The 57,671-nt window shown below is 40.1% G+C and carries 48 protein-coding genes and 3 tRNA genes (2 of these 51 running past the window's edge); 37 read left to right on the forward strand and 14 right to left on the reverse strand.

Going from position 1 to position 57,671, the window contains the following annotated elements:
• The 10 genes from PR683_RS13055 to PR683_RS13100 all read left to right on the forward strand — a co-directional run.
• Positions 1-449 carry the 3' portion of a thymidylate synthase gene (locus tag PR683_RS13055; RefSeq protein ID WP_004908666.1) on the forward strand. The gene continues 403 nt to the left of window position 1, outside the view, so only the last 449 of its 852 coding nucleotides appear in the window; its start codon lies off the left edge, out of view; the stop codon is at positions 447-449.
• A 317-nt stretch (positions 450-766) separates the two neighbouring features.
• The gene (locus PR683_RS13060) at positions 767-1,252 is read left to right on the forward strand and encodes a prepilin-type N-terminal cleavage/methylation domain-containing protein (protein ID WP_232799102.1); all 486 of its coding nucleotides are present in this window, start codon (positions 767-769) and stop codon (positions 1,250-1,252) included.
• A complete protein-coding gene (locus PR683_RS13065) occupies positions 1,246-1,851 on the forward strand; it encodes a prepilin peptidase-dependent protein (protein WP_109911785.1) in 606 nt (201 codons plus the stop codon). The genes PR683_RS13060 and PR683_RS13065 overlap by 7 nt, the downstream gene beginning before the upstream one ends.
• Positions 1,848-2,291 carry a DUF2509 family protein gene (locus tag PR683_RS13070; RefSeq protein WP_004908674.1) on the forward strand — a complete coding sequence of 148 codons (444 nt, stop codon included), beginning with the start codon at positions 1,848-1,850 and terminating at the stop codon, positions 2,289-2,291. Before PR683_RS13065 ends, PR683_RS13070 begins: the two co-directional genes overlap by 4 nt.
• Entirely contained in the window at positions 2,288-2,674 is a 387-nt protein-coding gene (locus PR683_RS13075) for a prepilin-type N-terminal cleavage/methylation domain-containing protein (protein ID WP_004908676.1), read from the forward strand. Before PR683_RS13070 ends, PR683_RS13075 begins: the two co-directional genes overlap by 4 nt.
• Complete coding sequence (gene recC / locus PR683_RS13080) at positions 2,652-6,026, forward strand: exodeoxyribonuclease V subunit gamma (protein WP_272581812.1); 3,375 nt, start codon at positions 2,652-2,654, stop codon at positions 6,024-6,026. The genes PR683_RS13075 and recC overlap by 23 nt, the downstream gene beginning before the upstream one ends.
• Before the next feature lie 17 nt (positions 6,027-6,043).
• Positions 6,044-8,941 (forward strand): pitrilysin, encoded by a 2,898-nt coding sequence (gene ptrA / locus PR683_RS13085; protein WP_272581813.1) that lies wholly within the window; start codon positions 6,044-6,046, stop codon positions 8,939-8,941.
• The gene (gene recB, locus PR683_RS13090; RefSeq protein WP_240105333.1) at positions 8,938-12,546 is read left to right on the forward strand and encodes an exodeoxyribonuclease V subunit beta; all 3,609 of its coding nucleotides are present in this window, start codon (positions 8,938-8,940) and stop codon (positions 12,544-12,546) included. The genes ptrA and recB overlap by 4 nt, the downstream gene beginning before the upstream one ends.
• On the forward strand, positions 12,546-14,393 hold the full coding sequence (gene recD / locus PR683_RS13095) for an exodeoxyribonuclease V subunit alpha (RefSeq protein ID WP_109911790.1): 1,848 nt from the start codon (positions 12,546-12,548) through the stop codon (positions 14,391-14,393). Before recB ends, recD begins: the two co-directional genes overlap by 1 nt.
• Positions 14,394-14,446: 53 nt before the next feature.
• The gene (locus tag PR683_RS13100; RefSeq protein WP_004908691.1) at positions 14,447-15,016 is read left to right on the forward strand and encodes a hypothetical protein; all 570 of its coding nucleotides are present in this window, start codon (positions 14,447-14,449) and stop codon (positions 15,014-15,016) included.
• A 103-nt stretch (positions 15,017-15,119) separates the two neighbouring features.
• Here the strand turns inward: PR683_RS13100 and argA are convergent, their stop codons facing one another.
• Entirely contained in the window at positions 15,120-16,463 is a 1,344-nt protein-coding gene (gene argA, locus PR683_RS13105; protein WP_109911792.1) for an amino-acid N-acetyltransferase, read from the reverse strand.
• 362 nt (positions 16,464-16,825) lie between these two features.
• Between argA and amiC the strand changes: the two genes are divergently transcribed.
• Positions 16,826-18,076 (forward strand): N-acetylmuramoyl-L-alanine amidase AmiC, encoded by a 1,251-nt coding sequence (gene amiC, locus PR683_RS13110; protein ID WP_004257585.1) that lies wholly within the window; start codon positions 16,826-16,828, stop codon positions 18,074-18,076.
• Between the two features lie 136 nt (positions 18,077-18,212).
• On the opposite strand, the gene PR683_RS13115 is transcribed toward amiC, so the two are convergent.
• The 3 genes from PR683_RS13115 to PR683_RS13125 all read right to left on the reverse strand — a co-directional run bounded on the left by PR683_RS13115 (position 18,213) and on the right by PR683_RS13125 (position 18,522).
• Positions 18,213-18,289: transfer RNA gene (locus PR683_RS13115), tRNA-Met, on the reverse strand.
• Positions 18,290-18,307: 18 nt separating this feature from the next.
• Positions 18,308-18,384, reverse strand: a tRNA-Met gene (locus PR683_RS13120).
• Positions 18,385-18,445: 61 nt separating this feature from the next.
• Positions 18,446-18,522 (reverse strand) — tRNA-Met (locus PR683_RS13125).
• A gap of 232 nt (positions 18,523-18,754) precedes the next feature.
• Here PR683_RS13125 and mltA point away from each other — a divergent pair.
• Complete coding sequence (mltA, locus tag PR683_RS13130; RefSeq protein ID WP_272581814.1) at positions 18,755-19,876, forward strand: murein transglycosylase A; 1,122 nt, start codon at positions 18,755-18,757, stop codon at positions 19,874-19,876.
• Between the two features lie 30 nt (positions 19,877-19,906).
• The gene (tcdA, locus tag PR683_RS13135; protein ID WP_004908703.1) at positions 19,907-20,722 is read left to right on the forward strand and encodes a tRNA cyclic N6-threonylcarbamoyladenosine(37) synthase TcdA; all 816 of its coding nucleotides are present in this window, start codon (positions 19,907-19,909) and stop codon (positions 20,720-20,722) included.
• A gap of 41 nt (positions 20,723-20,763) precedes the next feature.
• Here tcdA and csdE read toward each other — a convergent pair whose 3' ends face one another.
• Positions 20,764-21,222: a cysteine desulfurase sulfur acceptor subunit CsdE gene (gene csdE / locus PR683_RS13140; RefSeq protein WP_004908705.1), complete on the reverse strand. Its 459-nt coding sequence runs from the start codon at positions 21,220-21,222 to the stop codon at positions 20,764-20,766.
• 18 nt (positions 21,223-21,240) lie between these two features.
• Complete coding sequence (gene csdA / locus PR683_RS13145; protein WP_196723987.1) at positions 21,241-22,446, reverse strand: cysteine desulfurase CsdA; 1,206 nt, start codon at positions 22,444-22,446, stop codon at positions 21,241-21,243.
• Between the two features lie 714 nt (positions 22,447-23,160).
• On the opposite strand from csdA, the gene PR683_RS13150 reads away from it, so the two are divergent.
• The 3 genes from PR683_RS13150 to rlmM are packed head-to-tail and all read left to right on the forward strand — an operon-like array spanning position 23,161 to position 25,621.
• Positions 23,161-24,102, forward strand: coding sequence for a transcriptional regulator GcvA (locus tag PR683_RS13150; RefSeq protein WP_004908711.1), 942 nt, complete (start codon positions 23,161-23,163; stop codon positions 24,100-24,102).
• A gap of 27 nt (positions 24,103-24,129) precedes the next feature.
• The gene (locus PR683_RS13155) at positions 24,130-24,525 is read left to right on the forward strand and encodes a DUF423 domain-containing protein (protein WP_004908716.1); all 396 of its coding nucleotides are present in this window, start codon (positions 24,130-24,132) and stop codon (positions 24,523-24,525) included.
• Positions 24,518-25,621, forward strand: coding sequence for a 23S rRNA (cytidine(2498)-2'-O)-methyltransferase RlmM (gene rlmM / locus PR683_RS13160; protein ID WP_004908722.1), 1,104 nt, complete (start codon positions 24,518-24,520; stop codon positions 25,619-25,621). The genes PR683_RS13155 and rlmM overlap by 8 nt, the downstream gene beginning before the upstream one ends.
• 54 nt (positions 25,622-25,675) lie before the next feature.
• Here rlmM and xni read toward each other — a convergent pair whose 3' ends face one another.
• The 3 genes from xni to queF all read right to left on the reverse strand — a co-directional run bounded on the left by xni (position 25,676) and on the right by queF (position 28,748).
• Positions 25,676-26,431: a flap endonuclease Xni gene (gene xni, locus PR683_RS13165; protein ID WP_109911795.1), complete on the reverse strand. Its 756-nt coding sequence runs from the start codon at positions 26,429-26,431 to the stop codon at positions 25,676-25,678.
• 18 nt (positions 26,432-26,449) lie between these two features.
• A complete protein-coding gene (ppnN, locus tag PR683_RS13170) occupies positions 26,450-27,817 on the reverse strand; it encodes a nucleotide 5'-monophosphate nucleosidase PpnN (RefSeq protein ID WP_123382299.1) in 1,368 nt (455 codons plus the stop codon).
• Positions 27,818-27,902: 85 nt separating this feature from the next.
• Positions 27,903-28,748, reverse strand: coding sequence for an NADPH-dependent 7-cyano-7-deazaguanine reductase QueF (gene queF, locus PR683_RS13175; RefSeq protein ID WP_123382300.1), 846 nt, complete (start codon positions 28,746-28,748; stop codon positions 27,903-27,905).
• A gap of 146 nt (positions 28,749-28,894) precedes the next feature.
• Between queF and syd the strand changes: the two genes are divergently transcribed.
• On the forward strand, positions 28,895-29,455 hold the full coding sequence (gene syd, locus PR683_RS13180) for a SecY-interacting protein (protein WP_004908733.1): 561 nt from the start codon (positions 28,895-28,897) through the stop codon (positions 29,453-29,455).
• A gap of 463 nt (positions 29,456-29,918) precedes the next feature.
• Here syd and PR683_RS13185 read toward each other — a convergent pair whose 3' ends face one another.
• The gene (locus tag PR683_RS13185; protein ID WP_117162519.1) at positions 29,919-30,815 is read right to left on the reverse strand and encodes a DUF535 family protein; all 897 of its coding nucleotides are present in this window, start codon (positions 30,813-30,815) and stop codon (positions 29,919-29,921) included.
• Between the two features lie 255 nt (positions 30,816-31,070).
• Between PR683_RS13185 and PR683_RS13190 the strand changes: the two genes are divergently transcribed.
• The 3 genes from PR683_RS13190 to PR683_RS13200 are packed head-to-tail and all read left to right on the forward strand — an operon-like array spanning position 31,071 to position 32,646.
• Positions 31,071-31,406 (forward strand): YqcC family protein, encoded by a 336-nt coding sequence (locus tag PR683_RS13190; protein WP_109911797.1) that lies wholly within the window; start codon positions 31,071-31,073, stop codon positions 31,404-31,406.
• Positions 31,407-31,413: 7 nt separating this feature from the next.
• On the forward strand, positions 31,414-32,172 hold the full coding sequence (truC, locus tag PR683_RS13195; protein WP_004908740.1) for a tRNA pseudouridine(65) synthase TruC: 759 nt from the start codon (positions 31,414-31,416) through the stop codon (positions 32,170-32,172).
• A gap of 21 nt (positions 32,173-32,193) precedes the next feature.
• Positions 32,194-32,646 carry a flavodoxin gene (locus PR683_RS13200; RefSeq protein WP_004908745.1) on the forward strand — a complete coding sequence of 151 codons (453 nt, stop codon included), beginning with the start codon at positions 32,194-32,196 and terminating at the stop codon, positions 32,644-32,646.
• An 83-nt stretch (positions 32,647-32,729) separates the two neighbouring features.
• Here the strand turns inward: PR683_RS13200 and PR683_RS13205 are convergent, their stop codons facing one another.
• The 4 genes from PR683_RS13205 to map all read right to left on the reverse strand — a co-directional run bounded on the left by PR683_RS13205 (position 32,730) and on the right by map (position 37,961).
• A complete protein-coding gene (locus tag PR683_RS13205) occupies positions 32,730-33,110 on the reverse strand; it encodes a DUF3461 family protein (protein WP_004908747.1) in 381 nt (126 codons plus the stop codon).
• Positions 33,111-33,528: 418 nt separating this feature from the next.
• Positions 33,529-34,356 carry a 2,3,4,5-tetrahydropyridine-2,6-dicarboxylate N-succinyltransferase gene (gene dapD, locus PR683_RS13210; RefSeq protein ID WP_004908750.1) on the reverse strand — a complete coding sequence of 276 codons (828 nt, stop codon included), beginning with the start codon at positions 34,354-34,356 and terminating at the stop codon, positions 33,529-33,531.
• Between the two features lie 62 nt (positions 34,357-34,418).
• Positions 34,419-37,055, reverse strand: coding sequence for a bifunctional uridylyltransferase/uridylyl-removing protein GlnD (glnD, locus tag PR683_RS13215; RefSeq protein ID WP_272581815.1), 2,637 nt, complete (start codon positions 37,053-37,055; stop codon positions 34,419-34,421).
• A gap of 108 nt (positions 37,056-37,163) precedes the next feature.
• A complete protein-coding gene (gene map, locus PR683_RS13220) occupies positions 37,164-37,961 on the reverse strand; it encodes a type I methionyl aminopeptidase (RefSeq protein WP_036957992.1) in 798 nt (265 codons plus the stop codon).
• Positions 37,962-38,612: 651 nt separating this feature from the next.
• Here map and rpsB point away from each other — a divergent pair.
• The 17 genes from rpsB to accA all read left to right on the forward strand — a co-directional run.
• Positions 38,613-39,338: a 30S ribosomal protein S2 gene (gene rpsB, locus PR683_RS13225; RefSeq protein WP_004908759.1), complete on the forward strand. Its 726-nt coding sequence runs from the start codon at positions 38,613-38,615 to the stop codon at positions 39,336-39,338.
• 142 nt (positions 39,339-39,480) lie between these two features.
• Positions 39,481-40,332, forward strand: a complete 852-nt coding sequence (gene tsf, locus PR683_RS13230) for a translation elongation factor Ts (protein WP_004908761.1) — start codon at positions 39,481-39,483, stop codon at positions 40,330-40,332.
• 190 nt (positions 40,333-40,522) lie between these two features.
• Positions 40,523-41,251, forward strand: coding sequence for a UMP kinase (gene pyrH, locus PR683_RS13235; protein WP_004257499.1), 729 nt, complete (start codon positions 40,523-40,525; stop codon positions 41,249-41,251).
• A gap of 107 nt (positions 41,252-41,358) precedes the next feature.
• Positions 41,359-41,916 carry a ribosome recycling factor gene (frr, locus tag PR683_RS13240; protein ID WP_109911800.1) on the forward strand — a complete coding sequence of 186 codons (558 nt, stop codon included), beginning with the start codon at positions 41,359-41,361 and terminating at the stop codon, positions 41,914-41,916.
• A 147-nt stretch (positions 41,917-42,063) separates the two neighbouring features.
• Entirely contained in the window at positions 42,064-43,257 is a 1,194-nt protein-coding gene (ispC, locus tag PR683_RS13245) for a 1-deoxy-D-xylulose-5-phosphate reductoisomerase (RefSeq protein ID WP_004908768.1), read from the forward strand.
• A 186-nt stretch (positions 43,258-43,443) separates the two neighbouring features.
• Entirely contained in the window at positions 43,444-44,199 is a 756-nt protein-coding gene (gene uppS / locus PR683_RS13250; RefSeq protein ID WP_109911801.1) for a polyprenyl diphosphate synthase, read from the forward strand.
• A gap of 9 nt (positions 44,200-44,208) precedes the next feature.
• Positions 44,209-45,069, forward strand: coding sequence for a phosphatidate cytidylyltransferase (gene cdsA, locus PR683_RS13255; protein WP_004908774.1), 861 nt, complete (start codon positions 44,209-44,211; stop codon positions 45,067-45,069).
• A gap of 8 nt (positions 45,070-45,077) precedes the next feature.
• Positions 45,078-46,430: a sigma E protease regulator RseP gene (gene rseP / locus PR683_RS13260; protein ID WP_228367198.1), complete on the forward strand. Its 1,353-nt coding sequence runs from the start codon at positions 45,078-45,080 to the stop codon at positions 46,428-46,430.
• A gap of 42 nt (positions 46,431-46,472) precedes the next feature.
• On the forward strand, positions 46,473-48,887 hold the full coding sequence (gene bamA / locus PR683_RS13265) for an outer membrane protein assembly factor BamA (RefSeq protein WP_109911803.1): 2,415 nt from the start codon (positions 46,473-46,475) through the stop codon (positions 48,885-48,887).
• 89 nt (positions 48,888-48,976) lie between these two features.
• Positions 48,977-49,471 (forward strand): molecular chaperone Skp, encoded by a 495-nt coding sequence (gene skp, locus PR683_RS13270; protein ID WP_004908780.1) that lies wholly within the window; start codon positions 48,977-48,979, stop codon positions 49,469-49,471.
• Positions 49,472-49,474: 3 nt separating this feature from the next.
• The gene (lpxD, locus tag PR683_RS13275; RefSeq protein ID WP_109911804.1) at positions 49,475-50,512 is read left to right on the forward strand and encodes a UDP-3-O-(3-hydroxymyristoyl)glucosamine N-acyltransferase; all 1,038 of its coding nucleotides are present in this window, start codon (positions 49,475-49,477) and stop codon (positions 50,510-50,512) included.
• A gap of 129 nt (positions 50,513-50,641) precedes the next feature.
• On the forward strand, positions 50,642-51,094 hold the full coding sequence (fabZ, locus tag PR683_RS13280; protein ID WP_004257450.1) for a 3-hydroxyacyl-ACP dehydratase FabZ: 453 nt from the start codon (positions 50,642-50,644) through the stop codon (positions 51,092-51,094).
• Position 51,095: 1 nt separating this feature from the next.
• Entirely contained in the window at positions 51,096-51,893 is a 798-nt protein-coding gene (lpxA, locus tag PR683_RS13285) for an acyl-ACP--UDP-N-acetylglucosamine O-acyltransferase (protein ID WP_004908785.1), read from the forward strand.
• A gap of 44 nt (positions 51,894-51,937) precedes the next feature.
• On the forward strand, positions 51,938-53,089 hold the full coding sequence (lpxB, locus tag PR683_RS13290) for a lipid-A-disaccharide synthase (RefSeq protein WP_115167780.1): 1,152 nt from the start codon (positions 51,938-51,940) through the stop codon (positions 53,087-53,089).
• Entirely contained in the window at positions 53,089-53,682 is a 594-nt protein-coding gene (rnhB, locus tag PR683_RS13295; protein WP_109911807.1) for a ribonuclease HII, read from the forward strand. Before lpxB ends, rnhB begins: the two co-directional genes overlap by 1 nt.
• An 11-nt stretch (positions 53,683-53,693) precedes the next feature.
• On the forward strand, positions 53,694-57,176 hold the full coding sequence (gene dnaE / locus PR683_RS13300) for a DNA polymerase III subunit alpha (RefSeq protein WP_004908794.1): 3,483 nt from the start codon (positions 53,694-53,696) through the stop codon (positions 57,174-57,176).
• Positions 57,177-57,188: 12 nt separating this feature from the next.
• Positions 57,189-57,671, forward strand: the 5' portion of a protein-coding gene (accA, locus tag PR683_RS13305) for an acetyl-CoA carboxylase carboxyl transferase subunit alpha (RefSeq protein ID WP_004908798.1). 477 nt of this gene lie beyond the right edge of the window; the window shows 483 of its 960 coding nt (coding positions 1-483); its start codon is at positions 57,189-57,191; the stop codon falls past the right edge of the window.

The following is a 57,671-nucleotide window of genomic DNA, read 5'->3' on the forward strand; positions in this document are numbered from 1 at the left end:
ATGGTATTGATGACCGTGCGGAAATTATCACTTTCTATAACCCTGGTGAATTTGAAATGGGCTGCTTGCGTCCTTGCATGCATACTCATACTTTTTCACTATTAGGTGATACGCTACATTTAACATCTTACCAGCGTAGCTGTGATGTACCTCTTGGTTTAAATTTCAACCAAGTACAATGTTTTGTTTTACTCGCTCTAATGGCTCGTATTACAGGACATAAAGCAGGTAAGGCTTATCATAAAATTGTGAATGCACATATCTATGAAAACCAATTACCTTTAATGCGTGATGTCCAACTAAAACGTGAGCCTTTTGCTTCTCCGTCATTGATTATTAACCCCAAAATTCAGTCATTAGAAGATCTCGAAACATGGGTAACTTCAGATGATTTTATCCTTGAAGGGTACCAGTGCCATGAGGCTATCAAATATCCATTTACTGTTTGATTAGTGAATAAATTTTTAACTAAGATGGTTTTATCAAAAACCATCTTAGTATTGTTTTTTAATATCTTATTAATTTTCCTCCTTTATCAATCTCATCATCCTTGACGAAATTTATCTTGGCTCATAAGCCATTTACTTTCGTGTATTTATTTTGACTGAACTATTTCTTTGCGAGGCTCTTCGCAAATTGAGTTGTATTGCTCTGAATCTATCTATTTTTTTGCGAAACGTTATGCAGTTTGTAATCACAAAACTCGCTATACCGTTTTTTTTGGGCAATCTCAGGCTTGTGTATGAAAAAGTGGAGTCACAACAAGATGAGAGTTGATTCAAATACAATACAGCGTGGTTTCACCTTAATTGAAATTCTTATTGTTTTATTTATTTGCTCTTTCATTATGTTGTCCGGTTTATATCAATGGCAACAGCAGGTAGAAAGACAACGGTTAATCGATGCTGCTAGGCAAGTATCTGAGTTTATTTATAGCCAAATGATAGAAGGGGTCTATTTAAATAGGTACCAAATATTATCGGTTAAGGTTGGGAAAGGTGATTGGCAGCTTATTGTTAAGGATGCAAATAACAAGCAGCAAGTTGGCAAGCTAACAGCAGAAAGGCACCAAGGAATAACTCTTAGCAAAGTAAGCCGTACTTCAATCCAGCTTTATGGAAAACAGGGAACTATTCGTGCTTTTAGCATAGAGCTAAAAAATCAACATGAGCAAATCACAATTTATATTTCTTCATTAGGTCGTATAAGAAGTTGTAGCCATAAAAAAATGGCCGGAGTACCGAAATGTTGACCCTCTTAACTAACGATAAATTAAAAAAGCAGCAAGGATTTACGCTAATTGAAATGTTGATGGCAATGGCTATCAGTAGCATTGTGTGTGTATCAGCGATGAGCGCCATTCCCACATTATTTAAACAAACTTATCGGTCTTACATTCAATATCAAATAGACAGGGATATAAGACAAACATTGATAAACATGGAAAAAGATTTTAGAAGGATTGGTTATTGCAGTAGCCTGAATTGTGGAAAGGAGCCTTTAAAAATTGCATCTAAGGCTTTAAGCCAAGGGAACAATTCATGCATTATTTTTGCTTATGACCAAGATTTATCAGGTAACTGGGAAAATATTAAATCTAAATCGATAGATTCTGATTATTTCGGTTATCGCTTAAATAATGAAAAATTAGAAACCAATAGGAATGTCAGGGATTGCAATGGAATACGTTGGCAATCGCTATTTGATGAGAAGCTAATCAAGGTTAAAAAATTAGTATTTAATTGGCGGGAAAATGTGCAATTACTTGAAATGGAAATTAGCCTTAGAACAGAGTTATTACCTAATCAAACATTTAATTACCGAATAGCGGCCTTGGTTAGAAATTTATGAAGCGTATAGAGCAACAACAGGGAAATGTTTCTCTATTGATGGTTATTATTTTTATCACAATAGGCACATTATTGATTAAATCTGTGCATTTCTTCCAAGAACGAGCTAGAGATGAGCAGCGTAATGAAATTAAGTATTTCGATGCTTTTAATAAAGCAGAATCAGCCCTTGCATGGGGAGGAACATTGCATTGGGATAGTAAACATAGAGAACTAAGGCATTGGGTTTGCCAGAAAGAGGAAACTCAACAATGGAAAAGTTGCTTAAAACATTACAAAGGGGCGACTTTCGTACTTTCGGGACAAAGTCATTACCGCTCTGAAAATGAAATTAAAGTTTACCGGTGGATGGTATTGGATGTAAATAAACGACAGTTTTTTCCTCGTGAAAAAGGGTGGTTAGATTATTGTCCAGTGATTAAAAAAGGGTTTTGCGAGTGAGAATAAAGCAGCAAGGGTTTGCATTAGTTGAAGCGATGATTGGCGTGGTTATTTTTGCTATTTCACTGGTAGCTTTGGTAAACTATTCTCAATATATCATATTGAATTTTAATCAATTGTATATGAATTCTTCGGCAATTAGAGTGCTGCATAGCACATTAGAAAAAAGCGTAATGTCAGGGAAACCAATATCAGGGGAGAAAAATTCTTCCATAGGGCCAAATTTGCGTTACCCTGAATGGAAAATGCAAACAGTTCGCATACCACGGGTCGATAACTGTACTGAGTTAATGGTATCGTTAACGGTAAAAAAACAGCCATTTTCATTGAGTCGTTGGTATTGCTCAACAGGAGAGCATCATGTTTCAAGTGTATCATTCTAATCAATTAGATTTATTAAAAGATCTAATGACTCATTTAATGAAAAATGAACCACTTTCTCATCCTTTTGAGCAAGAAATAATTTTAGTACAAAGTCCTGGAATGTCACAGTGGCTACAAATCGAACTTGCTAAGCAGTTTGGTATCGCTGCAAATATTAATTATCCCTTACCTGCAACATTTATTTGGGATATGTTTAGGCGGGTCTTACCGAAGATTCCAAAAGAAAGCGCTTATACCAAACAAGCAATGACATGGAAATTAATGACAATATTGCCAACCGTCATTAACGAAGAAGAATTTGAACCTTTAAGGCATTATCTTCAAGAGGATACCGATAAACGTAAGCTGCATCAACTTGCAGGTAGGATTGCTGATTTATTTGACCAATATTTGGTATATCGCCCACAATGGGTTGAAATATGGCAAAAAAATGAATTAATAGAGGGGCTAAGTGAAAATCAATTGTGGCAAAAACGTTTGTGGCAATGCCTTGTTGATTATTCAAATGAATTAAAACAGCCGCCTTGGCACAGAGCTAATTTATATCAACATTTTATTGATACATTATCATCGAATCCTGATTTAGGAAAAATGCTGCCAAAGCGTATTTTTATTTGCGGTATCTCATCTCTTCCACCTGTTTATTTACAAGCTATCAATGCAATAGCAGAACATACAGATGTTCATTTAATGTTCACTAACCCATGTCGTTATTATTGGGGAGACATTCAAAGTGCATCATTTTTAGCTAGGTTGCAGCAAAGGAAACTTCGGCATTATCTTGACAAACATGAAATTTCTCGTTTTAAACTTGAGGATCATACTCCTAATTTATTTAATGAAAATGGCGAGCAGGATATCGTAAATCCACTGCTTGCATCGTGGGGAAGGCTAGGCCGAGACAACCTATACTTTATTTCTCAAATCGATAGTGCTAATGAAATTTCAGCTTATGTTGATACTGAACGAGCCAATTTATTAGAGAATATCCAGCAGGATATTTTAGATCTCGAAAACCATGCTCAATTAGGAACAACATTAGAAAATTATGAAACGAGTGTGGGTAAGCGGCCAATCAATGAGCTAGATGATTCGATAACATTCCATTTATGCCATAGTGCACAGCGGGAAGTCGAAGTATTACAAGATCATCTACTTTCTCTCTTTGAGCAAGACCCATCGTTAACCCCGCGTGATGTGATAGTCATGGTTGCCGATATCGACAGCTATGCTCCCTATATTCAGGCTGTTTTTGGTAATACAGCATCAGTTCGTTATATCCCTTTTTCAATATCCGATAGGAAAGCGCTACAGGCTCACCCTATTTTACAAGCATTTATTATACTACTCGATTTACCTCAGAGCCGCTTTTCAACGGAGCAAGTTCTCAGTCTACTTGAGGTTTCTGCTTTTTCTCAACGTTTTGGTATTGATGAAAGTGAATTAAGTTTATTACGCCGCTGGGTTAATGAATCAGGGATTCGCTGGGGGCTTGATGATGATAATGTACGCTCCTTCGCTTTGCCGGTGATAGGGCAAAATACATGGGAATTTGGCTTAAGTAGAATGTTGCTTGGCTATGCAATGGACAGTAGAAATGGCCCGTGGAATGGTATTTTACCTTACGATGAGTGTAGTGGCTTAGCGGCTCAGCTTGCCGGGAAATTAGCATTATTAATCAATACACTAAGAGAGTGGCGCGCTGTACTAGCACAGGAACGTCCACTTGCAGAATGGAAAGAACTTTGCCAGCAATTACTTGATAGCTGTTTTATGGTTGATGGTGAAACTGAACTGGTTCTCGCACTATTGACGGAACAGTGGCATCAAATAATTGATAACGCGATAACTTCAGGATATGAAGAGCAAATTCCATTACGATTAATTCGTGATGAACTTTCAGTTCGTTTTGATGATGAAAAGATTAGTCAACGTTTCTTGGCTGGAGCCGTTAATTTTTGTACTTTGATGCCAATGCGCTCGGTGCCATTTAAGGTTGTGTGTTTACTGGGGATGAATGATGGTGCTTACCCTCGGAATATACCGCCTTTAGGGTTTGATTTGATGGCTGAAAAGCCTGTGCGTGGAGACCGAAAACGCAGGGACGATGATAGATATCTGTTTTTAGAAGCATTGAATTCAGCATCTAAACAACTTTATGTTAGCTATATCGGGCTTTCTATTCGCGATAATCAACCTTGTAATCCATCAGTATTAGTAACTGAATTAATTGATTATATATGCCAAAGCTTTTGTTTAGTTGGCGATGAAACGTTGACCATTGATGAAAGTGCTAAGCGGTTAAGCGAGCATCTGGTCATTCAACATAATAGAGTCCCATTTGCAAAAGAAAATTTTTTACCAGAAACACCTTTTCAGAGCTTCGCGAGCGAGTGGTTACCTGCCGCAAAAACAACAAATAAAGTTGATGAACCATTTTGTTCAGTACTTGAAACTCGTGAACCCATTACGGAAATTTCTTTAGAACAATTATTACGTTTTTATCGTCACCCGATTAGGGCATTTTTTCAACAACGTTTGAAAGTACATTTTTCTATTGAAGAAACTGAACTACCAGAAGAAGAGCCATTTAACTTAGGTAGATTACAACGATATAAAATTAATGATCAAATTTTAGATTTACTTGTCAAAGATAAGAATATTGAGCCTTTTTATTCTGCTTTAAAAGCATCGGGCCAGCTGCCTGCTAGGCAATTTGGTCAACTTTTTTGGGAACAGCAGTTGAACGAAATATCGCCATTAGCCGAAAAAGTTAAAGAATATGATATGCAGCTATTTGATTATCCGTTTGATTTTCAGTTAAATGGGATAAAAATCACAGGGTTACTGAAAAATATTCATGAAACAGGAATGGTACGCTATCGTCCTGCTTACTTAACCGCTAATGATGGGGTGCAGCTATGGGTGGAGCATTTGCTATTTAACTCACAAATTGGTGAAGGGGAAAGCCTTGCACTAGGAAGAGATAATAGTATTTGGCAGTTTTCCGCTATTAACAAAGAAGATGCATTGGTTTATCTACAAGATTTAGTCGTAGGCTACTGTGAGGGGTTTAATTCTCCGTTAATTCTTCTTTCTCAAAGTGGTTGGAGTTGGGTTAAGGCTTGTTTTGATAAAAAGACGAAACAGTACGATTTTTTGAGTGAAGAAACTCAGCAAAAAGCATTATCTGCTTTGCTCCAAAACTTACAAGGAAGTCAGATACAAAGAGGCGAGATGGAAGATGATTATGTGTCAAGAATTTGCAGAAGCATTGATGATGTGATGATTAAAACTTTATTATCAAATACTCAGCGGTTTTTATTACCGATGACAAAATACTTGAAATGACAGGAGAGCACCAAAGGATGCAATATTTATCCAAAAATATCGCTCATCTATTTTTATTACTGGTAATTTTTTTCGGTGGCCAAGCGATTGCAGCACAACCACTTTGGCAAATTTTGCCTGAAACAGTAAATAAAAGCGAAAGTGACCCTAGGGAATATAAAGCCATCAAACTCAGTAATGATATGACGGTTTTATTAGTATCAGATGCCAAAGCGACAAAATCATTGGCTGCTGTATCGATACCTGTTGGTAGTATTGAAAACCCAAATAGCCAATTAGGGCTGGCCCATTATTTAGAGCATATGGTTTTAATGGGTTCTAAAAAGTACCCCGAGCCAAGCAGTTTCTCTGAGTTTTTACAAAAACATGGTGGTAGCCATAATGCAAGCACGGCATCTCACCGCACTGCTTATTATTTTGAAGTTGAAAATGGCGCATTAAAAGAAGCAACGGACAGGCTTGCAGATGCATTGGCTGAGCCACTTTTAGACCCGATTAATGCAGATAGAGAACGTAATGCAGTTAATGCAGAACTTACAATGGCACGTTCTCGTGATGGGATGCGTATATGGCAAGTACGTTCTGAAACATTGAACCCATTACACCCGAATTCGCGTTTTTCGGGAGGGAATTTAGAGACTCTAAAAGATAAACCTAATAGCAAACTACAAGATGAGCTAGTGGGTTTTTATAAGCAGTATTATTCTGCAAACCTAATGAATGCAGTACTTTACGGCGACCAGTCTATTGAGTCATTAGCGAATATCGCACAGGAAACATTTGGGCGTATACCTAATTTTAATGCAAGTGTTCCTGCTGTTAATATCCCCGCAGTAACGGAGAATGAAAAAGGTATTATCATCCATTATGTGCCGGCTCAACCGCAAAAAGCCATACAAATTGAATTTAGTATTAAAAATAATATGGCAGATTTTCGCAGTAAAAGTGATAACTATATTAGTTACTTAATTGGCAATAGAAGTCCAGGGACACTAGCTGATTGGTTAATATCACAAGGACTTGCTGAAGGTATCAGCGCTTCTGCATCCCCAAATTTAGATAGAAACTATGGCTCTTTCTCTATTTATGTCACGTTGACAGATAAAGGCTTACAAGAAAGGGACGAAATTATTGCAGCTATTTTTTCTTATCTTGAGTTAATTAAGAACGATGGAATCAATAAAAGTTACTTTGATGAAATAGCAAAAGTTCTTAATTTATCATTCCGTTATGGTTCAATTGTTAGGGATATGAACTACATTGAATGGTTATCAGACCAAATGATTGATGTTCCTGTTAATCATGTTCTGGATTCAGATTATATTGCTGATAAGTATGATCCTGAGGCGATTAAACAGCGTTTATCAGAGCTCAGCGCGCAAGAGGCAAGGATTTGGTTTATTAGCCCAAATGAACCGAATAACAAAAAGGCGTATTTTGTTGATGCGCCGTATCAAGTTAACAAAATTACAGCAAAACAGTTTAAATCGTGGGCAAGTTTAGAATCTAAAATGAATTTTAAATTACCCGCTTTAAACCCGTATATTGCTGATAATTTATCATTAATTAAAACTAGTAAGGCTTATAAACACCCTGAATTCATCTATCAAGATGGCAATACGCGTGTGTTATATATGCCAAGTCAATATTTTGCTGATGAGCCGAAGGCAAGTATCACTTTATCATTACGTTCTAATCAAGGGGATAAAGATGCCAAGGAACAAGTAACAGGTTCTTTATTACAATATATCGCTTCATTGAAAATGGATGAGCTGCAATATCAAGCATCGGTAGCGGGTATGTCAGTCTCTGTTTCTCAAGGAGTTGGTCTGCAATTAAATGCCAGTGGTTACACCCAACATTTACCTGAACTCTTTTTATCCATGACTAAGCTATACCTAAATTTTGAGCCAACGGAACAAGAGTTAGCTCAAGCAAAATCTTGGTATAAAGAGCAAATTGAAGTTGCTAATAATGCGAAAGCTTATGAGTTGGCTATGCAACCGATTCAACGTATTAATAGTGTGCCTTATTTTGAGCAAGAACAGCGTTTAGCGGAGCTAGATAAAATATCACTACAAGACATCACTAGCTACCGTGAAATGATAGTTAAAAGTGCAGCATTACAGGCGCTGGTCTTTGGCAATATGACTGAGCCACAAAGCATTAAAACTATTAAGGATGCACAGCGATTATTAAAGAGTGAAGGTACCAATTGGTGGCGTGGTGATATTGTCGTTATTGACAAAAATTATCTAGCCGATTTCCAAAAGCAGGGAAATAGCTCAGATAATGCGCTTGCTGAAATCTTTATTCCAGACGGTTATAGCCGCATTGATGGTGCAGTATTATCAGGTATTCTTTCTAAAGTGATTCAGCCTTGGTTTTATGATCAACTAAGAACTAATGAGCAACTGGGTTATGCAGTATTTGCTTTTAAAACTGGGCTGGGTGATCAGTGGGGTATGGGCTTTTTGATTCAAAGTAATGCCAAAACACCGAGTTATTTGAATACACGTTACCAACAATTTTATCTTCAAGCATTAGAGAAACTGAAAAAACTACCGATAGATGAATTTAATCAATATAAACAATCTATTATCACGGAAATGAACCAACCACCTCAAACATTCTATGAGGAAGTCGGTCGTTATTCATCTGATTTTTCTAGAAATATTTTCAGTTTTGATACTCGTGAAAAAGTTATTGCAACTTTAGGTAGGGCAACGAAAGAACAAGTCATTGAGTATTATGAAAATGCAGTTATAAAGCACAAAGGGTTAGCCGTTAGCTCCCAAGTTATAGGCCGAGGAGTTGACACTAAAGTAGGATATGCGCATCTGAAAGATTGGGTGCTTTACCCAACAGCTTCTCAGTTGCAAAAGATTTTACCAATAAAGGAAGATGCTGAGTGAATAAAGTGCAGGTAGAGTCCCAATTACTGAATGTTTTTTCCTTGCCACTGCGTGGACAGCGGTTAATTGAAGCATCAGCAGGAACGGGTAAAACGTACACAATTGGTATACTTTATCTGCGGCTTTTATTAGGTCTGGGAGGCGTTAATGCGTTTCCTCGGCCGTTAAGTGTTGAAGAAATCTTAGTTGTAACATTTACAGAAGCTGCAACGAATGAGTTACGTGGGCGTATTCGTCAACGTATTCATGATATGCGCTTAGCTTGCTTAAGAAATGGTGTTGGTTTCGAGTCGCAGCCTGAGTATCTTGAATTATTAGCCGAGCTTTCGGGGGAGTCTCAAAGAGAATTCGCTGCGCGATGGTTGCAGGCTGCGGAAAGGCAAATGGATGAAGCAGCAATATACACTATCCATGGTTTTTGCCAAAGAATGCTAGTTCATAATGCATTTGAGTCAGGAGTGCTATTTGAACAGACCATGATTCAAGATGAATTTCCGATTCAGAAACAAGCCTGTGCAGATTTTTGGCGCCGCCATTTTTACCCTTTAAATTACTCCATGACGAAAGTCATTCAGTCACTGTGGAGTGGTCCTGAAGCATTGCTCTCGGAGATTAAACCTTTCTTACAAGGTGATATTCCTTTAATTATTAACCAACCAAAGCAAATTGAATCTCTAGAAGAACGGCATCAGCGACTAATCTTGTTAATTGAGTCTGTAAAAGCGGCATGGTTAGAAAATTCAGCAGATTTTGAGAAGCTTATCGCTGATTCCGATGTTGATAAACGAAGTTATAGTACTCGTTTTCTACCTACATGGTTGATAAAAATCGGTGAATGGGCTCAAGAAGAAACAGAAGATTATCAGCTACCTAAAGATCTTGAACGCTTTTCACAAACGGTACTACATAAAAAATCAAAAAGTGGTTCGGGGCCAGAGCATGTTGTTTTCCAAAGAATAGATGAGCTACTTTCTCAATCATTAACCCTAAAAGATCTGATTATTCCACTGGCTATTGCAGAGGTGAGGGAGGCTATCACTTTTGAAAAACATAACCGAGGTGAGATGGGGTTTGATGATTTATTGACCCGTTTAGACAGTGCTCTTGCTCAAGAAAGCGGAAAATTTTTAGCTCAAGCTATTAGCCAACGTTTTCCCGTTGCAATGATAGATGAGTTTCAAGATACAGATGCACAGCAATACCGTATTTTTCAACGCATTTATCGGGAAGTTAATGACAGTGCATTACTTTTTATCGGCGACCCTAAACAAGCTATATATGCTTTTCGAGGCGCTGATATTTTCACCTATATCGAAGCAAAAAATGAAGTTAGTGCTCACTATACATTAGAGACTAACTATCGTTCATCGCAAAATATGGTTGAAGCTATTAATCATCTATTTTCTCGTTGTCAGTCCCCATTTATTTTTGAGCAAATTCCTTTTCAACCCGTTAATTTTGCTAAACAAAATAGTGATAAAAAACTTATTCATGATGGTGAAAAAGTCAAATCACTTACATTTTGGCAACTTGAAGCGGAAGGTATCTCCGTTGCTGAATATGAACAAGCAACAGCTTCACAATGTGCGGTGCAAATAGCACAATACTTACAAGGCGGGTTGCAAGGTAGTAGCTATTTTGACAATCAAGGGGCGCATACACCTGTTGAAGCTTCTGACATTACAGTGTTGGTGCGCAGCCGACGAGAAGCCGTATTAATTCGTGATGCTTTAAATCGGTTAAATATCCCTTCTGTATTTCAATCTAATCGGGAAAGTGTATTTTCAACACCAGAAGCGAGAGATTTACTGTGGTTGCTACAGGCAGTTTTAACACCCGAAAAAGAACGTGTTTTGCGTAGTGCATTGGCGACAGGGATATTGGGTTTAACCGCTAAACAAATTGATGACTTAAACCATGATGAAAAATCGTGGGAAAAAATTGTAGATGAATTTGCTCGTTATGCCATGGTTTGGCAAAAGCGTGGCGTGCTTCCCATGCTTAGAATGGTCATGGCGCAGAGGCAGATTGCAGAAACGTTATTATCAGGCACTGATGGAGAACGCCGCTTGATGGATGTGATGCATATTGGTGAGCTATTACAAGAAATGTCATTACAGCTTGAAGGTGAGCACACACTAACACGTTGGCTAGCACAACAAATTGCCCATCCTGACCATCAATCTGACGTACAGCAAATGCGTCTTGAAAGTGATAAACACTTGGTGCAAATCAGTACCATTCATAAATCTAAAGGCCTTGAATACAAGATTGTTTGGTTACCTTTTGCGAGCAATTTTTTACCTCAATCTAAAGGCTTGTATCACGACAGAACAGATTATGGGGTACGTCTAGATTTAAATGATAGTGAAGAAAATGTCGCTTTAGCTGATGAAGAACGTCTAGCAGAAGACCTGCGTTTATTGTACGTGGCACTTACAAGAGCCATCTATCACTGTAGTGTTGGTATTGCACCATTAATTAAAGGTAATAGGAAAAAAGGTGGTGAAACAGACTTACACTTATCTGCGCTGGGCTATGTTATCCAAAAAGGACAAGCTGGAGATAGCTTGCTATTAAACGACATGTTGGCTGAGATTAGCAATGACGTTATTGATGTTATCGTGATTAATCAACCTAAGTCGGAACGTTTATTATTAGAACAAAATGACAGCGTAAACTTGTCTGCAAGAACGGTGACTCGTCATTTTAATGATCATTGGCGTGTTACTAGTTATTCGGGGCTAAGTTACGGCTCAAGCCATACAGAGGCAGAACAATCAGTTTCAGCATTGCAATTTGCGAATTCATTAGCCCCTAATATGGATATTGAGGCCAGTATTGATGTGGAGCAGCAGGAAGGTGAGTCTTTTACTCTAACCCCTCATCAATTTCCTAAAGGCGCATCTCCGGGAACATTTTTACATAGCTTGATGGAGGAAATTGACTTTAGTGAGCCGGTTTCTCAAGAGTGGTTGTCTGAGAAACTTGAATCCTCAGGGTTTGACTTACATTGGGCATCAATGCTGCAAGAATGGCTACACGCAATTGTACAGGCACCATTATCAGAAGACGGGCTATGTTTGTCTGCATTACAGGTTCAAGACCAATTAGATGAGATGCAGTTTTATCTTCCTATTGAGTCAATATTGAGTGCAAGCCACTTAGATAAGATAACGCATCAATATGACCCATTATCACAACGTTGCCCCCCGCTCAATTTTGAGAAAGTTCAGGGGATTTTAAAGGGCTTTATTGACCTCACCTTTTACTGGAAAGGTAAATTTTATCTTCTTGATTATAAGTCAAATTATCTAGGGAAGGATGCTAGCTTTTATACCCAAGAGGCCATGGCTGAAGCGATGATAGACCACCGCTATGATTTACAATATCAACTATATTCGTTGGCGTTACATCGTTACCTAAAGCAAAGAATGCCTAATTATGACTATGAAGCCCATTTTGGAGGCGTTTATTATTTATTTTTAAGAGGAATAGATAATGTCAATTCAAGTAATGGAATTTTCTTTTGTCGCCCAATAGGCGCTTTTATTGAAGCGTTAGATAGCATATTTAAAAATGCTCAACAAGGGGAGTCAGCTTAATGAAATCCCTATTTAATCAGGCTATTGAGGAATATATCTTTACACCTCTAGATGTGCAATTTGCTTACAGTATTTCTGATAATAAGCACCCTATAGTGCTTACTATTGCCGCACTTCTTAGTGCAGAAACCATGGCTGGACATGTTTGTTTAGCGCTGGCAGATGTTATACCTGAAAAATTATTTGCAGGAAGGCACCCAGAGTTAGCCGCTGAATTTTGGCAAAAAATGGGAGAGCCGAGCGAACAAGAACTTTATCAAACGCTAAAACAAGCAAATGCAGTGTCACTATCAACAGAAAACAAAATCTCTCCTTTGGTGCTTTCGGGGGGATACTTATATTTTCAACGAATGTGGCAATATGAGCAGTATGTCGCAAACTTTTTCGCTAGTACATCAGTAGACAAACAAAATAATGCTCAAATTAAGAGTGTATTGGATAGCCTATTTCCCATTACTGATGAAATAGATTGGCAAAAAATTGCCGCAGCAGTTGCTGTAACCAGTAAGGTATCAATTATATCAGGGGGGCCGGGGACAGGAAAAACGACAACAGTTGCGCGTATCCTTGCGGCATTAATTAAACTTGAAGCCAGGCATCACCATAAAATTAGAATTGAGCTGGCTGCTCCAACAGGTAAGGCTGCAGCTAGGTTGACAGAGTCCCTCGGTGAGGCGATGAAAAAAATTCCTTTAACTGATGAAGAACGCGCTGTTTTACCTAATCATGCAAAAACATTGCACCGTTTATTAGGGGCTCAACCTGAGAGCCAGCAGTTTCGCTATAACCGTGATAATCGTTTATCTCTTGATGTACTCATTGTTGATGAAGCCTCAATGGTAGATTTACCTATGATGAGTAAATTACTTGAGTCATTACCTGAAAATGCAAAGTTAATATTTTTAGGTGATAAAGACCAATTAGCCTCGGTCGAGGCAGGGGCAGTATTAGGGGATATTTGTCAGTTTGCTGATAATGGTTATAGTGTAGAAAGAGCGTCTCAGCTTTCGGAACTAACAGGGCATTCTATCGAATCTTATGCATCACCAAGCGGCCCTGCTATTCGTGATAGCCTATGTCTACTACGTAAAAGCTACCGTTTTTCTGCAGACTCAGGGATTGGCCAACTCGCTTTTGCTGTAAACGAAGGTAATGTTTCTCAAGTTCAACAATTACTAAACCAACAGCGGCCGGATGTACATAGTTATATCCAAGAAACTGCGGATGATTACGCGAAAATTTTATTAGATGCCGCTGAAAATTATAAGGAATATCTGCTTGCGGTAAAAGATAAAGAAGACCCTGAGCAGGTTTTGAAAAAATTTAACCAATATCGGTTACTAACGGCTCTGCGAGAAGGACCTTTTGGCGTTATTGGCCTAAACGATAAATTGGAAAAATTGTTTCATAGACAAGGGATAATAAACCGCCCATATAATTTATCGAATAAACACTATGCAGGCCGGCCAATTATGATTAGTCGTAATGATAGCCCTCTAGGACTCTTTAATGGGGATATCGGTATCATTTTACCTGATGAAGAAAATGCACTTAGAGCTTATTTTCAATTTCCTGATGGGACTATACGTGGAGTGCAACCTAACCGACTCCCACAACATGAAACAGCTTATGCGATGACAGTTCATAAATCACAAGGTTCGGAGTTTGCTCATACCGCATTGGTTTTACCAAATGTATATTCTCCCGTAATGACCCGTGAGCTAGTGTATACGGCGATAACTCGAGCTAAAAAAGAGCTATCTCTTTATGGCAGTCCAAAGGTATTACGTCGAGCAGTTGAAACGCCAACCAAGCGGCGAAGCGGTTTAGCGACCCAATTAATGTGACTAGTTTATATGTAAGTTACGTGAATATTTAACCCTAAAGTAAAGGTAATGAGATGGATAACCAGCAAGCAATGACGGCAATTACAGTAACATTAAATGCAAGGCTTGAACCGATTAGACGTGGCGATTTAGAAGACGCATTTAATGAAGTCATGAAAAGCATGGGTAAAAATATCCATGTCACAGGTGGTGGAACACTATTAGCTGATAATGGTGAAGCGCAGGAATGCGATATAGAAATAGCACTTGAAGAGGCCAGTGACGAAAATATCAGTTTAATTATTCAACTTTTTTCTTCAATGTTAGCTCCAAAAGGTTCTCGTTTATTTATTCATGGCGAAGATGTGCGAATTGATTTTGGCTCAGATGAAGGTATGGCTATTTATTTCAACGGGACAGAGCTCGCAGATGAGGTTTATGAAAATGGGGATATCAATGAGGTGTTCGATATCCTAGATGAAGCAGTGGAAGACATCGGGAGTATTCACGGAGTTTGGGATGGCCCGACAGAAACCGCATTTTATTTTTATGGTACTTCTTTCGCTGAGATGAAAGCTGCAATACAGCCACATATAGACTCCATTCTTTTGTGCGAGAAAGCCAGAGTTATTCAGATAGCTTAGTGGCTATTCCGTGGTTTTAAAGTCACAACCCAAACTATACATCCTTGTATAGTTTGGAGTTAAAGCAGGCGACTAAACAGTCATTATTTGACGATTCTAATGTTTATTTATCCGGTTGGTTTTTTAAATCTAAAATCAATATCTTAGAACGGCGCTGGTAGTTATATAAAGCCTGTTTTTTCATTGGTAACATCTCAATTTCCGCGGGGGTAAAACCACGCTCTTGAAACCAATGGATGCTACGAGTTGTCAGAACAAATAGTTTATCTAGGCCAAATTGTTTCGCCTGTACGGCAATACGGTGCAGAAGTTCTTCTCCTCTAGACGAACTGCGGTAATCAGGATGAACAGCGACACATGCCATTTCACCTAATTTTTCTTCTGGATAAGGGTAAAGCGCTGCACAAGCGATGACTAAGTTATCACGTTCAATAATGGTAAATTTATCAATTTCCATTTCTAACTGTTCACGTGAACGTCTAACTAAAATCCCTTGCTGCTCTAATGGGCGAATAAGCTCTAATATTCCACCAATATCATTAATGTTAGCACGGCGAATTTGTTCCGCACTTTCCATGACGATTTGTGTACCAATACCATCACGTGAGAACAATTCTTGAATTAAAGACCCATTTTCTTGATAGCTCAATAGATGGCTACGGCGGACGCCTCGGCGGCAAGCTTTTGCTGCTCCACGCAGGAAACGCACGGTTCCTGAATAGAAATCACCTTCAGATTCCAGCTCTTGAATGCGGTTTTCTGCTTCATTCGGAAATAATTCAGATAAAATATTGCCGTTTTTATCTGCAACACCTTGAGAGGAGCAAAAGCCAATCAGCTTTTCTGCTTTCATTTTAACTGCCAATTGGGTGGCAATTTCTTCAGAGGTCAAATTAAAACTTTCCCCTGTGACTGAGACAGCAACCGGCCCAATTAGAACGATAGAACCATTATCTAACTGATTATTAATAGCTTCTTCATTAATACGACGGATCCTTCCGCTGTGGCAATAATCAATGCCATCATCGACCCCGAGAGGCTGGGCAATAACGAAATTGCCACTAACCACATTAATATGCGCCCCTTGAAGTGGGGTATTTCCTAAGCTCATAGATAACCGAGCTGTAATATCTAATTGTAAAGCTCCAGAAGCTTGTTTTACATATTCAAGTGTATTCGCATCGGTTACGCGAGTATGTTTATGATAAACCGCCTCATATTGGTGCTCAGCTAAGATATCCTCGATTTGAGGTCTTGCGCCATAAACGACAATAATTCGGATGCCTAAACTATGCAATAACCCTATATCATTGACAATACTGGGAAAATTTTCATGCGCAATCGCTTCACCACCAAGCATAATAATAAATGTTTTGCCGCGGTGGGCGTTTATATAAGGGACCGAATGGCGAAACTCATCAACCAACTCGGTGCTGCGCTCTTTCATAACAACCCTCTTAATTGAATTTTTATTCGTTAATAATGTATTTTTATTCTTTTTGTTGGGAAATATCAAGTAAAAGATAGGATAAAAAAAGTAACATTTTTATTTTTTACATTTACATATCTCTAAACTTAACTGGATATACTCTACGAAATCTAAATTGCATAAAATTGACACAGAAAGTCACTCACAAATATTTTCTCTTAGTATGATTAAGTTATACTCATTACTGTAACTCTATAGATGCTTTGATATATTCTTAATGACAGAGTGCAAATGATTAGTTAGAGTGCGTGTTTCAAGTCTAATTATTAGCAATTATCCTAAAATCACTTTATTTCTCAGTTCTAGGTTCGGAATTATTGATGAGTCACCAAGATCACAACCCATCTAAGCGTCGTTTTATTCAAGGCGCAGCTGCAGTTATGTTACTGAGCATTAGCCCATTCGGTTTTTCTGCGAGTAGCAGTGTGGTGGCTGTGCGTATTTGGCCAGCATCGAGCTATACTCGAGTTACATTGGAATCTAGCACTCCATTGAAGTACCGTCAGTTTGTGCTTAATAACCCTGAACGTATTGTGGTCGACCTTGAAGGGGTGCAGTTAAATAATGTGTTGAAAGATATGGGAACTCAAATTCAAACACGTGATCCCTATCTAAAACTAGTTAGAGTTGGGCAATTTGATCCAAAAACGGTTCGCTTGGTGTTTGAGGTTAAAAATAAAGTCAGTCCTCAATTCTTTTCGATGGCACCTGTCGCGGAATTTAAACACCGCTTGGTTCTGGATTTTTATCCAGGCAAAGGTGTTGATACCAATGATGACCCACTATTGGCATTGCTTGAGGATTACAATAAAGGTGATCTTGAAGAAAGTATGCCTGCTCAAGCGAAGAAGCCTGGAAAGGCGGGAACGGATCGTCCAATTATTATTATGATCGACCCAGGACATGGTGGCGAAGACCCTGGTGCGATAGGTAAATATAAAACGCGTGAAAAAGATGTGGTTTTACAGATTGCCCGTCGCTTAAAAGCGTTGATAGATAAAGACCCTAAAATGCGCTCCTATATGACACGCAATGAAGATGTCTTTATTCCGTTAAAAGTCCGAGTAGCGAAAGCACGTAAAATGCAGGCAGATTTATTCGTTTCAATTCATGCAGATGCATTTACTAATCGTTCAGCCCGTGGTTCTTCTGTTTTTGCACTATCAACGAAAGGGGCTACTAGTAACACGGCTCGCTACCTTGCACAAACACAAAACGAAGCAGACTTAGTGGGGGGAGTGAGTAAAAGCGGTGATGTGTATCTTGACCATACGATGTTTGATCTCGTGCAAACCGCGACGATTAATGACAGTTTGAAATTTGGTGATGAAGTGTTAAAGCGGATGGGGAAGGTTAATAAATTGCATAAGAATAGAGTTGACCAAGCTGGATTCGCGGTACTGAAAGCACCAGAGATCCCATCTATTCTAGTCGAAACGGCTTTTATTAGTAATTTAGAAGAAGAACGGAAATTAAAAACAGCTAAATTCCAACAGCAAATGGCGGAATCCATTTTTGAAGGAGTAAAAGCTTACTTCCGTAATGGCGGTGCATTAGCAATTCGCAACTAATTGATTAAAATCAGATTAAGATAAAGAAAGGTGATAAGCGAGTGTGTGAATCGCCTTTTTTATTGATGATTAAAAATAGAAGATCTTATTGTGAAGTTATAAAAGGAATTGAATCAGAAATGATATTCGAAAGAATTGGTTGCGGGGGCTGGATTTGAACCAACGACCTTCGGGTTATGAGCCCGACGAGCTACCATGCTGCTCCACCCCGCGACTGAAGAGGTAAAAAATTGGTTGCGGGAGCTGGATTTGAACCAACGACCTTCGGGTTATGAGCCCGACGAGCTACCAAGCTGCTCCATCCCGCGACTGAATTTTTACGACTTTATACTGCAGATTTTTTGTTACTTTACTGATTTAATCAGTAATTGGTTGCGGGGGCTGGATTTGAACCAACGACCTTCGGGTTATGAGCCCGACGAGCTACCATGCTGCTCCACCCCGCGTCCGATGCGGGCACTATACTCGGGATGAGATCTGATGCAAGTTTTTTCGTGTTTTTTTTACAAAATTTAGCATTTACAGAACAAAATATGTTCTGTCTGGCTGTTTTTTACACTTTGATGAGTAGGGAAAGGAAAATAACCTCTCTAAATATATTTACACGTTTCATTCCCTAATTGGGTTTGCTATTGTGCGCTTCATATTGGATTGTTGGATTTATCTGGGTGGTAGAGCATGAATATAGGGCTAACAAAAATCGTCAATAAACATACAGTAAAAAAATGGTTAGTAACCAGCGTATTTCTTTCTTTATTGGCTGGATGCCAAACCTATCCAACGGATAAAGGCCAACAATATAAAGATGGTCGCTTAGTTCAGGATTTACAGAAAGTAAATCAGGTGAATGTAAATGGGCGACCTATAAATGCGCCAGATTTTAATCAACAGGTTAATGAAATTAAAAATGCATCACCGCGGTTGTTTAAAAATAATAACGACACCTACCATGCTATAGAGAATTGGTTGATGGCGGGAGGAAATCCGGCTCAATTGGCTAATTTCAATTTAACCGCTTTCCAAATGGAAGGCGCCGATAATTATGGAAACGTACAATTCACAGGGTATTACACGCCTGTGATTGAGGCCCGCCGTATGGCTCAAGGGGAGTTTCGTTATCCGTTGTACGGCATGCCACCAAAAGGAAAAACTCGTTTACCTAGTCGAGCAGCTATTTATAACGGTGCCCTGAGTGATAATTTAATTTTAGCTTATAGCAATTCACCGGTTGAAAATTTTATGATGGAAGTTCAAGGAAGTGGCTATGTTGATTTTGGGGATGGTAGCCCACTGAATTTCTTTGGTTATGCAGGTAAAAATGGTCACGCATACAAAAGTATTGGAAAAGTACTGGTGGATCGTGGCGAGGTTCCTCTGAGCCAAATGTCATTACAAGCTATTCATGATTGGACTAATCAGCATAGCGAGCAAGAAGTTCGCCAGCTTTTAGAAGAAAACCCGTCATTTGTATTTTTTAAACCACAATCATTTGTTCCTGTTAGAGGGGCAAGTGCTGTTCCTTTAATCGCTAAAGCATCCGTTGCATCAGATAAAACCCTTATTCCACCGGGTACAGCCTTGCTCGCAGAAATCCCTGTATTAGATAATAACGGGAAATTTACGGGGCAGTATGAAATGCGTATGATGATAGCCTTGGATGTCGGTGGGGCGATTAAAGGGCATCATTTTGATATTTACCACGGTATAGGCCATGAAGCTGGAAAAATGGCCGGTTTTTATAACCATTACGGGCGAGTTTGGGTGCTGAAAAAAAGCCAGCCGCTATTTGGTTCACTGTAGTTACAGGTTTAACTGAGGTTGTTCGTTATTATGCAAGCTAAGCTTTCTGATGCTTGGATGCAGCGTTTTGCTGGGATCGGGCGTTTATATGGGCAACATGCTCTTCATCTTTTTGCACGTTCCCACATTTGTGTCATTGGTATTGGTGGGGTAGGTGTGTGGGCCGCTGAGGCACTTGCTCGTTCAGGTATTGGGCATATCACATTGATTGATATGGATGATATCTGTGTGACTAATACTAATCGGCAATTACATGCCATCAAATCGACCGTTGGGCAGCCAAAAGTTGATGTGATGAAAAATCGTATTTTAGAAATTAACCCCGAATGTGTAGTGAATGTTATTGATGATTTTATTACGGTTGATAATGTCGCTCATTACCTTGATGCGGGGTTTGATTATGTTATTGATGCGATTGATAGTGTAAGGCCTAAAGCTGCGCTGTTAGCGTATTGTAGGCGCTTTAAAATACCCGTTATCACCACAGGCGGTGCTGGTGGGCAAATCGACCCAACAAAAATTCAAGTAGTGGACTTGGCTAAAACAGTTCAAGACCCGTTAGCGGCTAAGTTGCGAGAACGCTTAAAATCCGATTTTAACGTCGTTAAAAATGGAAAAGGAAAGCTTGGGATTGATTGTGTTTTTTCTACCGAACAGCTTGTTTATCCACAAAGCGACGGTACTGTGTGTGCGGCAAAAAGCACTGCGGATGGTTCAAAGCGAATGGACTGCGCTTCAGGCTTTGGTGCGGTTACTATGGTTACGGCTAGTTTTGGGTTTATTGCTGTTTCACATGCACTTAAAAAGATGATAGCAAAATCACAACGGGAAATGGAAAAACAGTAAAGTGAATGAGGCTATTGCTATAGATAGCCTCATCCAATGAATTATGCAGGCGTCATTTCATTAGCAATATTTTGAATTGCAGTAATGAGTGACTGAATACCATTTTGGCGCGATTCACTGAGCTGCCCAGGTAAGCCGGTTTGAGTTAGTAAGTGATTAAAATCAATTTCCATAATCTCTTTCGCTGTTTTTTGTTCAACTGCAGCTAACAAAATGGCAAATAATCCTTTCACTACTCGGCCTTCACTATCCCCATAAAAATGAAATGTTTCATCATCATTCAGTAGTGCGCCAATCCAAACACGGTTTTCACAGCCTTTAACTTCTTGAGTTTGCAGCTTTTCATCATCAGACAATGCTGGCAACTTTCTCGCCAATTGAATTAATAAACGATATTTATCTTCCCATGCTTTATGTGTGGAAAACTGTTCAACTATTTCTTGAATTTTTATCTCTGTACCGAATGGGTGCGGAGCAAGTTCATGGTTAGTCGAAGTCATTAGGCTTCCTTTATTGATTTATTCATTGAGTATAGAAAGTGAAACAGTAACTGCATCGATAAATTTATCGACATCTTGCTGGTTATTGTAAGGCATCATTGAGATGCGCAAGCAGCCACTTATATTTAATGCATCCATTAATGGTTGGGTGCAATGTTGACCATAGCGTAATGCAATATTTTGCTCGGTCAAGAGGGCTCCCAGATCACTATGGTGAACATCTTTGAAGTTAAATGATAGCAAAGGAGAATGAGGTACACTATAGCTAATAAAGCCGGGTAGCGCCGACAGTTTTTTAGCTGCATATTCGATTAATGAGCAAGTATATGTTTCTGCTAGTGTTAAATTTATTTCTTCCAGCCACTCTAAAGTAGCCGAAAAGGCAATTACCCCTGCAATATTCGGTGTTCCTGCTTCGAATCGTTGGGGAATAGGGGCAAGAGTGAAATTATCAAATGTGACGTGAGTCAACATTTTTCCTCCACCATGCCAAGGAGTCATTTGCTCTAAAAGTTCTGTTTTGGCGTAGCAAACCCCAAGCCCAGTCGGCCCATATAACTTATGTGCTGAAAATACATAGAAATCGATATTTAGCTCACTGACATTTATAGGGCTATGAACGACACCTTGTGCTCCATCAACAACGACTAGCGCCCCTACTTGGTGAGCAAGTTGAGTCACCATCTGTATATCTGGCTGATAGCCAGTTACATTAGACATTTGTGTGATAGCGATGACTTTCGTTTTTTCCGATAATTTAGATTTGAGAACATCAAGGTTCAACGTCAGATTTTTTTCAACCGGCCATTTTATAATTTTGGCGCCAGTTTGCTGTGAAAGCATAATCCAAGGTAATAAATTTGAATGATGTTCTATTTCGCTGACAATAATTTCATCGTTAGGCTGTAATCTTGAGCGAAAATAACCTTGTGTAATTAAATTAATTGATTCTGTTGTCCCGCGAGTCCAAATAATATTTTTTTCACTTGAAGCATGAATATATTTCGCCGCACGAATTCGACCTAGTTCATAGTTACGGGTTAATTTTAATGATTCAGGTGATTGCCCGCGATATACCGAACTGCCTGACAAGCGATAATAGTCATTTGATGCATTGATCATGGCAATGGGCTTTAATGCTGTAGCTGCACTATCAAAAAATAGTGTTGGTGAGTCTATCGCTGGAAAAGCGAGACGAAATGTGGCGGCGCTGAAATGATCCATGAGTATTTTCTTTTTAGTCAAAATTTCAATGTGATTTGATATTACTGAGTGCTGTATTAATGGATTGTACATTTATTAGTACATTTATGGTTATAGTACATTTATGGTTATTTCTGATTAATTTAAACGCATCATTTTTTAATCTAATCATTGAAATATTTTGTTACGTTTGGTATTAATTGTTAGCATTATTCTCGATGTGGTTTCAAGATGATTCAGTGTTTTGCATTACAATACAATGCCTTTAACTTATAAAGTTATTTTTTTCAGCACTTAGTAAATAATTTTCAAGATTTATCTTAAATATCTTACTGATAGTTTTTTCGGTACACTAGTAATTATCTATAGATATCTGTATTTGTTAAGTTAAATTGTTTAAGTAAATACCATTAAAATATTAAAAAAAGAGTAAAAAAAAGCACCGCGCGTTGGCGGTGCACTATATAAAATCACTATGGACAGACAGGGTAAATGTACAGGAAGTGAAAAAACAGTAGCTAAAGCTACAAAGGTCTGGTTCAACCAGACAACTTGCAAACACAACATCACAACCACAAAGCCAAAAGTTTCAAAGTAACTAAACTCTGTAACTTTTCGTTCCGGCTTAGGAAGTGTGCATACTATAGGTATTTACTAGCGTATCCTCAAGGGACAAATTATAATGCTTCGGATGAAAAAAACTAATGCATAACAAGATGCCAAGTAGAAGTGATTATGTCTAAAAGATTACCGCCCCTAAATGCTCTGAGAGTCTTTGATGCTGCAGCTCGTCATTTAAGTTTTACTAAGGCAGCAGAAGAATTATTTGTAACTCAAGCGGCCGTTAGCCACCAAATGAAAAGTTTGGAGGATTTCCTTGGGTTGAAATTGTTTCGCCGACGCAATCGTTCATTGCTATTGACAGAAGAAGGTCAAAGCTATTATCTTGATATTAAAGAGATTTTCTCTTCTTTGAACGAGGCGACACGTAAATTACAAGCTAGAAGTGCAAAAGGGGCATTAACGGTGAGTTTATCCCCAAGTTTTGCGATTCAGTGGCTGGTACCAAGGCTTTCTGGTTTTAATCAAGCCTATCCCGGAATTGATGTGCGGATCCAAGCTGTAGATAGAGAAGAAGATAAATTGGCAGATGACGTTGATGTCGCTATTTTCTACGGTAAAGGTAATTGGCCTGGGCTAAGAACAGACAGGCTTTATGCTGAATATTTAATGCCAGTATGTTCACCATCTTTATTAACAGGGGATCGCCAACTAAAAAATCCTGAGGATTTAGCAAAACATACGTTACTTCACGATTCTTCACGAAGGGACTGGCAAGCATATGTTAAGCAACTAGAGTTACAAAATGTAGTTAATGTACAGCAAGGTCCTATTTTTAGTCATAGCGCTATGGTTATTCAAGCCGCGGTTCATGGCCAAGGAATTGCACTAACGAATAATGTGATGGCTAAAAATGAAATTGATGCAGGGCGCTTAGTTTGTCCCTTTAGTGAGGTATTAGTTAGTAAAAATGCATTCTACTTAGTTTGCCAAGAAAATCAGGCTGATTTAGGCAAAATAGCTGCATTTCGCCAATGGATTCTTGGGCAGGCTGCAAGTGAACAAGAGAAATTAGGCTTTATTACGGGTGACCAAGATGTGGCGCTTATTCAGTAATCAAGTATTTAAATAAAAGGTGTTACTGTGAATAGTCGTTTGATGTTAATTTTCGCTGGAATTAGTGGTTTCTTTACTGTTGCTTTTGGGGCTATTGGTTCACACGCGTTATCGTCAATTATGAGTGTCCACCAAATGGACTGGATTGAAATCGGGCTACGTTATCAAATGTTGCATACTGTTGCATTGATGGTGCTCGGGGCAATTCTATTACGTAAAATTATTCTGTGGTTCTACTGGTCAGGTGTGTTTTTCTCTGTTGGGATACTTCTTTTTAGCGGTAGCCTTTATTGTATGGCACTATTGCAGGTAAAATACTTTTCTTATTTTACGCCAATAGGTGGTGTATGTTTCCTAATTGGTTGGCTGTTAGTGGTTATTGGCGCTATGCGTCTAAGGAAATCGGCGTCACGCAATGAGTAATAAAATTGCACTATATTGCCGTCCAGGCTTTGAAAAAGAATGTGCAGCAGAGATTACAGATAAAGCTGGGCAAAAAGAAATTTATGGTTTTGCCCGCGTAAAAGAAAATAGTGGTTATGTTATTTTTGAGTGCTACCAAGCAGAAGATGCGGATACACTCGCACGAACGTTACCTTTTCGAGAATTAATTTTTGCTCGTCAAATGATTGTAATAGGGGACTTACTTAAGGATTTACCGCCTGAAGACCGTATTACCCCGATTGTAAATGCATTGAGTCAGCAAGTTGTGCGGGCAGGAGATCTCCGTGTTGAAGTTGCTGATACCAACGAATCGAAAGAATTGCTAAAGTTTTGCCGCAAGTTTACGGTACCTTTGCGTAATGCATTACGTAAAGAAAAAATCTTATTACCACTTGAAAATTTTAAGCGACCAGTTATTCATGTATTCTTTATTGCTCCAGGTTGCTGCTATACCGGGTATTCATATACTAATAATAGTTCGAATTTCTATATGGGGATCCCAAGGTTAAAATTCCCATCAGATGCCCCGAGCCGTTCAACCTTAAAACTTGAGGAAGCTTTCCATGTCTTTATTCCTTATGAAGAATGGGAGGAGCGTCTAGCAAGTGGAATGAAAGCTGTAGATCTTGGAGCATGTCCAGGGGGATGGACTTATCAATTGGTGAAACGCAGTATGATGGTCGATGCTGTAGATAATGGTCCTATGGCGGAAAGCCTTATGGATACAGGGCAAGTTAAGCATCACCGTGAAGATGGTTTTAAATTTAAGCCTACTTCCCATAACATCACTTGGTTAGTCTGTGATATGGTCGAAAAACCAGCTAAAGTTGCTGCATTAATGACGGATTGGCTTGCTCAAGGTTGGTGCCGAGAGGCCATTTTTAACTTAAAATTGCCGATGAAAAAGCGCTATGAAGAAGTCTCACATATCTTAGAAAAGATGAAAATACAGCTTAAAGAACAAGGCGTTAATGTGTTGATTCAAGCGAAGCAGCTTTATCATGACCGAGAAGAAGTGACTGTACATGTGATGAGGGTATGGTCGGCGAATCCGATGGCACGTGAGTATTATTAATTCATAAATTCAGTCAATAAAAAGGCCACTAATGAAGTGGCCTTTTTATTTCTACTAGTTGGTTGTATAACGCAGCTGATTTAAATTTCCTTGGAGCACAATATCGGTTCTTAACGTCGCAATATCTCGGCAAATCAATGCAATCTCCTGCTGATTGATTAGCTTTTTCTGCCATTTCTCTTCAATTTTATCTAAATTGGCAAATATATTTTCAATTGAGTGGTATTGCTGCAAGAGTATTGTCGCACTTTTGGGGCCAATGCCCGCGACACCAGGAACTTTACTACTACTGATCCCAGCAAGTCCCCAATAATCAGGGAGCTGCTCAGGAGAAACGCCAAATTCCTTTTCAATAAAAGGGATATCAAGCCAGCGCTTTTGAAAATAATCGCGAATTCTTAAGTTAGGGGCAAGTAGCTGGCAGTAACCTTTATCTGTGGATACGATGGTGACAGTGTGCCCCGAACCTGCAATACGTGTTGCTAAGGTAGCGGCTAAATCATCGGCTTCATCTCCTTCAGACTGCCAACAGTGAATCCCTTTTTCTTTAAATAAGGCTATTAATACGGGGAGCTCAGTATGCAAATCTTCAGGCATAGGTTGCCGACCTGCTTTGTAATCGGGCAGTTTTTCATGACGCCAGCTTTGATGACGCCCTTCTTCATCGAACACCGCAACAACGTGTGTGGCATTAGTGTGGGCTATCAACTGCGATATTGCAGATAAACAAGTTTCTCCACACGGGCTTCCTTGCACCGCGTGGATACGGCGTATTAAGTTTAATGCATCAATAATTAATAAGTGGATCATAAATACGCCATCATTTACTTATTTCACGATTTCATAGCAAGGTTCATATGCCGTACCACCCGGTAATTTCATACGATGTTGCTCAACGAAGCCTTGTAATAGCACATCCATACGCTTCATTAGCTCACTATCGCCGTGAATTTTGAATGGTCCATGCTTTTCTATGGCTTTCATACCAAATTCTTTCACGTTACCAGCCACAATACCGGAGAAAGCACGGCGTAAATCTGAAGCCAATTTTTCAGGGGCTTGCCCTGGATGGAGGTTCAGTGATGCCATATTTTCATGCGTTGGTTCGAATGGATGCTGTAAATCGTGAGCAATTTTAATGGACCAGTTAAAGCTATAGGCATCGCCGGTGCTACGGCGATTTTCTTTAACTTGTGGCATGCTACGTTTCATTACACGAGCGACTTCTGGTGCATCGTCAATAATAATTTGGTAATGCTTACTGGCTTCATCACCTAAAGTGTGACGAATAAAATCGTCTAACACTTCAAAGTATTCTGCACTTTCTTTTGGACCCGTTAAAATCAATGGTAGAACTTGTTCACTGTTGGCTGGGTCCATCAAGATACCAAGTAAATAAAGCAACTCTTCAGCGGTACCAACACCACCAGGGAAGATAATAATCCCATGACCTAATCGAACGAATGCCTCTAAACGTTTTTCGATATCAGGCATAATGATGAGCTCGTTCACTAATGGGTTTGGTGGCTCAGCAGCGATAATTGAAGGTTCAGTTAAACCGATAAAACGGCTATTTTTGTATTGTTGTTGGGCATGGCCAACAGCGGCACCTTTCATTGGTGCTTCCATCGCTCCCGGGCCACAACCAGTACAGATATTGAGTTCACGCAAGCCAAGCTCGTTACCGACCTTACGGCCATATTGGTATTCAATTTCATTAATTGAGTGGCCCCCCCAGCAAACAATCATACTTGGGTCTTCATCAATATGTAGTGCGCGAGCATTACGTAATATAGAGAAAATCATATTGGTGATATGCGTGCCGTTTTCGAGGTCTAGATTAAATTGTTCTTTGGCATGCGTAATCTGCGCATGAACAAATAAAATGTCACGTAAGACGGCAAACAGGTTTGCTTGTAAGGTGCGGATGATTTTACCATCAACAAAGGCTTTTTCTGGGGGCTCGATAAGTTCAAGCTTAACGCCACGTTCACGACGTAATACATTGATATCAAAATTTTTACTTTTTTCTAATAGCTCTTTGCTGCTATCAGTTAAGCTGCCTGAATGCAAAACGGCTAAAGAGCAATTCCTAAATAATTGGTACAAATCGCTACTGGCCGTGCGTTTTAGCATATCAACTTCAAGTTGAGAGAGTAGATCCATAGATCCTAATGGACTGATATGAGTAATCAAGTAGTACTCCTTTACCCCATGGGTTCTTGATATGTGAATTGTACTGCAAATGTATTAATTACATTTACTTTTCAAGCATATATATTTATTGCCGTGATAAGCGACCTAATTCAGGCGTAAATTCTTCATTACTACGCCATGGGTTTATGTCAAGCCCTCCACGGCGAGTATAGCGTGCGTAAACACTTAATTTTTCAGGTTTACATAATTGCATAATATCAGTGAAAATGCGTTCAACGCATTGTTCGTGAAACTCATTATGATGGCGAAATGAGACCAAGTAACGTAATAAGGCTTCGCGATTAATTTTTGGTCCACGATAGTGGATCTGCACAGAGCCCCAGTCAGGTTGATTGGTAATTAAACAATTTGATTTTAATAAATGGCTCACTAACGTTTCGTCAACAACTTGTTGTTGGGTACAATTCGCCAAATAGTCACGATTAAACTCATAATTATCAATGTCAATTTCTTGCTCATCAATACATGTGCCAAGTAATGGCTGGATAGGTTGATGAGAAAAGTGCTCTAATTTATGGAGTGTAACGCTTACTTGCCCATTAGCACAGCGGCTTAAATCATTTTGCAAAGCGCTTCGCACATTTTCCCAAGTTTCAAAACGCGTTTGGTTAAAACTGTTTAGATAAAGCTTAAAACTTTTAGACTCAATTAAATTTTCGCTATTTGCATCAACACTAATCGAGCCTATCGCTACTTGGGGAACACCACGCTGATTTAGCCATGAAAGCTCGTACATTGTCCAAATGTCAGCACCGTGAAATGGAAGCGACTTAGCGTGAATGGCTAAAGGATCACGATTTAAGCTACGAGGGACAGCTTGTAATAATGTGGCATCATACTGGTCATGATAAGCCGTTTTTTTCCCAAGAGTTAAATTATTAAGTGCGGGATTATTCTGATAGTGTGACATAGGAGTCCTTATACTTCATAAACTAAAAATGAGGCTAACAGGTAAAAATTGGGATATTTTCTTCGTCTGTGAACTTCTGTCATAATACCATTTATCGGCAACATTGACGCCTTTCTCTTTAAATTGACTACAAAAAATAGATAATTATGAATACATCACATTCTGCCGCACTACATAATTTTACTCAAAAATATGTTTCACAATGGCATCAACAAACGGGGTTACCTCCTGCCTCAACAGATTTATATGGCATTCCATCTCCCTGTATTGTCCGTACAGGTGAAAATTGGGTTTACTGGGAGCCTCAAGCATTTCCAATAAAGGATGCGAACTTGGATAAAGTCGCGACAGCATTGGAGATTAATTTACAAAGTGATATCCATACTTTTTATACGACACAGCTTGCTGGCGATATGAAAGCCACATTTCGTGATATTACGCTGAGTTTAGTGCAGGTTTGGAATGAAGATGACTTCATCCGTTTGCAAGAGAATTTAATTGGTCATTTAGTCACTCAAAAGCGTTTAAAACTATCCCCCACGCTGTTCATTGCGACTTTAGAGTCTGAGATTGAAATGATATCAATGTGTAATCTCACGGGGGAAATTATATTAGAAAAATTTGGTAGTCAGGACCGGCGTGTACTTTCTTCGAATTTAACAAGTTTTCTGGATGAACTAGGGGTTGTCGTTGAACCTCAGGGGTAAGTATTTTTAAGTGGGTTTGTGTAAGTAAATGCCTACAATTGAACTAAGTAATTTCTTAAAAAATGATCTTTATATTGTAATGATAATTATTTAACTTTTAATTTCATGGCGTTACTATCTGGTATGCGATTTTTGCGTGTTTTACTGTGTTATTGTTTATTTTGCTAGGTTGTTTCATTAATAGATTTAATGCATTCTTATCTCGCTGGACAGGGTAAACTCGTTTAGCTTTTTATACCTTCTTGTGAGGTATAAAAATTGTTTAAAACAAAGCGATGGAACGCGACTAGATGACGAATCTATGAATTTGTTTTAATCAACAGGATGTTGAATGACGGGAAGTCATTTTGCAGGATGCGTAAATTTTAAAGTATGGGCCAGTCAGCTTAGGTTGACTGGCTTTTTTAGTTATGAATCACTCGTAGCTAAGTGGTGTTAAAGTGCTAAAGATAATTTATTAAAATTAATACTCTAAGCTAATTGAATTCTTGGTTAACGAGGTAATAATCTCTTGAGTCATGGCATCGCGTAGTGCTTCCCGGCGGCGAAATTCAGCACGACGCTGGCTTTTCACTGACTCAATATCTCGTACAGGCTCTTGAGTGGGTAATTGGAACCAACCATCAGGTGTTTTCGTTGCACTACATTCTTGCCAAAACGTATCGTAGCTTGATTTCAAATGTTGGCTCTTAATATGGCACTGGTTTGAAATTCCTAATATTGATTTTACCTGAAAGAAGCTTGCTACGGCATAAATGGCTGACATTAATAAGTTTTTTGGTCTCATACCGTGCATCTGTTTAGTAATCAATCTAACTTGGTCGACACTTTGTTCAGTGGAAGGGCCTTGCAAAGAGCATACGTATAGTTGACCTTCAGGGCCAAAGGAAAAGCTCATTAAATAAATATCGTCGCCCGTTTCATTTTTCAAGTGTAAAGTGAGATCGCCTTCCCGAGGGTATTGAGAATAAATCAAAGTTAATTGAGCGAACTCGCCTGATTTTAATTCAATATTTGCGACGATAAGCCCTTTTCGCTTAGCAGAAAACATCGCTTCAATAGCTTCAGGTTTAAATGTCTTTTCAATTAAGTTGAGAGTGTAGCTGGCGGTTAATAGCTTTTGCTTTCCGCTCCAGCTTTTATGTAGATACTTATTTATAGGGCGTTCGATAAAATGAGGAACGCTTTCAATAACTGAAGAAAATTGCGCACTACGGTAGTTTTGGCACATAACTTGATAATGCTGATATTGTGACGAAGGTAGCTTTGAAATACGTATTTTTCTTTTTAATTCAATATAGTTAGAATTTAAAGCTTTCCAGACTTTATTTTCTTTACGCCACTGTTTTAGTCGTCCCATAGATAAACCATTTTGTTGTTAATTATTCTGTAAGTACTAAATTGATAAAACATTTAATCTTACATGTGCTATCTGCAACAAAATATAAACGAATCTTATTAAATGAGTTGTTCGATTAATAGCTACGATAATAATTATTATCGATATGCAAAATAAATAAACTTGTATTTGTTAAGGCTTAACCCCATGTATCCGACAGAATTATGATAGAAAATACCGTATATTTGCTGCAGCCATCACTAAATGAGTTTAAGTATGAATATTGAACAACGTATTATTGAGAAACTTCGTCACTTAGAAGAGGAAATGAAATTAAAATCCCTTTGGAATGAACAGCCACCTTCACCTGAAGCTTTTAACAGCATAGAGCCTTTTTGTATTGATACGATGGAGGCTATAGAGTGGCTGCAGTGGATTTTGATACCTCGTCTTCAAATGTTAATTGAACAAGGGGCAGTACTGCCAACTAATTTTGCCGTCGCGCCTTATTTTGAAGAAGCTTATAAGCATGATGAAGAAGAACAATACACGCTAATTATTAATTATTTGCGTGAATTAGATGGTTTTTTCTCAACGAAGACCAACGGGTAATTTATTGATGTTGGAAATTATTTATCACGACGAATATCTGGTGGCGGTGAATAAGCCTGCGGGTATGTTAGTGCACCGCAGCTGGTTGGACAGTAAAGAAACCGTATTTGTTATGCAAACATTACGTGACCAAATTGGCCAGTATGTTTATCCCATTCATCGCCTCGATAGGCCTACCTCAGGTATATTACTTTTTGCATTATCGAGCGAGGTTGCAAGGCTGTTATCGGCTCAATTTGAAAACCATCAGTTAGAAAAAGTGTATCACGCTGTTGTTCGTGGTTATTTAACCGAAGAGCAAACCATCGATTATCCGCTATTAGAAGAATTAGATAAAATTGCAGATAAACATGCGTCACGTGAACCTGTTCTACAGGAATGCGTTACCCACTGTAAACCGATAGCAACAGTTGAGTGCGCGATTGCGATTGGGCGATATGAAACATCAAGATTTAGTTTAGTTGAGTTAAAACCTGAAACTGGTCGTAAACATCAATTGAGAAGGCATATGTCTCACCTTCGTCACCCTATTATTGGTGATAGCAAGCATGGAGACTTACGGCAGAATAGAGGAGTGAATACACATTTTTCAGTGTCTCGCTTGATGTTACATGCCAGCTTATTAAATTTAAATCACCCAATAACAAAAGAAAATATATCGTTAGTTGCCACGTGGGATACACAATGGTTGTCATTAATTGAGCAATTTGGATGGTCAGATAAAGTTGCAAAATTAGGGATAAACGTCATTAACTCATCAAGTTAACTATGAAATAGAGGGAATGTTATGTCAAAAATAGGCATTTTTGTTGGAACTGTCTATGGGAACTCTTTAGCTGTTGCGGAAACGGCACAAGAAATTTTAGAGCAGCAAGGGCATGAAGTGGTTGTTTTTGATGAGCCCACCTTGAATGATTGGCAACTTTATAATTCAGGCAATGAAATTGCACTTATTGTTACCTCGTCGACAGGGCAAGGGGATTTGCCTGATACAATCGCCCCGTTATATAGCGAAATCAAAGATGTTGTCGGTTATCAACCGGATTTGCGTTATGGCCTAATTGCTTTAGGCGATAGCAGTTATGAAAGTTTTTGTGGCGCTGGTATTCGTTTTGATGAGTTGTTAGCTGAGCAATCAGCAACCCGTATTGGTGATATTTTATTTATTGATGCGATTGAAGTCGATGTTCCCGAGGAGTTTGCTAAGCCTTGGGTTGAAGCATGGGCTGAGTTACTTTAAATGTCTGCGCCGTAGTATTACCAGTATTAATGATAAATATCGGCAGTACTACGGCGCAGTAAATCAATCGTTTCGCCTGTAAATTATTTACGGGTCAATTTTTCTAGATCCGCTTCAATTTCCGCGATCTTGTTTGAAACCACATGTTCAAGATGACGTAAATCATCAAGAATTTTGTGTTTTAAATCAATATCAGTTTGATCTGTTTGGCAAATTTGGTCTAGTTCTTCGATGGCATAACGCAGGTTAGTGTTAATTTCATTAATTTCTTTGAAATTATTATTACCATCCGCAATGGTTTTACGCTGGCGTGGATATTTGAATTTTACGCTTTTAGCGAAAAACTCCCCTTTATCTTTGCGAAAATAAATTTTTAAAATGTCATTATTCGCTTCTTGGCGTAAGGTGTAGCGGTCGATGTCTTGAGGGTTACTGATGCCTAAACTTTTCAAATTATCGTACATGTTAGCTCGCTTTACTGTAGAGACAGAGTCGGTGAACAAAGTGATAGTGTGAGCAGGCCGTAACAATATCGGTCTATTTCTCGTTAAGAAGTTATCTATTCTACCCATCTGGGTGATAGATTGAATGATGTTATTACGCAAACAGCATCATTATAATGAAAAATAAAATAATACAGTTTTATTAGAGGTAAACGGCAAAAGCTACGGACATATTATGCGCGATTTCTAGAAATTGACAAACTTCTCTTTGCAATTAATGCGCTAATATTAAAAGGTAACGCTGATATGGCCACCCGAGTTGCATACGAGTGTATGCGATTCGGGATAGCTTCGATTTTTAACCTAATTACAATGGCTCATGACAAAAACTTATTATAAAAACCAGTAACAGGTTTGGTATGAGATTCTAGGTGATTAATTACTCATCAATCGTTCTTAATAATTCATTAATACCGACTTTGCCGCGAGTTTTCTCATCGACTTTTTTAACAATGACTGCGCAATATAGGCTATAGCGACCATCTTTTGATGGTAAATTTCCCGATACAACCACGGAACCAGCAGGGACTCGGCCGTAATGAATTTCACCTGTTTCACGGTCATAGATTTTGGTGCTTTGTCCCAGATAAACCCCCATTGAAATAACGGAGCCTTCTTCAACAATCACCCCTTCGACCACTTCGGAACGAGCACCAATAAAGCAGTTGTCTTCAATAATCGTTGGGTTGGCTTGTAGTGGCTCTAAGACACCGCCAATACCCACGCCACCAGATAAATGCACGTTTTTACCAATCTGCGCACATGAGCCCACGGTTGCCCATGTATCCACCATGGTGCCTTCATCAACGTAGGCACCAATATTGACATAAGATGGCATTAATACGCTATTTTTAGCGATATAAGCGCCTTTACGTACAGCCGCTGGAGGAACAACTCGGAAGCCTTCTTTCTCGAAGCGAGCTTGGTCATAATCTGCAAATTTCATCGGCACTTTATCGAAATAACGGCTTTCTGCACCGTCAATCACTTGGTTATCTTGAATGCGAAAGGATAACAAAACCGCTTTTTTCAGCCATTGATGGGTAACCCAAACACCGGCAATTTTTTCAGCTACACGCAATTTGCCGCTATCGAGTAATGCAATGGTATCTAGCACGGCTTGTTTTACCGAACTTGATACAGTATTTGGTGTGATACTGGCTCGCTCTTCGAACGCTTGTTCAATGATCGCTTGTAAATGCTGCATTGATTGTATTTTCCTCTTGAATGACATAAAAGTGAACGTTCACCATGAAAATGTGATGGACGCTATATTTTATCCTTCGATTTTAGGGTTTCTGTCAACCTTTCTGATAACTCTTGTTGCATATTTTTAGTCAACGCTTTGTGATCTTTATCTGCTAACACAAAGAAATCTTCCACTTTTTCGCCAATTGTGGTGATGCGCGCGCCATACAGAGAAATTTCCATTTGAGCAAAAATATGACCGATGCGAGCTAATAAACCAGGTTGGTCCAAAGCGAACAACTCCATATAAGTGCGACGTTCGTTAGTGGAATGTAGAAAATTAACTTTTGTTGGCACGGTAAAGTGACGTAACTTTGACGGTAAAGTACGTGGCTTAGGGAGTGAAATTTCGGGTTGCTGAACGGCTAATAACAACATTTTTCGAATATGATCGTATCTGTCTTTGGATAGGGGGCTACCGTTAGGCTCAAGTACGACGAAGGTATCCATGGCCATATTGTCTTTGTTAGTAAAAATTTGAGCACTGTGAATGCTTAAATTTCGTCGATCTAATTCGCTGGCGACAGCGGCAAATAAATGGGGTTTATCATGGCACCAAATGAAAATTTCTGTTCCGCCATGTTTAGGTTGCGTGCTGATTAACACTAAAGGCTGGCTCAAATCATGGGCTAGTAGGTGCTTAGCATGCCATGCTAATTGGGATGGAGTGTGACGTAAAAAATAATCTGCATGGCAACGAGACCATAACCCTTGTAGTTTTTCTTCATCAATGGATGATTGGCGCAGTAATGATAAAGCCTGATAACGATGGTGACGAATGCGTTCACGTAAGTCAGGGGTGCTTTGCATGCCTTGATTTAACTGGTGTTCTGTTGATAAAAATAGTTCACGAATTAAACTTTGTTTCCAACTATTCCACAGCGTGCTATTTGTCGCACAAATGTCAGCGACAGTTAGACACATCAGGTAGTTAAGCCGTGAAACGGTTTTTACTTCCCCTGCAAATTGTTTAATGACATCAGGATCTTGGATGTCGCGTCGTTGAGCGGTTACTGACATCAATAAGTGATTTTTCACCAACCATGACGCCAATTCAGCTTCTTTGGTAGAAAAATCATGTAGTAAGGCAAAATCATAAACAAACTCAGAGCCGAGATCGGAGTGATCTCCTGAGCGGCCTTTAGCAATATCGTGGAAAATCGCTGCTAATCGTAAAAGCTCAGGTTGCAATAATTTGGGATAAACACTAACGCAAAGAGGGTGATCTCGTCGGTTTTCTTCTAAGGTAAAGCTATCAATTTTTTGCAGCGCACGAATAGTATGTTCATCAACGGTATATGCATGGAATAGGTCGAATTGCATTTGCCCGACAATATTGCTCCATAGCGGTGTGTAAGCGCTTAATACACTATGAAGGTGCATGGGAACAAAGGCACCTTTGATTGCTCTGGGGTGGCGTAGAATTTTGATAAACAGTTTTCGGGCTTCAGGAATTTCACATAATGGCACTGAAAGGTTACGGCGTGCATAACGAAGCTGACGTAATGTGGTGGAATAGATCCCTGTAATATTTGGATAGCGAGCCATTTGATAAAACATTTTTAAAATAGCAGCTGGTTGCTTAATAAATAATTCTTCATCAATAACATCAATCAATGACCCGCGTAATTGGAATAGCGAATCAATAGGGCGTGGTTTTTCGTTAGGGTTAAGCGTTAAAATGGCCTCATCAAATAATTGTAATAGCATTTGATTGAGTTCTCTCACCCGGCGAGTGACACGATAGAAATCTTTCATCATTCGTTCAACGGGTTGGTTTTTTTCGCCCTCATAACCCAGTAACCGAGCTACACTAAACTGGCGGTCAAATAGTAGACGATTATCATGACGTTTCACCACTAAATGGAGCGCAAAGCGAATTTTCCATAAAAACATTAAGCACTCTTTGAGTTCTTGGCGCTCTTCTTCGGTGAGAAAGCCAAAGCCCACCATTTCATCGACGGTGGTTGCGCCAAAATGGCGCCTGCCGACCCACAGTAATGTATGGATATCTCGCAATCCCCCTGGGCTACTTTTAATATCAGGTTCTAAATTATAGCTGGTGCTATGGTAGCGTTGATGACGTTCTTGTTGTTCTTCAATTTTTGCAGCAAAAAAGACCGCGGAAGGCCAAAAATCATCGCTAAAAATGGTTTTTTGTAATTGTAAAAACAGGGTGACATCACCACAAATTAGCCGTGATTCAATGAGATTAGTTGCAGTGGTTAGGTCTGCATTTCCGGCTTCAATGCATTCAGCCAGCGAACGAACACTGTGGCCGATATCAAACCGTAGATCCCACAATAGAGTAATAAATTGCCCAATTTCGCTAGCAATGTGCTCTGGAAGAGGGGTTTTGCTTAACACTAAAATATCAATGTCAGAAAGTGGGTGCAATTCATGGCGTCCATAACCCCCAACAGCGATTAGTGACATATCTGGTTGCTTATCAAATTGAAAGGATTGCCATAATCGCGTTAGTAAGGCATCAAGATAGTCACTACGTAAGTGAATGAGATCGACAACATCTTTACCTTGCTTGAAAGCCTCTTCGAGCCACTGATCAAAATTATCGACATGTTGCCTTAATGAATTCAGCTCAAGGTCATGAGTACTAAATTGATTAGGGGGTAGGTAGGAAGCTGAATTTACAGTCATCTTTATCTTTCCGTATTGATAGCAATAGGGGTTAGCTACCAGCTTACGGTTTTTTGATAAAAATGAACAGAGGAAGAGCCTTCGGTTAGGAAGGCTCTACAGAGAAGATTATTCGTTAACTAATACCGCAGAGATAAATGGTTCTTCTTCTTTACGCAGTGTGAGGATTTCACAGCCGTTATCCGTCACAACTAACGTATGTTCATATTGGGCAGACCAGCCGCGGTCTTTGGTTTTTACTGTCCAACCATCTTTCATGGTACGAATACGGTGATCGCCTGTATTGACCATAGGCTCAATGGTAAAAGTCATCCCTTTTTGCAGGACTACGCCACTGTCGTCAGCGTCGTAGTGTAGAACTTGTGGTTCTTCATGAAAACCTTGGCCAATGCCGTGGCCGCAATATTCACGCACAACAGAGAAATCTTGTTTTTCGACAAATTCTTGAATGGCTTTACCCAAAGTTCGTAAGCGAATACCCGGTTTAACCATACGAATTGCCAAATACAAGCTGTCTAGTGTGACTTGGCAAAGGCGCTCACCTTGAATCGTCGGTTTACCAACGATAAACATTTTGGAGGTATCGCCATGGAAGCCATCTTTGATGACGGTAACATCAATATTGACAATATCGCCATCTTTCAAAATTTTATCATCACTAGGAATGCCGTGGCAGATGACATCATTGACGGATATACAAACTGATTTAGGAAAACCGTGATAATTCAGGCACGCAGGGATAGCTTGCTGTACGTCAACAATATGTTGATGACATAGGCGATCTAATTCACCTGTACTAACTCCCGGCACAACGTGCGGAGCAATCATTTCTAATACTTCTGCGGCTAAGCGGCCAGCAACGCGCATTTTCTGAATATCTTCTTCAGTTTTGATAATAATAGCCATGAGTGTAGTCCATTCATGCCAACATTGATTAAAGGCATGTTAAAAAAGAGGGGTAAAAATAGGGAGCCCATTTTACATCGATGAGACATATGGTAACAGCCACCGCATTTTCTGCCAACTAGCTATCGAACGGATTCGAAAGTCGAAGTTACTTTATAGTAGATAAGGAAAGGAGCAGAGCTTGTTCATTTTGAGCTTTTAACAGCACAAAATGCAAAGTAATAATGAAGGTCATCTAGAAGGCATTGCAAAAATAAGGCTTTTTTATCTTGCCAAATAGTGTCTATAATTGAGCTGAGCAATGGTTAAATATTGCTCAGCTCAATAGCTTTAAATCAAATCTACTTTTAGGCACTTTTGTGAGCGAAAAAAACAACAAAAGTTGGCTTCTAAGTTGGTTTTATGGTATAAAGCGCGCCGGCAATCCATATTATTTCTTATCACCATCATCGAAATGTCATTTTATGGCGTCAAGATGAGGCCACTGATAAAATATTGGATGTGCGAAACTTAAAACTCAATTGTGTAATAACACACACAAATCGACACGTGCACCGGGGTGCTCTTATGCGTTTTTTAACGCAGCTTTGGAGTCGGTAGCATGGGATTTGTGGAGGCATAACCCCAATTACTTAAATACAGAGGTATTAAATGGCAACTGTTTCCATGCGCGATATGTTACAAGCAGGCGTACACTTTGGTCACCAGACTCGTTACTGGAACCCAAAAATGAAACCTTTCATTTTCGGTGCGCGTAATAAAGTTCATATCATCAACCTGGAAAAAACTGTTCCAATGTTCAACGAAGCTCTGGCTGAGTTGACTAAAATTGCTTCTCGTAAAGGCAAAATTCTGTTTGTCGGTACTAAACGTGCTGCAAGCGAAGCCGTTCAAGAAGCTGCTAACAGCTGTGATCAGTATTTCGTTAACCACCGTTGGTTAGGCGGAATGTTGACTAACTGGAAAACCGTTCGTCAGTCAATCAAACGTCTGAAAGATTTAGAAATTCAATCACAAGACGGTACTTTTGACAAACTGACTAAGAAAGAAGCGCTGATGCGTACTCGTGAACTTGGTAAGTTAGAAAACAGCTTAGGCGGTATCAAAGATATGGGCGGTTTACCTGACGCTCTGTTCGTTATCGATGCAGACCACGAACACATTGCTATCAAAGAAGCAAACAACCTGGGTATCCCAGTATTTGCTATCGTTGATACTAACTCTGATCCAGACGGTATCGACTTCGTTATCCCTGGTAACGATGATGCAATCCGTGCAATCAAACTGTATCTGGGCGCTGTAGCAAGCACCGTTCGTGAAGGTCGTTCACAAGATCTGGCTGTTCAAGCAGAAGAAAGCTTAGTAGAAGCTGAATAATAAGGCTCAAACCCTTATTTAGGTATTGCTATACAGGTACTGCTATATGTTAGAAGGGGCCTGATTTAGGCCCCTTTTATATATGAATCAGAACTATCCACGTGGGGAAGACTCTCACGGGGAATATCGAGGAATAAATCACATGTCTGGAATTACCGCTGCATTGGTAAAAGAACTGCGCGAACGTACTGGCGCAGGTATGATGGAATGTAAAAAAGCACTTGTTGAAGCTAATGGCGACATCGAATTAGCGATTGATAACATGCGTAAATCAGGTCAAGCAAAAGCGGCTAAAAAAGCAGGTCGCGTTGCAGCTGAAGGTGTTATCCTGACGGAAGTTTTCAACGGTGGTAAAACAGGTGCTCTGGTTGAGCTGAACTGTGAAACTGACTTCGTTGCTAAAGATGCAGGTTTCTTAGCATTCGGTAAAGAAGTTTTAGCTTCTGTTGTCGCTGACAAAAATGCTGACATCGATGCACTGAAAGCAAAATTCGAAGAAGCTCGTACAACATTAGTTGCGAAAATTGGTGAGAACATCAATATTCGTCGCGTTGCTATTCTGGAAGGCGCACAAGTAGGTAGCTACCTGCACGGTGCTCGTATTGGTGTTTTAGTTGCGGCTGAAGGCGCTGACGAAGAGTTACTGAAACACATCGCTATGCATATCGCTGCAAGCAAACCTGAATATGTAACTCCAGATGATGTTCCTGCTGATGTTGTTGCTCACGAGCATCAAATTCAGTTAGACATCGCAATGCAATCTGGTAAACCACGCGAAATCGCTGAAAAAATGGTTATCGGTCGCATGAACAAATTCACTGGCGAAATCTCTCTGACTGGCCAGCCTTTCGTAATGGACCCAAGCAAATCTGTTGGTGACTTACTGAAAGAGAAAGGTGCTACTGTTTCTGGTTTCCTTCGTTTCGAAGTAGGTGAAGGTATCGAGAAAGTTGAAACTGACTTTGCAGCAGAAGTTGCTGCGATGAGCAAGTAATCAACTAAGGGCCGCCAATTGGCGGCTCTGTTTTATATACGTATATTCCCCGGATGTTAGCGTCATCGGCATACGCTAGAATTTGTGTGTATAAAAAAATTATATTTAAATTAATTAAAAATTTTAGGTACGTAGAACCGTGTGATTCTACGTGTGTTACCCCAATAAATATCTGTTAGGACAGAACACCATGGCAACCAATGCAAAACCCGTTTATCAGCGTATTCTGCTTAAATTAAGTGGCGAAGCCTTACAAGGCGCAGAAGGTTTTGGTATCGATGCTAGCGTTTTAGATCGTATGGCTCAGGAAATTAAAGAACTCATAGAACTGGGTATACAGGTCGGTGTGGTTATTGGCGGTGGTAACCTGTTTCGTGGTGCTGGTTTGGCACAAGCTGGCATGAACCGTGTTGTCGGAGACCACATGGGAATGCTAGCAACGGTGATGAACGGACTCGCGATGCGTGATGCATTACATCGCGCCTATGTGAATGCAAGACTGATGTCTGCGATCCCACTTAACGGTGTCTGTGATAACTATAGCTGGGCAGAGGCCATTAGCTTGTTACGTCACGGCCGCGTTGTTATTTTTTCGGCAGGAACAGGAAACCCATTCTTTACAACAGACTCCGCTGCGTGCCTACGTGGTATTGAAATTGAAGCGGATGTTGTGTTAAAAGCAACAAAAGTTGATGGTGTTTATTCAGCAGACCCTGCTAAAGACCCTGACGCAGTTCTTTATGAAAATCTGAGCTACCAAGAAGTGTTGGAACGTGAACTTAAAGTGATGGACTTAGCAGCATTCACATTAGCACGTGACCATAACTTACCGATTCGTGTATTCAATATGAATAAACCGGGCGCTTTACGACGCGTTGTTATGGGCGAAAATGAAGGAACTCTGATTTCTCACAATTAATACTCAGAGACATGACCTGAGTTTAAATGTATTATCTAATATAAATTCAGACAATTTAAGCGAGGTCGCATGCGGCCTTTAATAACCAGTTCTTAAGGGTTGAAAACGTGATTAACGAAATCCAAAAAGATGCTCAAGACCGTATGGAAAAGAGCCTTGAAGCATTCAAAAACCAAATTAGTAAAGTTCGCACAGGCCGTGCATCTCCAAGCCTATTAGATGGCATTACTGTTGAGTACTACGGTTCAGCGACACCTTTGCGCCAATTAGCTAACGTCACTGTTGAAGATTCACGGACATTAGCTATTTCGGTTTTTGACCGTAGCATGTCACCAGCGATTGAAAAAGCAATCATGGCATCAGATTTGGGCCTGAACCCGTCATCAGCGGGTACTGTTATCCGTGTTCCACTTCCTCCATTAACGGAAGAACGTCGTAAAGACTTAATTAAAGTGGTCCGTGGTGAGGCAGAGCAAGGTCGTATCGCAGTTCGTAACGTTCGCCGTGACGCTAACGACAAAGTTAAAGCGTTACTGAAAGATAAAGAAATCAGTGAAGATGACGAACGTCGTTCACAAGATGATATCCAAAAACTGACTGATAGCTACATCAAGAAAGTTGATGAAGCATTAGCGCAAAAAGAAGCAGAGTTGATGGAATTTTAATCCATCATAATAATAAAGCCACCAATGCAGACGGTAAAAGTGTGCGTTAGCGTGGCTTTATTATTTTTCAAGTTTATTAAAAAATCCTTTCTAACCTCTAAGCTGATATAATCTCAGTATTGAATTAATACAGAGTACTCAATCACTATGAAACGTCTGACAATCCTAGGTTCTACAGGCTCAATTGGTACAAATACACTTTCTGTTGTTCGCCAAAATCCCGAAAAATTTCAAATTGTTGCTTTAGTGGCAGGAAAAAATGTCACTGAAATGGCGAAACAGTGCCTTGAGTTTAATCCGAAATATGTCTCAATGGCGGATGAATTATCAGCAAAAGCCTTAAAAACTATTTTGATTGAGAATAACTGCAAGACTGAGGTTTTGTCAGGAAAACAAGCGGCTATTGACCTTGCGGGCCTTGATGATGCCGACCAAGTTATGTCAGCAATTACCGGAGTTGCCGGTTTACTTCCTACCTTGGCTGCAATACGTAAAGGTAAAAGAATATTATTAGCGAATAAAGAGTCTTTAATTACCAGTGGCCGTTTATTCTTTAATGAGATTCGTAAGCACAATGCAACCGTATTTCCTATTGATAGCGAGCATAATGCTATTTTCCAAAGTTTACCGGAAATTATTCAACGCAATTTAGGCTTTGCTGATTTATCAGCCTCGGGTATTTCAAGTATTGTTTTGACCGGTTCTGGCGGGCCTTTTAGGGATACACCATTATCGCATTTTGATAACGTGACACCTGATGAAGCATGTAACCATCCAAATTGGTCAATGGGACGAAAAATATCAGTTGATTCAGCGACAATGATGAATAAAGGTCTAGAATATATTGAGGCTTGCTACTTTTTTAATGCGAATGCTGAGCAGATGGAAGTAATTATCCATCCTCAATCGGTTATTCATTCTATGGTTCGGTATAAAGATGGCAGCGTGATAGCACAACTGGGTACGCCTGATATGCGCACTCCGATTTCATATAGCATGGCTTATCCTCAACGTATCATATCTGGTGCAAAACCTCTTGATTTTGCAACGCTTTCATCATTAACGTTTGTTCAGCCTGACTACCAACGCTATCCTTGCTTGAAGCTCGCAATCGATGCCTGCCACCAAGGGCAAGCCGCTACAACCGCGCTTAATGGTGCAAATGAAGTGACTGTTGCGGCCTTTCTTGAAGGCAAAATACGCTTTACGGATATAGCAAAAATTAACCACAGTGTATTAGATAGCCAAGTTTTTTCTGAACCTGTTTCAATTGAGGAGGTCTTAGAAATCGACGAGCGAGCACGTAAAAATGCAGAAAAAATAATCGCTCAGACAATTTAACGCTGGTATGTGTTTTATTTAGTTGCTGATAGCCATAATAACTCTTTAATATGTGACGTGTTTAAAAAAAGAAAAATAACATAGCACTACTTTGAGAATTAAGGATGTGTCTTATCAGCAAATTCAATAATAGTAGTTATTATTGGTCTGTATACTCAAAGTGGTACTCACAAGGATTAATATTTAATGAACTCTAGTGGTGAAAATCTCTCTGATTCAATGATGCCTAAGCATGTTGCTATCATTATGGATGGTAATGGTCGATGGGCTAAGCAAAGAGGGAAACTCAGAATTACAGGTCATAAGGCAGGTGTTGAATCTGTCCGTAATTCGGTGCGTTTTGCGGTGAAAAATAAAATTAGTTCGCTCACATTGTATGCATTTAGCAGTGAAAACTGGAGACGACCAGAGAAAGAAGTGAGTTCTCTAATGGAACTATTTGTTTTTGCTCTTGATAATGAAGTTAAAAACCTGCATAAAAACAATGTCAAACTAAAAGTCATTGGTGATATTAGTCGTTTTAGTGAACGCCTCAGAAAAAGAATTGATAAGGCAGAAGCATTAACGCAAAACAACACTGGGCTAAAACTGAATATAGCCGCGAACTATGGTGGTCGCTGGGACATCAGTAACAGTGTAAAACAAGTATTTGCAAAGGTACAAAGTGGTGAACTTTCTATTGATGACATCAATGAAGAAAATATTAATGACCATATTTGTATGCATGATCAAGAAAATGTCGATTTAGTCATTAGAACCGGTGGGGAGCATCGCATTAGCAACTTCCTATTATGGCAAGTCGCTTATGCGGAATTTTATTTCACCAACGTTTTGTGGCCAGATTTTGATGAAATGGTGTTTCAGAGTGCAGTTGATGCTTTTAGTAAGCGTGAGCGCCGTTATGGTGGAGCTGAATCAGATGATGAACTGGGCAAGGAATAGGGGATAGATGTGCTGAAATATCGTTTACTTACTGCGATAGTCTTAATACCGATTGTTATAGCAGCTCTGTTTTTACTTTCCCCAGCAAATTTTGGGCTTGTCGTAATTGCGGTTTGTGCTTTAGGAGCTTGGGAATGGGCACAATTTGTCGGCTGGCATTCACAAGCTAAACGTGTCGGGTTGGCGGTTGTTTTTGCAGCAATATTACTTGCAATGCAATTTTCTATCTCCAATATAAACCAGTTCTCCTCTGAGCCTATGGTTTTGTATGGCCTGTGGGCAGGTCTTATTTGGTGGGTAATAGCGATTATTTTAGTTGTTACCTACCCAGCATCGGCTTCTTGGGGTAAATCAGCAATTATCCGGTTGTTATTTGGCGTGTTAACGATTATTCCATTTTATTGTGGAATGATGGTTTTAAGAACTGTGGGTTATCAAAGTGATACATTCTTCGGTGCTTGGTGGTTACTGTATGTCATGTTGCTAGTTTGGGGGGCAGATTCAGGTGCCTATGCATTTGGTCGTACTATCGGACGCAACAAAATGGCACCTAAGGTATCTCCTGGTAAAACGTGGGAAGGCTTAGTCGGTGGGCTGATAACAGCAGGGATTATCTCATGGTTATTTAGCGCCTTTGCGCCAATCCCTGTGATGCCTGATTATTTACTAGTGACTTCAATTATTGTTGTTGTAGTATCAGTATTTGGTGATTTGACCGAAAGTATGTTTAAGCGTCAATCAGGTATTAAAGATAGTAGCCACTTAATTCCAGGGCATGGCGGTATTTTGGATCGTATTGATAGCCTGACGGCAGCAATCCCTGTTTTTGCTGGGCTAAATTTGTTAATTTTTAACGGTTTTGGTCTTTAGGAAGATACATGGGATTTATTTGGAGTTTAGCTGCATTTATTATCGCGATAGGCGTGTTAATTACAGTACACGAGTTCGGTCACTACTGGGTTGCTCGTCGCTGTGGTGTTTATGTTGAGCGCTTCTCTATTGGCTTTGGCAAAACGTTATGGCGTAAAGTCGATAAACATGGCACTGAGTTCGTTTTAGCCATTATCCCGTTAGGGGGTTATGTCAAAATGCTTGATGAACGTGTTGGAGAGGTTGCTCCTGAGCGTCGTCATCAAGCGTTTAATAATAAAACAGTAGGTCAACGAGCTGCCATTATTAGTGCGGGGCCTATTGCGAACTTTTTATTGGCAATTGTTGTCTATTGGATTGTCTTTATGATTGGCGTTCCTTCTGTGAAGCCTGTCATTGAAGATGTAAAACCAGGTTCTATTGCGGCAATTGCAAATTTTGAATCAAAAATGGAACTAAAATCCATTGATGGCATCGAAACTCCTGATTGGAATTCAGTTCGCTTAGCATTGGTCGGCAAAATAGGTGACCACGAACTGACTGCACAAGTATTACCGAGTGGTTATAATGAACCGATGACAAAAACGGTTGATTTAACGACTTGGCAGTTTGATCCTGAGAAACAAGATCCAATTTTGTCGTTAGGGATAATGCCTGTTTCTGCAAAAATTGACCCTGTTATTCAAAAAGTCACAGAGGGGTTAGCTGGCGAACGAGCAGGTTTACAGAAAGGTGACAGAATAGTCAGTGTTAACGGGGAGGTATTAGGCCTTTGGAACCCAGTAACACTAATTATTCGTAATAACCCAGGTGTACCGTTAAAACTAGAAGTACAACGGTCGCAACAATTGGTTTCACTCACGTTGACTCCTGATAGCCAAGATGGACAACGTGGAGAGAAAATTGGATTTGCAGGCGTAGAACTTTCAGTGTTACCGTTAGCAGATGAATATAAAATGGTGCAGCAATATGGGCCATTCTCTGCGTTTTACCAAGCCAGTGATAAGACGTGGCAGTTAATGAAGTTGACGGTCAATATGATGGGTAAACTGGTTGTTGGGGATGTCAAACTCAATAACTTGAGCGGTCCGATATCTATCGCTAAAGGTGCGGGGGTATCCGCCGAGTCAGGCTTGGTATATTATTTGATGTTTATTGCGCTTATTAGCGTCAATTTAGGTATCATCAATCTGTTTCCATTGCCTGTTTTAGATGGGGGGCACTTGCTCTTCTTATTAATTGAAAAAATTAAAGGAAGTCCAGTGTCTGAGCGAGTACAAGACTTTAGTTTTCGGATAGGTGCAATGGCATTGATTCTGTTAATGGGACTTGCACTTTTTAATGATTTCTCTCGCTTCTAATTTTTATAAGCTGGGGACCAGTAAGGAATACGCATAACAACGATGGCGATGAAAAAGTTGCTCATAGCGTCGCTGCTTTTCGGCAGCGCCACTGCATACGGTTCAGACGGATTCGTAGTTAAAGACATTCGTTTCGAAGGTCTACAACGCGTCGCCGTTGGTGCAGCATTATTGAACATGCCAGTTAGGGTTGGCGATTCAGTTGATAACGATGATATCAGCCGTTCGATCCGTTCCCTATTTTCAACCGGTAACTTCGAAGATGTTAGGGTCCTGCGTGATGGAAACACGCTGATCGTTCAAGTTAAAGAGCGGCCAACGATTGCCAGTATCACCTTTACAGGTAATAAGTCTGTTAAAGATGATATGCTCAAGCAGAACTTGGAAGCTTCAAATATCCGCGTTGGTGAGGCACTTGACCGCACGACAATTGCGAATATCGAAAAAGGTTTAGAAGACTTTTACTATAGCGTTGGTAAATATAATGCAACAGTAAAAGCTGTTGTGACACCTTTACCACGTAACCGTGTGGATTTAAAATTTGTTTTCTCTGAAGGTGTTTCAGCTCAAATTCAGCAAATTAATATTGTAGGTAATAAAAATTACACTACAGCAGAATTAGTTAATAAGCTGCAATTGCGTGATGATGTACCTTGGTGGAACCTTGCTGCTGACCAAAAATACCAGAAGCAAAAACTGGCGGGTGACTTAGAAACTCTGCGCAGTTTTTATCTTGACCGCGGTTATGCACGTTTTAACATTGACTCCACGCAAGTCAGTCTGACTCCAGACAAAAAAGGCATTTATATTACGATTAACATTACTGAAGGCGACCAATACAAAATATCGGGTGTCGAAGTTAATGGTAATACTGCAGATCACTTAACTGAAATCCAAGAACTTATCACTATCACACCGGGAGAGTTATATAACGGTGCTCAAGTGACAAGCATGGAAAACAAAATCAAAGATATGTTTGGCCGCTATGGTTATGCATATCCTCGAGTAATGACACAGCCTGAAATCAACGATGCAGATAAAACCGTGAAATTGCATTTAAATATTGATGCAGGTAACCGTTTCTATGTGCGTGAAATTCGTTTCCAAGGCAATGACACCAGTAAAGACACCGTTTTGCGTCGTGAAATGCGCCAAATGGAAGGGGCATGGCTTGGAAATGACCTTGTTGAACTCGGTAAAGAACGTCTGAATCGTACAGGTTATTTCGAAACTGTTGATGTTGAGACTCAACGTGTACCGGGCAGTCCTGACCAAGTAGATGTTATCTACAAGGTTAAAGAGCGTAATACAGGTTCAATGAACTTTGGTATCGGTTTTGGTACTGAAAGTGGTGTGAGTTTCCAAGTTGGGGTTACACAAGATAACTGGTTAGGTACAGGTAATGCGGTTGGTATTAACGCAAGTAAAAACGACTACTCAACTAACGTTGAATTCTCATTTACTGACCCGTATTTCACCGTGAATGGTGTGAGCTTAGGCGGTCGTATTTTCTATAACGACTTTAGTGCGAAAGATGCGGATCTATCTGGCTATAACAACAAAACGTATGGTCTAGACAGTTTCTTAAGCTTCCCGTTCAATGAAAATAACTCTTTCCGTGTTGGTGCGGGTTACGTTCATAACCGACTTTCAGATATGCGAGCTCAAGCTGCGATGTGGGATTACCTCGACTCTATGGGGAAAAATCCACCAGTTACAGAAAATGGGCGTAATAAAGAAAGTTTTGATGCGGATGACTTTACGCTTAACTTAGGTTGGACTTATAACTCGTTAAACCGTGGTTTCTTCCCAACATCGGGTAATAAAACGAACGTATCGGGTAAAGTAACAATACCTGGCTCTGATAACGAATACTATAAACTGCGCTTTGATACCGCACAGTATTACCCACTGGATGAAGACCAAACTTGGGTAGTTCTGGGGCGTGCACAAGCAGGTTATGGTGATGGTATTGGCAGTAAGCAAATGCCATTCTATGAAAACTTCTATGCGGGTGGTTCAAGCACCATTCGTGGTTTCCGTTCGAATAATATCGGTCCAAAAGCGGTTTACTTGAAGAGAATTAATGGTGTGGATGGCCCTGAGCCAGGAAGCCCATCAAGTGATGCGGTCGGTGGTAATGCGATGTACGCAGCATCATTTGAATTAATCACTCCGACTCCATTTATTGACGAGAAATATTCGAACTCAGTTCGTACGTCTCTGTTCGTTGATGCGGGTACGGTATGGGATACTAATTGGAACAGTATCAATGCTGATTGGCGTAAAGGTATGCCTGACTACGGTAAGGCAACTAACGTCCGTGCTTCTGCTGGTGTTGCTTTACAATGGATGTCCCCTCTTGGACCACTGGTCTTCTCTTATGCGCAGCCGATTAAGGACTACGAAGGGGATAAATCAGAACAGTTCCAATTTAATATTGGTAGAACGTGGTAAGCTATTCCAGTTTCTACTTATGATGGCTCCCATAATTTTATGGGAGCAACCAAAATTTCCAGCCATACGTATGGGTTAAGGAGTTTAGTGTGAAAAAATTGTTGTGTGCAGCGGGTGTGAGTATTGCTTTAGCAATGTCTGCGGGTGCTTATGCTGAGAAAATCGCTATCGTCAATGTTGGTGAAATTTTCCAAAATATGCCTGCGCGTGAAGCCGTTGCTAAACAGCTTGAAAGTGAATTCAAAAGCCGTGCGACTGAGTTACAAAATCTAGAAAAAGATTTGCAAACTCGTGTTGAAAAATTGCGCCGTGATGGTGCAACGATGAAGCAAAGTGAGCGCGAAAAGCTTGAATCTGAACTCATGACTAAACGTGATCAATTCGCTGAAAAAGCTCAAAAATTTGAAGAAGACAACCGTCGTCGTCAAGGTGAAGAGCGTACTAAAATTTTAACTCGTATTCAGAACTCTATTAAGTCTGTTGCCGCTAAAGAAGGCTATGATGTCGTTATCGATGCAAATGCAGTTGCCTATGCAAAAGATAGCGTTGACATTACAAGTCAGGTTCAAAAACAGGTTAAATAATAGATGTCTTCAATTCGATTGGCTGACCTTGCTCAGCAGTTGAATGCGCAATTACACGGTGATGGTGATATTACCATCACCGGTATTGCTCCAATGCATTCAGCGAATAATCAACAGATTACTTTTTTATCTGACAGCCGTTATAGTGACAAATTGGCCGATTGCCAAGCTGCAGCGGTGGTTCTCACAGCAAAAGATCTCGAAGCATGTAAAGTAGCTGCACTGGTAGTGGATAACCCATACCTTGCTTATGCACGCATGGCTCAAATTATGGATACAACGCCAAGTCCGGCTGAAGATATCCACGCATCAGCGGTAATTGCTGATGATGCAAAACTCGGTAAGAATGTCGCAATTGGCGCAAATGCTGTTATCGAAAGTGGTGTTGAACTTGGCGATAATGTGGTGATTGGCGCAGGTTGTTTTGTGGGTAAAAATACACGCATAGGTACAGGGACCCGTTTATGGGCAAATGTCAGCGTGTACCACAATATCGAAATTGGTACACATTGTTTAATTCAATCTGGCACTGTGATTGGTTCAGATGGCTTCGGTTATGCAAATGATCGTGGTAATTGGATCAAAATTCCTCAGTTAGGCACAGTGATCATCGGCGATCGTGTTGAGATCGGTGCAAGCACAACGATTGATCGCGGTGCGTTAGATAACACTGTGATTGGTAATGGGGTTATTATCGATAACCAATGCCAAATTGCACACAATGTCATAATTGGTGATAATACCGCAGTTGCTGGCGGAGTTATCATGGCTGGTAGTTTAAAAATCGGTCGTTACTGCATGATTGGTGGGGCTAGCGTCATCAACGGTCATATGGAAATTTGCGATAAGGTCACAGTAACAGGAATGGGTATGGTCATGAGGCCTATCACTGAACCGGGAGTATATTCTTCAGGAATTCCTTTACAGCCTAATAAAGCTTGGCGTAAAACAGCTGCTTTAGTCTTAAGTATCAATGAGATGAATAAGAGACTGAAACACGTTGAGCGTGAATTAGATAGCCAAAATCAAAAAAATCAGTAATCATTTTGTAATTCAGGCTAAAATAGTTATCTGAGTTACGTTTTCCGGCCTGCCAGTTAACCTAATTTATGGGTTAAAGCAGGCCGATTCATTAATTAAACCGTATTAATAGACAGGAAGAGTATTTCGATGAGTGATAATCATACTCTGAATATAGAAGAAATCTTAGAACTGCTTCCACACCGTTACCCATTCCTTTTGGTTGACCGTGTATTAGATTTTGAAAAAGGCAAATCATTGCGTGCAGTGAAAAATGTGTCATTTAATGAGCCATTTTTCCAAGGGCACTTTCCAAGCAAACCCATTTTTCCTGGCGTATTAATTTTAGAAGCCATGGCACAAGCGACTGGGATCCTTGCGTTTAAAAGCGTTGGAAAATTAGAGCCTGGTGAGTTGTACTATTTTGCAGCGATAGACAATGCGCGTTTTAAACGTCCTGTTCTACCAGGAGACCAAATGGTCTTAGAAGTAGAATTTATTAAAGAACGTCGCGGAGTTGCACGTTTTAAAGGTGTTGCTAAAGTTGATGGAGAAGTGGCCTGCGAAGCAGAAATGATGTGCGCCCGTCGCCGTGAGGTCTGATATGATTGATAATACAGCCTATATTCATCCATCCTCTATCGTAGAAGATGGAGCTATCATCGGTGCCAATGTTCGTATTGGCCCTTTTTGTTATATTGGCGCGAATGTCGAAATTGGCGAAGGTACTGAGTTGAAATCTCATGTTGTCGTTAATGGCCATACAAAAATAGGCCGTGACAATGTGATTTTCCAGTTCGCTTCCATTGGTGAGATTAACCAAGATCTTAAATATCAAGGTGAACCAACACGAGTTGAAATCGGGGATAGAAACCGTATTCGTGAAAGCGTAACTATTCACCGTGGTACAGTTCAAGATGTTGGCCTGACAAAAGTGGGCAACGATAATTTACTGATGGTGAATGTGCATATTGCCCATGATTGTATCATTGGCAACCGTTGTATTATTGCAAATAACGGTACTTTAGGTGGCCATGTAACACTTGGTGATTATGCCATCATTGGTGGTATGACCGCAGTTCATCAATTTTGTAAAATTGGTGCTCATGTTATGGTCGGCGGTTGCTCTGGTGTTGCACAAGACGTGCCACCTTATGTTATTGCACAGGGTAACCACGCAACACCATTTGGTTTAAATCTTGAAGGTTTAAAACGCCGTGGTTTTGAAAAAGAATCACTACATGCTATTCGTAATGCATACAAGGTGTTATATCGTTCAGGTAAATCATTAGAAGAAGCACGTGAAGAAATCGCGGAAGCGGCAAAAGCCAATGAACACGTTAAAGTGTTTAGTGATTTCTTAGAGGATTCAGCACAGTCTAAACGTGGTATTATTCGTTAATCTAGTATTAATGAATCTGGGCCTTTAATAAGGAGCGAATTTCGGTGAATAATAGCCGCCCACTTACTATTGGCCTTGTTGCCGGAGAAACATCTGGTGATATTCTCGGTGCTGGGCTTATCCGTGCACTTAAAGAGCAAATACCAGATGCTCGCTTTGTTGGTGTTGCTGGTCCATTAATGCAAGCGGAAGGTTGTGAAGCTTGGTATGAAATGGAAGAGCTTGCTGTCATGGGCATTGTTGAAGTCCTTGGCCGTCTACCTCGGCTATTATCCATTCGTAAGGATTTAACCCAGCGTTTTACTGAACTACAGCCGGATGTTTTTGTTGGGATTGATGCCCCTGATTTTAATATTACCCTAGAGGGGCGCTTAAAATCGAAAGGTATCAAAACCATTCATTACGTTAGCCCATCAGTTTGGGCATGGCGCCAGAAGCGGGTATTTAAAATTGGTCGTTCAACAAATTTAGTATTAGCTTTTTTACCTTTTGAAAAAGCATTTTACGACCGTTTTAATGTTCCTTGCCGTTTTATCGGGCATACAATGGCGGATGCCATTCCATTACATCCTGATAAACAAGCCGCTCGACATCGGCTGAATATTCCTGAGCATGTTAAATGTTTGGCTTTACTGCCAGGAAGTCGTCATTCAGAAGTCGAAATGCTAAGCGCAGATTTTCTCAATACAGCGAAAATATTACAACGCAATATCCCTGATTTACATATTGTGGTGCCGTTGGTGAATGAAAAACGCCGCCAGCAGTTTGATGAGATAAAAGAAAATACCGCACCTGAATTGCAAGTCCATATTTTAGATGGTCAGGCTCGTGATGCAATGATTGCAGCAGATGCGACTTTGTTAGCATCAGGAACAGCAGCACTTGAGTGTATGCTAACAAAATGCCCAATGGTGGTGGGGTATCGTATGAAACCTTTCACTTTCTGGTTAGCTAAACGGTTAGTGAAAACGCCGTATGTTTCTTTGCCTAATTTGTTAGCAGAAAAAGAAATTGTGAAGGAGTTACTACAAGAGGAATGCCAGCCTGATAAACTCGCACAGCAGTTGCTTCCTCTCCTAGATGGTGGAGAACAGGTTGAAAACCTGAAACAAACTTTTTTACAATTACATCAGCTTATTCGTTGTGATGCAGATAAACAAGCTGCTGAAGCGGTATTAGATATGGTCAAAAATTAATGGAATTTATCTATCCAAAAGCAAATTTAATCGCTGGTGTTGATGAAGTGGGTCGAGGCCCGCTAGTTGGAGCTGTAGTGACCGCGGCAGTGATTCTTGATCCCAATAACCCAATTACAGGGCTGGCAGACTCAAAAAAACTCACCGAAAAAAAACGTGAGAAATTATTTGATGAAATCCAACAAAAAGCGCTGTGTTGGTGCATTGGTCGCGCAGAACCAGAAGAAATTGATAACATAAATATATTACATGCAACTATGTTAGCGATGCAGCGCGCAGTTGCGGGTTTATCTATTGTTCCTGAGTATGTTTTAATTGATGGCAACCGCTGTCCTAAATTGCCAATGCCTTCACAAGCAGTCATTAAAGGCGACAGCCTAGTACAAGAAATTAGTGCAGCATCCATTTTAGCTAAAGTGATTAGGGATAGGGAAATGGTCGAATTGGACAAAACCTTTCCTGAATATGGCTTTGCGAAGCATAAAGGCTACCCAACCGCGTATCATTTAGAAAAATTGGCGCAGTATGGTGCAACCGAATTCCATCGTAAAAGCTTTGCTCCAGTGAGAAGAGCTTTAGACAGCAATAAGTAGGTATTAGGTCGATGGCATCACCTCGTTTTATTCATTTACGTGTTCACAGTGACTATTCCATGATTGATGGGCTAGCCAAAACGGGGCCACTGGTTAAAAAAGTGGCTTCAATGGGCATGCCTGCGTTTGCGATCACCGATTTTACTAACCTTTGTGGGCTAGTCCGGTTTTATGGTGCAGCACATGGTGCAGGGATCAAACCCATTATTGGTGCTGATTTTTATGTGGAAAGTGAACTATTGGGTGATGAAATATCTCACTTAACTGTTTTAGCACGTAATAATGAAGGTTATCAAAACCTTACCCTACTCATTTCTGAAGCGTACCAAAAAGGCTATGGTGCGGTTGGACCAACAATTAAACGTGAATGGCTGGCTAAGCACAAAGATGGTTTGATTCTACTCTCTGGTGGCCGTAAAGGGGATGTCGGGCAATGTCTATTAAGAGGTAATCAAGCTTTAGTGGATGAGTGCCTTGCATTCTATGAAACGCATTTTCCAGATTGCTACTACTTAGAATTAGTCAGAACAGGGCGGCCAGATGAAGAAAGTTATCTGCATGCGGCTGTCGAGTTAGCAACTAAAAAAGGCTTGCCTGTTGTTGCAACGAATGATGTTTGCTTCATTGAAAGTAGTGATTTCGACGCCCATGAAATACGTGTTGCTATCCATGATGGTTTTACATTAGCTGATCCGAAAAGGCCTAAAAATTATAGCCCTCAGCAATATTTACGTTCCGAAGAAGAGATGTGTGAGCTATTTGCTGACATCCCTGAAGCGTTAGAAAACAGTGTAGAGATTGCTAAGCGTTGTAACGTCACGATTCGCCTTGGTGAATACTTCTTACCGCAATTCCCAACAGGGGATATGAAAACCGAAGACTTTTTGGTTATGCGGTCAAAAGAAGGGTTAGAAGAGCGCCTCGAGTTTTTATTCCCAGACGAAAAAGTACGAGCGGAAAAACGCCCTGAATACGATGAGCGTCTGGAAATTGAACTTAACGTGATTAATCAGATGGGGTTCCCCGGTTACTTCTTGATCGTGATGGAATTTATCCAATGGTCAAAAGATAATGGCGTACCTGTGGGGCCGGGGCGAGGTTCCGGTGCGGGCTCTTTAGTTGCTTATGCCCTTAAAATTACGGATCTTGATCCGCTTGAGTTTGACTTGCTTTTTGAGCGTTTCTTGAATCCGGAACGTGTTTCGATGCCTGACTTTGATGTCGATTTCTGTATGGAAAAACGCGACCAAGTGATTGATCACGTAGCCCAAATGTATGGGCGTGACGCTGTTTCACAGATCATTACTTTCGGTACGATGGCCGCCAAAGCGGTTATCCGTGACGTGGGGCGCGTACTTGGGCACCCATATGGTTTTGTTGATAGAATTTCAAAATTAGTGCCGCCAGACCCCGGTATGACACTGGAAAAAGCGTTCGAAGCAGAACCACAGCTACCTGAAATTTATGAGGCTGATGAAGAGGTTAAAGCGCTTATCGATATGGCGCGTAAGCTCGAAGGTGTCACACGAAATGCTGGTAAACATGCGGGTGGGGTGGTTATCGCTCCAACTAAAATTACTGACTTTGCGCCGCTTTATTGTGATGCGGAAGGTAATAACCCTGTCACACAATTCGATAAAAACGATGTCGAATATGCGGGGTTAGTGAAGTTTGACTTCCTTGGTTTACGGACGTTGACGATCATTAACTGGGCGTTGGAAATGATCAACGCGCGTCGAGCTAAGAAAAATTTAGAACCGATTGATATTGCAGCTATTCCGCTACACGATCAAAAAAGCTTTGATATGCTGCAGCGCTCAGAAACCACAGCGGTATTCCAGTTAGAATCCCGTGGAATGAAGGACTTAATTAAGCGATTACGCCCCGACTGCTTCGAGGATATGATCGCACTGGTGGCATTGTTCCGTCCCGGGCCACTGCAATCAGGCATGGTAGATAACTTTATTGACCGTAAACATGGTCGTGAAGAAATATCGTACCCAGATGTACAATGGCAACATGAATCATTAAAACCTGTTCTAGAGCCCACATATGGGATTATTTTATACCAAGAACAGGTTATGCAGATTGCTCAGGTTTTAGCTGGCTATACGCTTGGCGGTGCGGATATGCTGCGTCGTGCGATGGGTAAAAAGAAACCTGAGGAAATGGCGAAGCAGCGTTCTGTTTTTGAAGAAGGTGCAATTAAAAACGGAGTAGACGGCGAGCTATCAATGAAAATCTTTGACTTGGTAGAGAAATTTGCCGGTTATGGGTTTAATAAATCGCATTCAGCTGCCTATGCTTTAGTTTCTTATCAAACATTATGGTTAAAAGCGCACTATCCCGCTGAATTTATGGCTGCAGTTATGACCGCGGATATGGATAACACGGAAAAAGTGGTTGGTTTAGTTGATGAATGTTGGCGAATGGGCTTAAAAGTATTGCCGCCAGATATCAATAGTGGGCTTTATCACTTCCATGTGAATGATGAAGGTGAGATAGTTTACGGTATCGGTGCAATCAAAGGGGTCGGCGAAGGCCCGATCGAAGCGATTGTTGAAGCTCGTCAACAAGGCGGCATCTTTAAAGAGATTTTTGACCTTTGTGCGCGAGTTGATATTAAAAAAATTAACCGTCGTGTGATGGAAAAGCTTATCATGGCAGGGGCATTTGACCGATTAGGCCCTCATCGTGCAGCGTTGATGTCTTCCCTTGAGGATGCGTTAAAAGCAGCTGACCAACATGCTAAAGCAGAGGCAATAGGCCAAGCAGATATGTTTGGTGTACTAGCTGAAGCACCTGAACAAGTTGAAAGTTCATATGCAAGTGTACCTAAATGGCCAGAGCAAGTAGTATTGGATGGTGAACGAGAGACGCTTGGTTTATATTTAACAGGGCATCCAATAACGCGATACTTGAGCGAAATAGAGCGCTATACTAATGGGCTTAGATTAAAAGATGTGAACCCCACCCCTCGTGGTCAAGTAACAACTGTGGTAGGTTTAGTACTTTCAGCTAAAGTGATTACAACCAAGCGTGGAAATAGAATAGGGATTTGTACGCTTGATGATCGTTCCGGTCGTCTGGATATTATGTTATTTTCAGATGCACTCGATAAGTACCAACATATGTTGGAAAAAGACAATATCCTGATAGCCACCGGTCAGGTCAGCTTTGATGATTTCAATGGTGGTAATAAAATGACAGTGCGTGAGTTAATGGATATTAGTGAAGCAAGGGAAAAATATGCACGAGGACTTGCAATTTCACTGTCAGATAAACAAATTAACGATCAATTGCTGAACCGGCTTCGCAGTACTCTTGAACCTCATCGTTCAGGAACGATCCCGGTTCATCTGTATTACCAGAAGGATGATGCCAGAGCCAAGCTTAAATTTGGTGTTGTTTGGCGTGTGACGCCAGTGGATCCCCTTTTGAACGATCTTCGAACTCTGCTGGGTAGTGAGCAGGTAGAATTAGAATTTGACTAAAATAGGAATATTATGAGTCTGGATTTTCTTGATTTTGAACAGCCAATCGCGGAATTAGAGGCGAAAATTGATTCTCTAACAGCGGTTAGCCGTCAAGATAACAACTTAGAAGTTAACCTAGATGAAGAGGTTGCTCGTTTACGTGAAAAAAGTGTTGAACTGACACGTAAAATTTTCTCTGATCTAGGGGCTTGGCAAATAGCTAAACTCGCTCGTCACCCACGTCGTCCATATACATTGGATTATATTTCTCGCATTTTTACTGATTTCCAAGAATTAGCAGGGGATCGCGCTTATGCAGATGATAAAGCCATTGTCGGTGGAATGGCGCGTTTGGATGGTCGTCCAGTCATGATTATTGGGCATCAGAAAGGGCGTGAGACAAAAGAAAAAATCCGTCGTAATTTTGGTATGCCAGCCCCAGAAGGTTACCGTAAGGCACTGCGTTTGATGGAACTGGCTGAGCGTTTTAACTTACCTATTATCACCTTTATT

Origin of the sequence: Providencia sp. PROV269 (assembly GCF_028477785.1) — a bacterium.
Lineage (GTDB): Bacteria > Pseudomonadota > Gammaproteobacteria > Enterobacterales > Enterobacteriaceae > Providencia > Providencia rettgeri.

Excerpts from the sequence above, each read along its gene's own strand:
- PR683_RS13060 (WP_232799102.1), top strand. The coding sequence starts at position 767 with ATGAGAGTTGATTCAAATACAATACAGCGTGGTTTCACCTTAATTGAA.
- PR683_RS13065 (WP_109911785.1), top strand. The coding sequence starts at position 1,246 with ATGTTGACCCTCTTAACTAACGATAAATTAAAAAAGCAGCAAGGATTT.
- PR683_RS13070 (WP_004908674.1), top strand. The coding sequence starts at position 1,848 with ATGAAGCGTATAGAGCAACAACAGGGAAATGTTTCTCTATTGATGGTT.
- recC (WP_272581812.1), top strand. The coding sequence starts at position 2,652 with ATGTTTCAAGTGTATCATTCTAATCAATTAGATTTATTAAAAGATCTA.
- ptrA (WP_272581813.1), top strand. The coding sequence starts at position 6,044 with ATGCAATATTTATCCAAAAATATCGCTCATCTATTTTTATTACTGGTA.
- recD (WP_109911790.1), top strand. The coding sequence starts at position 12,546 with ATGAAATCCCTATTTAATCAGGCTATTGAGGAATATATCTTTACACCT.
- PR683_RS13100 (WP_004908691.1), top strand. The coding sequence starts at position 14,447 with ATGGATAACCAGCAAGCAATGACGGCAATTACAGTAACATTAAATGCA.
- argA (WP_109911792.1), bottom strand. The coding sequence starts at position 16,463 with ATGAAAGAGCGCAGCACCGAGTTGGTTGATGAGTTTCGCCATTCGGTC.
- amiC (WP_004257585.1), top strand. The coding sequence starts at position 16,826 with ATGAGTCACCAAGATCACAACCCATCTAAGCGTCGTTTTATTCAAGGC.
- mltA (WP_272581814.1), top strand. The coding sequence starts at position 18,755 with ATGAATATAGGGCTAACAAAAATCGTCAATAAACATACAGTAAAAAAA.
- tcdA (WP_004908703.1), top strand. The coding sequence starts at position 19,907 with ATGCAAGCTAAGCTTTCTGATGCTTGGATGCAGCGTTTTGCTGGGATC.
- csdE (WP_004908705.1), bottom strand. The coding sequence starts at position 21,222 with ATGACTTCGACTAACCATGAACTTGCTCCGCACCCATTCGGTACAGAG.
- csdA (WP_196723987.1), bottom strand. The coding sequence starts at position 22,446 with ATGGATCATTTCAGCGCCGCCACATTTCGTCTCGCTTTTCCAGCGATA.
- PR683_RS13150 (WP_004908711.1), top strand. The coding sequence starts at position 23,161 with ATGTCTAAAAGATTACCGCCCCTAAATGCTCTGAGAGTCTTTGATGCT.
- rlmM (WP_004908722.1), top strand. The coding sequence starts at position 24,518 with ATGAGTAATAAAATTGCACTATATTGCCGTCCAGGCTTTGAAAAAGAA.
- xni (WP_109911795.1), bottom strand. The coding sequence starts at position 26,431 with ATGATCCACTTATTAATTATTGATGCATTAAACTTAATACGCCGTATC.
- queF (WP_123382300.1), bottom strand. The coding sequence starts at position 28,748 with ATGTCACACTATCAGAATAATCCCGCACTTAATAATTTAACTCTTGGG.
- syd (WP_004908733.1), top strand. The coding sequence starts at position 28,895 with ATGAATACATCACATTCTGCCGCACTACATAATTTTACTCAAAAATAT.
- PR683_RS13185 (WP_117162519.1), bottom strand. The coding sequence starts at position 30,815 with ATGGGACGACTAAAACAGTGGCGTAAAGAAAATAAAGTCTGGAAAGCT.
- PR683_RS13190 (WP_109911797.1), top strand. The coding sequence starts at position 31,071 with ATGAATATTGAACAACGTATTATTGAGAAACTTCGTCACTTAGAAGAG.
- truC (WP_004908740.1), top strand. The coding sequence starts at position 31,414 with ATGTTGGAAATTATTTATCACGACGAATATCTGGTGGCGGTGAATAAG.
- PR683_RS13200 (WP_004908745.1), top strand. The coding sequence starts at position 32,194 with ATGTCAAAAATAGGCATTTTTGTTGGAACTGTCTATGGGAACTCTTTA.
- PR683_RS13205 (WP_004908747.1), bottom strand. The coding sequence starts at position 33,110 with ATGTACGATAATTTGAAAAGTTTAGGCATCAGTAACCCTCAAGACATC.
- dapD (WP_004908750.1), bottom strand. The coding sequence starts at position 34,356 with ATGCAGCATTTACAAGCGATCATTGAACAAGCGTTCGAAGAGCGAGCC.
- glnD (WP_272581815.1), bottom strand. The coding sequence starts at position 37,055 with ATGACTGTAAATTCAGCTTCCTACCTACCCCCTAATCAATTTAGTACT.
- map (WP_036957992.1), bottom strand. The coding sequence starts at position 37,961 with ATGGCTATTATTATCAAAACTGAAGAAGATATTCAGAAAATGCGCGTT.
- rpsB (WP_004908759.1), top strand. The coding sequence starts at position 38,613 with ATGGCAACTGTTTCCATGCGCGATATGTTACAAGCAGGCGTACACTTT.
- tsf (WP_004908761.1), top strand. The coding sequence starts at position 39,481 with ATGTCTGGAATTACCGCTGCATTGGTAAAAGAACTGCGCGAACGTACT.
- pyrH (WP_004257499.1), top strand. The coding sequence starts at position 40,523 with ATGGCAACCAATGCAAAACCCGTTTATCAGCGTATTCTGCTTAAATTA.
- ispC (WP_004908768.1), top strand. The coding sequence starts at position 42,064 with ATGAAACGTCTGACAATCCTAGGTTCTACAGGCTCAATTGGTACAAAT.
- uppS (WP_109911801.1), top strand. The coding sequence starts at position 43,444 with ATGAACTCTAGTGGTGAAAATCTCTCTGATTCAATGATGCCTAAGCAT.
- rseP (WP_228367198.1), top strand. The coding sequence starts at position 45,078 with ATGGGATTTATTTGGAGTTTAGCTGCATTTATTATCGCGATAGGCGTG.
- bamA (WP_109911803.1), top strand. The coding sequence starts at position 46,473 with ATGGCGATGAAAAAGTTGCTCATAGCGTCGCTGCTTTTCGGCAGCGCC.
- lpxD (WP_109911804.1), top strand. The coding sequence starts at position 49,475 with ATGTCTTCAATTCGATTGGCTGACCTTGCTCAGCAGTTGAATGCGCAA.
- fabZ (WP_004257450.1), top strand. The coding sequence starts at position 50,642 with ATGAGTGATAATCATACTCTGAATATAGAAGAAATCTTAGAACTGCTT.
- lpxA (WP_004908785.1), top strand. The coding sequence starts at position 51,096 with ATGATTGATAATACAGCCTATATTCATCCATCCTCTATCGTAGAAGAT.
- rnhB (WP_109911807.1), top strand. The coding sequence starts at position 53,089 with ATGGAATTTATCTATCCAAAAGCAAATTTAATCGCTGGTGTTGATGAA.
- dnaE (WP_004908794.1), top strand. The coding sequence starts at position 53,694 with ATGGCATCACCTCGTTTTATTCATTTACGTGTTCACAGTGACTATTCC.